This window comes from Knoellia pratensis (assembly GCF_042666395.1).
Lineage (GTDB): Bacteria > Actinomycetota > Actinomycetes > Actinomycetales > Dermatophilaceae > Knoellia > Knoellia pratensis.
Window position 1 is genome coordinate 56,164 of record NZ_JBHTDJ010000002.1, and the last position, 56,493, is coordinate 112,656.

The 56,493-nt window shown below is 69.1% G+C and carries 54 protein-coding genes (2 of these 54 cut by a window edge); 22 read left to right on the forward strand and 32 right to left on the reverse strand.

Annotation, left to right across the window (positions count from 1 at the left end; all coding sequences use genetic code 11):
• The 4 genes from ACFQRE_RS07385 to ACFQRE_RS07400 form a co-directional block, all read right to left on the reverse strand.
• Positions 1-149: the 5' end (the start) of a D-alanyl-D-alanine carboxypeptidase family protein gene (locus ACFQRE_RS07385; RefSeq protein WP_380120606.1), read on the reverse strand. Its footprint begins 1,117 nt before the window's first position; only the first 149 of its 1,266 coding nucleotides appear in the window; its start codon is at positions 147-149; the stop codon falls past the left edge of the window.
• 68 nt (positions 150-217) lie between these two features.
• On the reverse strand, positions 218-1,384 hold the full coding sequence (locus tag ACFQRE_RS07390; protein WP_380120608.1) for a glycosyltransferase family 4 protein: 1,167 nt from the start codon (positions 1,382-1,384) through the stop codon (positions 218-220).
• An 82-nt stretch (positions 1,385-1,466) separates the two neighbouring features.
• Positions 1,467-2,651, reverse strand: coding sequence for a mannose-6-phosphate isomerase, class I (gene manA / locus ACFQRE_RS07395; RefSeq protein WP_380120610.1), 1,185 nt, complete (start codon positions 2,649-2,651; stop codon positions 1,467-1,469).
• Positions 2,652-2,763: 112 nt separating this feature from the next.
• Positions 2,764-3,111 carry a hypothetical protein gene (locus ACFQRE_RS07400; protein WP_380120613.1) on the reverse strand — a complete coding sequence of 116 codons (348 nt, stop codon included), beginning with the start codon at positions 3,109-3,111 and terminating at the stop codon, positions 2,764-2,766.
• 240 nt (positions 3,112-3,351) lie between these two features.
• On the opposite strand from ACFQRE_RS07400, the gene ACFQRE_RS07405 reads away from it, so the two are divergent.
• A complete protein-coding gene (locus ACFQRE_RS07405) occupies positions 3,352-4,431 on the forward strand; it encodes a mannose-1-phosphate guanylyltransferase (RefSeq protein WP_380120615.1) in 1,080 nt (359 codons plus the stop codon).
• A gap of 76 nt (positions 4,432-4,507) precedes the next feature.
• On the opposite strand, the gene ACFQRE_RS07410 is transcribed toward ACFQRE_RS07405, so the two are convergent.
• Positions 4,508-6,100, reverse strand: coding sequence for an ABC transporter permease (locus ACFQRE_RS07410; RefSeq protein ID WP_380120617.1), 1,593 nt, complete (start codon positions 6,098-6,100; stop codon positions 4,508-4,510).
• Entirely contained in the window at positions 6,097-7,011 is a 915-nt protein-coding gene (locus ACFQRE_RS07415) for an ABC transporter ATP-binding protein (RefSeq protein WP_380120619.1), read from the reverse strand. Before ACFQRE_RS07415 ends, ACFQRE_RS07410 begins: the two co-directional genes overlap by 4 nt.
• Positions 7,012-7,064: 53 nt before the next feature.
• On the opposite strand from ACFQRE_RS07415, the gene ACFQRE_RS07420 reads away from it, so the two are divergent.
• The 6 genes from ACFQRE_RS07420 to ACFQRE_RS07445 all read left to right on the forward strand — a co-directional run bounded on the left by ACFQRE_RS07420 (position 7,065) and on the right by ACFQRE_RS07445 (position 12,933).
• On the forward strand, positions 7,065-7,622 hold the full coding sequence (locus ACFQRE_RS07420; protein WP_380120621.1) for a GbsR/MarR family transcriptional regulator: 558 nt from the start codon (positions 7,065-7,067) through the stop codon (positions 7,620-7,622).
• Between the two features lie 175 nt (positions 7,623-7,797).
• Positions 7,798-9,000, forward strand: coding sequence for an amidohydrolase (locus ACFQRE_RS07425; protein WP_380120623.1), 1,203 nt, complete (start codon positions 7,798-7,800; stop codon positions 8,998-9,000).
• Entirely contained in the window at positions 8,993-9,391 is a 399-nt protein-coding gene (locus tag ACFQRE_RS07430) for a cytidine deaminase (RefSeq protein ID WP_380120625.1), read from the forward strand. The genes ACFQRE_RS07425 and ACFQRE_RS07430 overlap by 8 nt, the downstream gene beginning before the upstream one ends.
• Positions 9,392-9,431: 40 nt before the next feature.
• Positions 9,432-10,721 (forward strand): thymidine phosphorylase, encoded by a 1,290-nt coding sequence (locus ACFQRE_RS07435; protein ID WP_380120627.1) that lies wholly within the window; start codon positions 9,432-9,434, stop codon positions 10,719-10,721.
• Entirely contained in the window at positions 10,721-11,821 is a 1,101-nt protein-coding gene (locus tag ACFQRE_RS07440) for an adenosine deaminase (RefSeq protein ID WP_380120629.1), read from the forward strand. The genes ACFQRE_RS07435 and ACFQRE_RS07440 overlap by 1 nt, the downstream gene beginning before the upstream one ends.
• Before the next feature lie 251 nt (positions 11,822-12,072).
• On the forward strand, positions 12,073-12,933 hold the full coding sequence (locus tag ACFQRE_RS07445) for a hypothetical protein (RefSeq protein ID WP_380120631.1): 861 nt from the start codon (positions 12,073-12,075) through the stop codon (positions 12,931-12,933).
• Positions 12,934-13,013: 80 nt separating this feature from the next.
• Here ACFQRE_RS07445 and ACFQRE_RS07450 read toward each other — a convergent pair whose 3' ends face one another.
• Positions 13,014-14,009: a stage II sporulation protein M gene (locus ACFQRE_RS07450; protein ID WP_380120634.1), complete on the reverse strand. Its 996-nt coding sequence runs from the start codon at positions 14,007-14,009 to the stop codon at positions 13,014-13,016.
• Between the two features lie 43 nt (positions 14,010-14,052).
• Here ACFQRE_RS07450 and ACFQRE_RS07455 point away from each other — a divergent pair, with 43 nt between their 5' ends.
• Positions 14,053-14,874, forward strand: coding sequence for an RDD family protein (locus tag ACFQRE_RS07455; RefSeq protein WP_380120636.1), 822 nt, complete (start codon positions 14,053-14,055; stop codon positions 14,872-14,874).
• A gap of 74 nt (positions 14,875-14,948) precedes the next feature.
• On the opposite strand, the gene ACFQRE_RS07460 is transcribed toward ACFQRE_RS07455, so the two are convergent.
• The 10 genes from ACFQRE_RS07460 to ACFQRE_RS07505 all read right to left on the reverse strand — a co-directional run bounded on the left by ACFQRE_RS07460 (position 14,949) and on the right by ACFQRE_RS07505 (position 26,344).
• Positions 14,949-16,241, reverse strand: a complete 1,293-nt coding sequence (locus tag ACFQRE_RS07460) for a DUF58 domain-containing protein (RefSeq protein ID WP_380120638.1) — start codon at positions 16,239-16,241, stop codon at positions 14,949-14,951.
• Between the two features lie 7 nt (positions 16,242-16,248).
• Positions 16,249-17,274 (reverse strand): AAA family ATPase, encoded by a 1,026-nt coding sequence (locus tag ACFQRE_RS07465; protein ID WP_380120640.1) that lies wholly within the window; start codon positions 17,272-17,274, stop codon positions 16,249-16,251.
• Positions 17,271-18,464 carry a DUF4350 domain-containing protein gene (locus ACFQRE_RS07470; RefSeq protein ID WP_380120642.1) on the reverse strand — a complete coding sequence of 398 codons (1,194 nt, stop codon included), beginning with the start codon at positions 18,462-18,464 and terminating at the stop codon, positions 17,271-17,273. Before ACFQRE_RS07470 ends, ACFQRE_RS07465 begins: the two co-directional genes overlap by 4 nt.
• Positions 18,461-19,111: a DUF4129 domain-containing protein gene (locus tag ACFQRE_RS07475; RefSeq protein ID WP_380120644.1), complete on the reverse strand. Its 651-nt coding sequence runs from the start codon at positions 19,109-19,111 to the stop codon at positions 18,461-18,463. The genes ACFQRE_RS07470 and ACFQRE_RS07475 overlap by 4 nt, the downstream gene beginning before the upstream one ends.
• Positions 19,090-20,304 carry a glycerophosphoryl diester phosphodiesterase membrane domain-containing protein gene (locus tag ACFQRE_RS07480; RefSeq protein ID WP_380120646.1) on the reverse strand — a complete coding sequence of 405 codons (1,215 nt, stop codon included), beginning with the start codon at positions 20,302-20,304 and terminating at the stop codon, positions 19,090-19,092. The genes ACFQRE_RS07475 and ACFQRE_RS07480 overlap by 22 nt, the downstream gene beginning before the upstream one ends.
• Positions 20,305-20,338: 34 nt before the next feature.
• Positions 20,339-20,962, reverse strand: a complete 624-nt coding sequence (locus ACFQRE_RS07485; protein WP_380120648.1) for a uridine kinase family protein — start codon at positions 20,960-20,962, stop codon at positions 20,339-20,341.
• Positions 20,959-21,873 carry an aldehyde dehydrogenase family protein gene (locus ACFQRE_RS07490; RefSeq protein WP_380120650.1) on the reverse strand — a complete coding sequence of 305 codons (915 nt, stop codon included), beginning with the start codon at positions 21,871-21,873 and terminating at the stop codon, positions 20,959-20,961. The genes ACFQRE_RS07485 and ACFQRE_RS07490 overlap by 4 nt, the downstream gene beginning before the upstream one ends.
• Entirely contained in the window at positions 21,870-23,318 is a 1,449-nt protein-coding gene (locus ACFQRE_RS07495) for an aldehyde dehydrogenase family protein (protein WP_380120652.1), read from the reverse strand. The genes ACFQRE_RS07490 and ACFQRE_RS07495 overlap by 4 nt, the downstream gene beginning before the upstream one ends.
• 10 nt (positions 23,319-23,328) lie before the next feature.
• Positions 23,329-24,351 (reverse strand): deoxyribose-phosphate aldolase, encoded by a 1,023-nt coding sequence (deoC, locus tag ACFQRE_RS07500; protein WP_380120654.1) that lies wholly within the window; start codon positions 24,349-24,351, stop codon positions 23,329-23,331.
• A 478-nt stretch (positions 24,352-24,829) separates the two neighbouring features.
• Positions 24,830-26,344: an HNH endonuclease signature motif containing protein gene (locus ACFQRE_RS07505; protein WP_380120657.1), complete on the reverse strand. Its 1,515-nt coding sequence runs from the start codon at positions 26,342-26,344 to the stop codon at positions 24,830-24,832.
• Positions 26,345-26,513: 169 nt separating this feature from the next.
• Here ACFQRE_RS07505 and ACFQRE_RS07510 point away from each other — a divergent pair, with 169 nt between their 5' ends.
• The gene (locus tag ACFQRE_RS07510; RefSeq protein ID WP_380120659.1) at positions 26,514-27,077 is read left to right on the forward strand and encodes a GNAT family N-acetyltransferase; all 564 of its coding nucleotides are present in this window, start codon (positions 26,514-26,516) and stop codon (positions 27,075-27,077) included.
• A 24-nt stretch (positions 27,078-27,101) separates the two neighbouring features.
• Entirely contained in the window at positions 27,102-27,722 is a 621-nt protein-coding gene (locus tag ACFQRE_RS07515; RefSeq protein ID WP_380120661.1) for a hypothetical protein, read from the forward strand.
• Here ACFQRE_RS07515 and ACFQRE_RS07520 read toward each other — a convergent pair.
• The 3 genes from ACFQRE_RS07520 to ACFQRE_RS07530 all read right to left on the reverse strand — a co-directional run bounded on the left by ACFQRE_RS07520 (position 27,670) and on the right by ACFQRE_RS07530 (position 30,891).
• Entirely contained in the window at positions 27,670-28,155 is a 486-nt protein-coding gene (locus ACFQRE_RS07520) for a DnaJ family domain-containing protein (RefSeq protein WP_380120663.1), read from the reverse strand. The two genes, ACFQRE_RS07515 and ACFQRE_RS07520, sit on opposite strands and share 53 nt — an antisense overlap.
• A gap of 220 nt (positions 28,156-28,375) precedes the next feature.
• On the reverse strand, positions 28,376-30,046 hold the full coding sequence (locus ACFQRE_RS07525) for a phospho-sugar mutase (protein WP_380120665.1): 1,671 nt from the start codon (positions 30,044-30,046) through the stop codon (positions 28,376-28,378).
• Positions 30,047-30,057: 11 nt separating this feature from the next.
• Complete coding sequence (locus ACFQRE_RS07530; RefSeq protein WP_380120667.1) at positions 30,058-30,891, reverse strand: purine-nucleoside phosphorylase; 834 nt, start codon at positions 30,889-30,891, stop codon at positions 30,058-30,060.
• Positions 30,892-31,153: 262 nt separating this feature from the next.
• Between ACFQRE_RS07530 and ACFQRE_RS07535 the strand changes: the two genes are divergently transcribed.
• From ACFQRE_RS07535 to ACFQRE_RS07545, 3 genes are all read left to right on the forward strand, one after another.
• A complete protein-coding gene (locus ACFQRE_RS07535) occupies positions 31,154-32,437 on the forward strand; it encodes a hypothetical protein (protein WP_380120669.1) in 1,284 nt (427 codons plus the stop codon).
• An 80-nt stretch (positions 32,438-32,517) separates the two neighbouring features.
• Positions 32,518-33,936, forward strand: coding sequence for an NAD(P)H-quinone dehydrogenase (locus ACFQRE_RS07540; protein WP_380120671.1), 1,419 nt, complete (start codon positions 32,518-32,520; stop codon positions 33,934-33,936).
• A 105-nt stretch (positions 33,937-34,041) separates the two neighbouring features.
• On the forward strand, positions 34,042-34,650 hold the full coding sequence (locus ACFQRE_RS07545; RefSeq protein WP_380120673.1) for an antitoxin: 609 nt from the start codon (positions 34,042-34,044) through the stop codon (positions 34,648-34,650).
• An 85-nt stretch (positions 34,651-34,735) separates the two neighbouring features.
• Here ACFQRE_RS07545 and ACFQRE_RS07550 read toward each other — a convergent pair whose 3' ends face one another.
• From ACFQRE_RS07550 to ACFQRE_RS07565, 4 genes are all read right to left on the reverse strand, one after another.
• The gene (locus ACFQRE_RS07550) at positions 34,736-35,428 is read right to left on the reverse strand and encodes a peptidylprolyl isomerase (RefSeq protein ID WP_380120675.1); all 693 of its coding nucleotides are present in this window, start codon (positions 35,426-35,428) and stop codon (positions 34,736-34,738) included.
• An 81-nt stretch (positions 35,429-35,509) separates the two neighbouring features.
• Positions 35,510-37,438, reverse strand: coding sequence for a glycoside hydrolase family 16 protein (locus tag ACFQRE_RS07555; protein WP_380120678.1), 1,929 nt, complete (start codon positions 37,436-37,438; stop codon positions 35,510-35,512).
• A 304-nt stretch (positions 37,439-37,742) separates the two neighbouring features.
• A complete protein-coding gene (locus ACFQRE_RS07560; RefSeq protein ID WP_380120680.1) occupies positions 37,743-39,521 on the reverse strand; it encodes an acetyl/propionyl/methylcrotonyl-CoA carboxylase subunit alpha in 1,779 nt (592 codons plus the stop codon).
• A 71-nt stretch (positions 39,522-39,592) separates the two neighbouring features.
• Entirely contained in the window at positions 39,593-40,072 is a 480-nt protein-coding gene (locus ACFQRE_RS07565) for a MarR family winged helix-turn-helix transcriptional regulator (RefSeq protein WP_380121634.1), read from the reverse strand.
• 85 nt (positions 40,073-40,157) lie between these two features.
• On the opposite strand from ACFQRE_RS07565, the gene ACFQRE_RS07570 reads away from it, so the two are divergent.
• A complete protein-coding gene (locus ACFQRE_RS07570) occupies positions 40,158-41,114 on the forward strand; it encodes a DMT family transporter (RefSeq protein WP_380120682.1) in 957 nt (318 codons plus the stop codon).
• Entirely contained in the window at positions 41,090-41,926 is an 837-nt protein-coding gene (locus tag ACFQRE_RS07575) for an aldo/keto reductase (protein WP_380120685.1), read from the forward strand. The genes ACFQRE_RS07570 and ACFQRE_RS07575 overlap by 25 nt, the downstream gene beginning before the upstream one ends.
• A 99-nt stretch (positions 41,927-42,025) precedes the next feature.
• On the opposite strand, the gene ACFQRE_RS07580 is transcribed toward ACFQRE_RS07575, so the two are convergent.
• On the reverse strand, positions 42,026-43,486 hold the full coding sequence (locus ACFQRE_RS07580) for a VWA domain-containing protein (RefSeq protein ID WP_380120687.1): 1,461 nt from the start codon (positions 43,484-43,486) through the stop codon (positions 42,026-42,028).
• Between the two features lie 13 nt (positions 43,487-43,499).
• On the reverse strand, positions 43,500-44,411 hold the full coding sequence (locus tag ACFQRE_RS07585) for an AAA family ATPase (RefSeq protein WP_380120689.1): 912 nt from the start codon (positions 44,409-44,411) through the stop codon (positions 43,500-43,502).
• A 45-nt stretch (positions 44,412-44,456) separates the two neighbouring features.
• Here ACFQRE_RS07585 and ACFQRE_RS07590 point away from each other — a divergent pair, with 45 nt between their 5' ends.
• The 4 genes from ACFQRE_RS07590 (at position 44,457) to ACFQRE_RS07605 (ending at position 47,570) form a co-directional block, all read left to right on the forward strand.
• Complete coding sequence (locus ACFQRE_RS07590; RefSeq protein ID WP_380120692.1) at positions 44,457-45,380, forward strand: PfkB family carbohydrate kinase; 924 nt, start codon at positions 44,457-44,459, stop codon at positions 45,378-45,380.
• A 34-nt stretch (positions 45,381-45,414) separates the two neighbouring features.
• Positions 45,415-46,032 (forward strand): TetR/AcrR family transcriptional regulator, encoded by a 618-nt coding sequence (locus tag ACFQRE_RS07595; protein ID WP_380120694.1) that lies wholly within the window; start codon positions 45,415-45,417, stop codon positions 46,030-46,032.
• A 266-nt stretch (positions 46,033-46,298) separates the two neighbouring features.
• The gene (locus tag ACFQRE_RS07600; protein ID WP_380120697.1) at positions 46,299-47,027 is read left to right on the forward strand and encodes an alpha/beta fold hydrolase; all 729 of its coding nucleotides are present in this window, start codon (positions 46,299-46,301) and stop codon (positions 47,025-47,027) included.
• 324 nt (positions 47,028-47,351) lie between these two features.
• Complete coding sequence (locus ACFQRE_RS07605) at positions 47,352-47,570, forward strand: hypothetical protein (RefSeq protein WP_380120699.1); 219 nt, start codon at positions 47,352-47,354, stop codon at positions 47,568-47,570.
• Positions 47,571-47,673: 103 nt separating this feature from the next.
• Here ACFQRE_RS07605 and ACFQRE_RS07610 read toward each other — a convergent pair whose 3' ends face one another.
• The gene (locus tag ACFQRE_RS07610; RefSeq protein ID WP_380120701.1) at positions 47,674-47,853 is read right to left on the reverse strand and encodes a hypothetical protein; all 180 of its coding nucleotides are present in this window, start codon (positions 47,851-47,853) and stop codon (positions 47,674-47,676) included.
• A 92-nt stretch (positions 47,854-47,945) separates the two neighbouring features.
• The gene (locus ACFQRE_RS07615; protein ID WP_380120703.1) at positions 47,946-48,341 is read right to left on the reverse strand and encodes a MerR family transcriptional regulator; all 396 of its coding nucleotides are present in this window, start codon (positions 48,339-48,341) and stop codon (positions 47,946-47,948) included.
• A 64-nt stretch (positions 48,342-48,405) separates the two neighbouring features.
• On the opposite strand from ACFQRE_RS07615, the gene ACFQRE_RS07620 reads away from it, so the two are divergent.
• Together ACFQRE_RS07620 and ACFQRE_RS07625 are read left to right on the forward strand one after the other, a co-directional pair.
• Complete coding sequence (locus ACFQRE_RS07620) at positions 48,406-49,593, forward strand: acyl-CoA dehydrogenase family protein (RefSeq protein ID WP_380120705.1); 1,188 nt, start codon at positions 48,406-48,408, stop codon at positions 49,591-49,593.
• A gap of 29 nt (positions 49,594-49,622) precedes the next feature.
• A complete protein-coding gene (locus ACFQRE_RS07625; protein WP_380120707.1) occupies positions 49,623-51,185 on the forward strand; it encodes an acyl-CoA carboxylase subunit beta in 1,563 nt (520 codons plus the stop codon).
• A 159-nt stretch (positions 51,186-51,344) separates the two neighbouring features.
• On the opposite strand, the gene ACFQRE_RS07630 is transcribed toward ACFQRE_RS07625, so the two are convergent.
• The 3 genes from ACFQRE_RS07630 to ACFQRE_RS07640 all read right to left on the reverse strand — a co-directional run bounded on the left by ACFQRE_RS07630 (position 51,345) and on the right by ACFQRE_RS07640 (position 54,372).
• Complete coding sequence (locus ACFQRE_RS07630; protein WP_380120709.1) at positions 51,345-51,704, reverse strand: hypothetical protein; 360 nt, start codon at positions 51,702-51,704, stop codon at positions 51,345-51,347.
• A 101-nt stretch (positions 51,705-51,805) separates the two neighbouring features.
• Positions 51,806-52,471: a Maf family protein gene (locus ACFQRE_RS07635; RefSeq protein WP_380120711.1), complete on the reverse strand. Its 666-nt coding sequence runs from the start codon at positions 52,469-52,471 to the stop codon at positions 51,806-51,808.
• Entirely contained in the window at positions 52,471-54,372 is a 1,902-nt protein-coding gene (locus ACFQRE_RS07640) for a Na+/H+ antiporter (protein WP_380120713.1), read from the reverse strand. Before ACFQRE_RS07640 ends, ACFQRE_RS07635 begins: the two co-directional genes overlap by 1 nt.
• Positions 54,373-54,500: 128 nt before the next feature.
• Here ACFQRE_RS07640 and ACFQRE_RS07645 point away from each other — a divergent pair, with 128 nt between their 5' ends.
• Complete coding sequence (locus ACFQRE_RS07645; protein WP_380120715.1) at positions 54,501-55,778, forward strand: lipase family protein; 1,278 nt, start codon at positions 54,501-54,503, stop codon at positions 55,776-55,778.
• Between the two features lie 75 nt (positions 55,779-55,853).
• Here the strand turns inward: ACFQRE_RS07645 and ACFQRE_RS07650 are convergent, their stop codons facing one another.
• Positions 55,854-56,493: the end of a DUF885 domain-containing protein gene (locus tag ACFQRE_RS07650; protein WP_380120717.1), read on the reverse strand. The gene runs 1,094 nt beyond the window's last position; only the last 640 of its 1,734 coding nucleotides appear in the window; its start codon lies beyond the right edge, outside the window; its stop codon occupies positions 55,854-55,856.

Genomic DNA, 56,493 nt, shown 5'->3' on the forward strand with positions numbered 1-56,493 from the left:
GCGCTCGCGGTGGGCGCGGTGGGCGCGGTGGGCGCGGGGGTCGGGCGGGCCGGGCTGGGGGTCGGAGTGGCCAGGGCAGGTGTCGCAGCCGCGGTCAGGGCAGCCGCGACGAGGGCCGTCGTGGTGACGGCGAGCGCAACGTTGCGCATCGACGCTCCTCTCGCATGGTCCGCCAGGGAAAACGGACCATCCGGACGACCCTACGACAAGAGTGGCGTCAGGCGGCGCGACGGGAGCGGGCGGTGCGCGCAGCCTCGTAGTGCCCCACGAGCTGTTCGGTGAGGCTGTCCCACGAGCGCCCGCGGACGGCTTCCTCGGCACTCGCGCCCAGGATCGAGCGCCATTCCGGGTCGCCGACCAGGGCATCGACGTGGTCGTGCAAGGAACCGGGAAGGTCGGGGTCGAAGAGCAGCCCGGTCTGGCCGTGGTCGACGAGGTCGAGGGGGCCGCCGCGCGCCGGCGCGACGACGGGAAGCCCGAAAGCGGCAGCCTCCTGGAGCGTCTGGCCGAAGGTCTCGCGGGTGCCGGTGTGCACGAAGACGTCGAACGCGGCATACGCGCGGGCAAGGTCGTCGCCGGACTGGCGACCGAGGAAGACCGGTGAGCGATTCGGGCGTCCCGGCATCGAGGCCACCGCCTCGGTGAGCTGGGCCCCGATCTGGGCGCGGTTCGGGCCATCACCGACGATGACGAGGCGTGTGCCGGGAATCTGCGCGACCTCGGTGAGGCGCCACAGTTCCTTCTCGGGGGCGAGCCGTCCGACGTAGCCGAGGAGCACCTCACCGCTGGGCGCCAGTGCCCGACGCAGCTCGAGCGTTCCGGGATCGGTGCGCCAGCGCGGGGAGAACAGGCTCGTGTCGACGCCGCGGGCCCAGAGGTCCGTGCGGGGAACCCCGTGCGAACGCAGTTCGGCGAGCGTGGGGCGCGACGGGGCCAGCGTGAGGTCGGCGTGCGCATGCATGCGCCGGATCCAGCGCCACGCAGCGTTCGCGGCGCCGGCACCGAGACGACCCGGGCCGTGCTGCGCGAGGTAGCTCGGCATGTCGGTCTGGTAGATCGCGACCGCCGCCGTGTTGGTGTGATCGGCAAGCTGGAGGGCGCGAGCGCCGAGCACGAACGGCGAGGCCGCATGGATGACATCGGGCTCGAACTCCTCGAGCGTCCGGCGCAGCGCAGGTGTCGGAACACCCGTCGGGAACTGGCGCACATTGATGGAGGGGAGCCCGTGAACCCTGAATCCCTCGAAGGTCGCCGGCGCCGGGCCCGGCGCGATGATGAGGGCCTCATGGCCGAGGGCACGCAGGGACTGGGCCACGCGGCACACGCTCGTGGTGACGCCGTTGAGCGTGGGGAGGAACGACTCCGTCACCATGGCAACTCGCATACCTCCACGGTCCCGAGGTCGTGTGGTGTCCCGGAAGCCTGTGGAGGTGTGTCAGGTGATCAGCGGATGAACGTCCGTCCGCTCAGACGCCCGGCAGCGTGACGAGGAAGACCTCGCCGCTGCCCGTGACGGTGACGTCGTGGTCCTGCGCTGACAGGTATGCCGCCCGCACCGGTCCCAGCGCGAGGGTCGCCTTCCGCGACGTGAGGGTGACGTCGCCGTGGAGACAGAACACGATGCGCGGGGTGCCGTTGCCCGGGATCGGGACTTCGTCGGGGGAGTGGAGTCGGCGCAGGGCGAAGCGGTCGGACTGGCTCGGGAAGCGCTCGGTGGCGGGGAGCACAGGGTCGGGCTCGGCGTGACCGACGCTCCCGTCGGCATCGGGGTCGACGATGCGCAGGAGCTCGGGGACGTTGAGCTCCTTGCCCGTGAGGCCGGCGCGAACGACGTTGTCGGAGTTGGCCAGCACCTCGACGCCCAGGCCGCTGACGTAGGAGTGGAGGACGCCTGCGGGCACGTCGATGTAGTCGCCGGGCTCGAGCACCCGGTGATACATGAGCAGGAGGACGGCCAGGCCGATGTCGTCGGGGTGGTCCTCGGCGACGTGGGCGATGGCGGCGCACTGGTGGCCCTCGTCGTCGGGGCTGGCCGAGACCCGCACGCAGGCGGCGACGAGTTCGCGGGCGAAGGCGGTGTGCTCGTTGGCCGGGGTCGCGAGGATCGCGTCGAGCAGGGCATGCGACGGGTTGGGCTGGTTCACGGCCGCCTCGACGAGGGCGGTGAGCCGGGGGAGGGCCAGCCGCTTGGCGAGTGACGCGACCTCCTCGGGTGTACGCATCCCCACGAAGACGGTGAAGGGCGCGATGGCAATGAGCATCTCGGGTTTGGCCCAGTCGTCGACGTAGGTCGCGTCGATGTGGCCTGTCTCGCGGTCGCGCTCGCGGACCTCACGAGCCTGCTCGGCGGTCGGGTGCGCCTGGATGGAGATCGCGCGGCCGGGGGCGAGGACCTTGAGGAGGAAGGGCAGCCGGTTCTCGAAGTCGGCCGCGCACTGCGCGCCCAGCTCACGGGCCGGGTCGGCGCGGATGACATCGGTCAAGGTGGTGGCGACACCGTCGCGGGTGATGCCGCAGGGGCCGCTCTCGTGGGCGCCCATCCAGAGCTCGGACTCCGGCTCGGCACTGGGGATGGCGCGCCCCTGAAGGCTCGCGATCGACACGTGGGACCCCCAGGCGTCGGTGAAGAGCACCGGCTCCAGCAGATCCATCGTCGAACCACGCTCCCCTTGTGTCGTCGTCTGCGCTCGCCACGGATCCTAGAGGGTGCGCTTGGCCGCCCTCACGGAACTGGCGAACAGCGGGGGGTGGAACGACTCACTTTCACGGGCGTCGTCGTGGATCATCGGCGAGCTTGAGGCGGATGGCTCTGACCAGGTCGATCTGGTCGGGTGTGCCTGCGCGGCCGTGTCCGGTCTGATAGACGCGGCAGGCCACAGCCGGGGCGGCTCCGGTCGCCGCGAGAGGATCCTGTCCGTCGAGCATGAACGCGGGAGAGCCGGTGAAATTTCGAGCCTGTGCCTGCTCCTGCGTGCTGACGATAGAGGTCTCGAAGGTGACGTCATCGAGGCCGGCCTCATCCAGGGCTCGGCGGAGCAGCTCGGCTGCCGCCTGCTCGTTCGCGCAGTCACGCACCACGAGTAGCTCGACTCTGATCCGGCTTCCGGTCACGGCAGAAACCTGTCGATCTGCCTCAGCCATCGCCCGACAACGTGATGGTCGTGCCAGCCGCGAGAGATGACCACAGCGCGGGCGGCGCGGAACGGTTGTCGAAGCCTGCGTGACACAGGCCGAACCTGCGGCACTGCTGCAGTCGTCATGAACCCATCATGCGCTCTCACCCTCGGCAGGGTCGTCAGTCGCGAGAGGCGCACGAGCATCCTCTGCCGTGGGGTGGTTAGCCTGACGGGCATGTCAGACATTGCGGGGTTCTGGGCCGTCATCCCTGCCGGCGGAGCCGGGACGCGGCTGTGGCCGCTCTCGCGGGCCAGCCACCCCAAGTTCCTGCACGACCTCACTGGCTCGGGCCGCAGCCTGCTCCAGGAGACCCTTGACCGGGTCACGCCCCTCGCTGGCGACCGGGTTGTCGTCGTCACGGGGGTGGCCCATGCCGTGGCGGTGCGCGAACAGTTGCCGTCACTCGGGGCCGAGCAGGTCCTCGCCGAGCCGGCCCCGCGCGACTCGATGGCGGCGATCGGGCTGGCGGCCGCAGTCGTGGAGGCCCAGGACCCCGAGGCGATCATCGGCTCGTTCGCCGCCGACCATGTCATCCCCGACGCTGCGGCCTTCCAGGCGTGCGTCGCCGAGGCGGTCGAGGTCGCACGCGAGGGACTCGTCGTGACGATCGGCATCGAACCGACCCACCCGTCGACGGGCTTCGGCTATATCCAGATGGGGACCCGGATCGCTGGCGCTGCGACGGCCCGGCGAGTGCGCCAGTTCGTCGAGAAGCCCGATGCCCGCCGGGCAGCCGCCTATCTGTCGACGGGGGAATTCCGTTGGAACGCAGGGATGTTCGTCGTCCGCGCCGCGACACTGCTCGACCTCCTCCACCGCTGGCACCCTGAGCTCGCCGACGCTGTGCGTGCGATCGCGGCGGCTCCTGAGCGCCTCGACGAGATCTGGCCGACGCTCGAGAAGATCGCCATCGACCACGCTGTCGCCGAACCCGCCTCGGACATCGGTGTGGTGGCCGTGGTGCCGGGGGACTTCGCCTGGGACGACATCGGTGACTTCTCGAGTCTGGCGTCGTTGTTGCCCGAGCCGGCGCAAGGCCCGCGGATCCTCGGTGACGCAGCGCTCGTGCACTCGGTGGACTCGACCGGGCTCGTCTCGCCGCGCGGTGGGCGCCCGATTGCTGTCGTCGGGCTCGAGGACGTCGTGGTCATCGACTCGGGCGACGCGGTGCTCGTGACGACGCGCGAGCGGGCCCAGGACGTCAAGAAGGTCGTCGAACAGCTCAAGGAGCTGGGTCGAACCGACCTCACGTGAGAGCGGGACCTACCGCACCGTAAGTGGGGTGATCACCCCCGCCTACGGTGCGGTAGGCCGCGTTGAAGGTGGTGGGTCAGGCGGCGTCGCGCATCCGGTATGCCGTGAAGGCGAGTCCCGTGAGCACCGCAGCGATCGCACACAGCACGATCGTCGGCGTCGCCGAGAAGTCGCCTCCCGGCAGTTGAGGCACGTGGGCGAACGGTGACACCTTGACCAGCCAGTCGGGCAGACCGATCGTGGCGCCGAGCTCACCGAGGCCGAAGGCCACCGCGAGCCCACCCCAGGCGATGGCCGAGGCCCAGTTCGGGACGGCAGCCGCGGCGAGGAGCGCGACAGCCACCATGACGGAGATGGCGGGGAGGCGGGCGGCGGCGGCGCCGAGCAGCCCACCCACCCCTGGCACGTCACCCTGTCCCCCCGAGACGAGCGCCACGACGAGGCCGAGCGCCAGCAGCAGGGCGGTCGGAAGGGCGAACGCGTGGAGAGCGTGAGCGCCGAGCCACGAGGTGCGTGGTGTCGCGGTCGCGAGGACGGGTTCAGCTCGGCCCGATCGCTCCTCCGAGGCGAGGCGCAACGCCAGCGAGATGCCAGCCGCCGCCGCGGCGACCCCGACGAAGGCGAACTCGGTCGCGAGGAAGATGTCGGTGATCGTGCCGGCGCTGCCGCCGAGCTTTGTGAGCATGTCGACGACGGACTGGTCCGAGGCCATGTCAGCGACCGAGGAGACCAGGCCACCGAGGACCCCGCCGAGGATGACGAAGGCGGCCAGCCAACCGATTGCCGACGGGCGATCGAGGCGCCACACGAGCCCCATGGGGGTGCCGAGGTTGTCCTTGGCACGAGCCGGGCCCGGGCGCGACGGGAAGAGGCCCGATCCGACGTCCCGACGATCGAGCAGCGAGAACGCCAGGCCCACGAGCGCCGCGGCCAGGAGCACCGCGAGACCGAGGATCCAGAACCGGTTGGCTCCATAGGCGCCAACCTTGGAGGCCCACCCGAGCGGACTGGCCCACGAGATCACCTCGGCGGAGCCACCGGCGGTGTCGCCGATGGCGCGGAGGACGAACATCGCCGCCAGGGCACTGAGCGCGATGCCGGCACAGGCCCGCGCACTCGTCGTCAGCTGGGCGGCAACGGCCGTCACGCCGACCATCGCGAGTCCGGAGATGGCCCAGGCGACTCCCATGGCGACCGACCCGGTCGCATCGAGACCCACGGCGATGAGCCCGACCGTGGTGAGCAGGGCCGCGCCGACGACGGCAAGCGAGGCCAGGGTCATGGCCGCCGTCAGTGGCGCACGGCGTCCGACGACACCCGCGCCCACCAGCTCGAGGCGACCCACTTCCTCCTCGACGCGCGTGTGTCGGCGCACCACGGCATACGCCAACAGCCCTACGAAAACCGCACCCATGAGCAGCGTCTTGAACACGGACAACGCGTCGCGATTTTCTGCGGCGACCGGGCCGTACATCGCGATGATCGACGGGTTGGCGAGGACCGCTCCGAGCCCGGCGCGGGCGTCCTCGTCGGTGGGATAGAGGTCGATGGTGGCCTGCGCCGACCCGACCGACAGCGCCGTGAGGGCGAGCAGGCACACGGGGATGAGGATCCGGTCGCGCCGCCAGGCGAGGCGGAGGAGCGTGCTGGTGCCGGTCAGGGTGCTCATGCCACGGTCACGTCCTCGGGCGCCGAGCTGTAGTGAGCGAGGAAGAGGTCCTCGAGGCTTGCCGGCTCGCAGGTGAGTGTGGTGAGCCCCAGCCGGTCGAGGCGACTCACGGCATCGCCGACGTGGGACGCGTCGACGGAGAAGCGGACGTCGGTTCCGAGCTTGTCAACGAGCACGTCCACGACACCCGGCCACTCCAAAATCGCCTGTCCCACAGGGGTTCTCACGATCGCGTGGACCGTCGAGCGTGAGAGGTGACGGAGATCAGCCAGGGTTCCCGACTCGACGATGCGGCCGGCGCGCACGATGCTCACGCGCTCGCAGGCGTGCTCGACCTCGCTGAGGATGTGGCTCGACAGGAGCACAGAGTGTCCGCGGGCACGGGCGGCCCGCAGCTCGTCCTGGAAGACGCGCTCCATGAGCGGGTCCAGGCCCGACGTCGGCTCGTCGAGAATGAGCAGCGGGGCATCAGAGGCGAGGGCGGCGATGAGCGCGACCTTCTGGCGGTTGCCCTTGGAATAGGAGCGCGCCTTCTTGGTCGGGTCGAGTTCGAACCGCTCGATGAGGCCGGCGCGACGGCGCTCGTCGATGCCGCCACGGAGCTTGGCAAGGACGTCGATGGTCTCGCCGCCGGTGAGGTTGGGCCACAGCGCCACGTCGCCGGGGACGTAGGCAACCCGGCGGTGCAGCTCGGTCGCGTCGGCCCACGGGTCGCCGCCGAAGAGGGTCATGTGCCCGGAGTCGGCCTTCGTGAGGCCGAGCAGGATGCGGATGGTGGTCGACTTGCCGGCGCCGTTGGGGCCGAGGAAGCCATGGACCTCACCCTCGGGAACGGTGAGGTCGAGACCGTCGAGCGCCACGGTGGCGCCGAAGGTCTTGCGGAGGTCGCGAGTCTCGATGACGGTGTTCACGACTTCGAACCTACACCGTTTTCACAAATACGTGAATGCTCTAAACTTCCGGTATGCCGTCTCGCTCGTCGTCCGTGTCCGCCTCCCGTGACGCAGTCCGCGCCTCCGCCCGCACCGCCGCCAGCAGGGCTGGCGACGGACCGGCTGTGGTCAGTCACGAGGAGTCGCACGCGGTCGTCGAGCGACTCGGTGCGGCACTCTCCGCTGCCGGGTTCCCGCCGATGCCGTCACGGGTCTTCGCCGCGCTCCTCGTCGACGACGACGGCCGGATGACCGCGGCCGAACTCAGCAAGGAACTGTCCGTCAGCGCGGCCGCCGTATCTGGGGCGGTGCGCTACCTGGGCCACATCGGACTGCTGCGTCGTGAACGCGAACGGGGCGGACGCAAGGACGTCTTCGTCGTTCTCGAGGACGCGTGGCACGGCGCGCTCATGAACACCGACCAGGTCTATGCCCCGATCATCGCGGCGCTCTCCGACGGTGTCGACCATCTGGGGGCGGGGACGGCCGCGCGCGCCCGCCTGCAGCTGTCGCAGGAGTTCCTTGAGTTCGTCTCTGTGGAGATGGGCGGGATCGTCGACCGCTGGGAGGCCTACAAGCGGGCCCGGTGAGCGCCCCGGCATACCCTTGCGTCTGCGCTTGTGGTGGTTCTAGCGACCGAATCCGCAGACGTTGCGTATGCCGTCCGCTCACCTTCCCCGTTGCGTCTGCGCTTGTGGTGGTTCTAGCGACCGAATCCGCAGACGCAAGGGGAGCGGGGCCTGGCGCCAGTACGATGGCGGTCCCATGACTGACACCCTCACTGCCCTCGGCGCCAGCGTCGTGTCGGCGCTTCCTGAACTCATCGCGATCCGCCGCGACCTGCACGCCCACCCCGAGCTGTCGCGACTCGAGACCCGCACGACCGAGATCATCGCCAGCCGCCTCGAGAAGGCGGGTGTGCGGGTGCGTCGGTTCCCCGGCACCGGACTGGTCGCCGACCTCGGAGCCGAGCAGGCGGCATACCGGGTCGCTCTCCGTGCGGACATGGACGCGCTCCCCGTGCAGGAGCAGACCGATCTCGCGTTCGCATCGACGAATGACGGTGTCGCACACGCGTGCGGCCACGACGTCCACGTCGCGGCGCTTCTCGGAGCGATGCTCGCCCTCCAGGAGCACGAGCAGGTGCTGCTCGAGCGCGGCACCGGTGTGCGGGCGATCTTCCAGGCGGCCGAGGAGGTCATCCCCGGCGGTGCCCACGAGGCGATCGCGGAGGGTGCCATGGAGGGAGTCGACGCGATCTTCGCCGTCCACTGCGACCCGTCGCTGGACGTCGGTCAGGTCGGCCTGCGCGAGGGCCCGATCACGGCTGCCTGTGACCACATTCGCGTCCACCTCACCGGGCGCGGTGGGCACACCTCCCGTCCGCAGCTCACCGAGGACCTCACCTATGCGCTGGCCAAGGTCGTCACCGAAGTCCCGGCCGCGCTGTCCCGCCGCCTCGACCCCCGCGCCGGTGCCGCCCTCGTGTGGGGTGTCGTGCGATCCGGCACGGCGAGCAACGTCATCCCGAGCACGGGGGAGTGCAGTGGCACCCTGCGCATGCTCGACGCCAACGCCTGGCTCACCGTCGGACCGCTGCTCGACGAGATCGTCCATGGCGTCGTCGCTCCCTACGGCGTGACGGCCCGGCTCGAGAGGATCAAGGGCGTGCCACCGGTCGTCAACCAGGCGGACGCCATCGACGCCCTGCGGTTCGCGTGCCTCGGCTCGGGCCTGCAGGTGGCGCCGACCGTCCAGTCGCTCGGCGGCGAGGACTACAGCTGGTACCTCTCCCACGCACCCGGCGCGATGGCCCGCCTCGGCACCCGCACGCCCGGCGGGCGCACCTATGACCTGCACCAGGGGGACGTTGTCATCGACGAGGACGCCATCAGCTGCGGAGCGCGGTTGCTCGCGTCCGTCGTCGTGGCCCACACCGTCAAGAACGAGGGAGGTGCCCATGGGTGACATCGACTGGAATGCGTTGCGAGACAGGGCAATCGAGATGACCACGCATTCCTATGCGCCCTATTCGGACTATCGGGTCGGAGTGGCCGGCCTCACCGATGACGGTCGCATCGTCGCCGGGTGCAACGTCGAGAACGCGGCCTATGGAGTGACCCTGTGCGCCGAGTGCGGCATGGTCTCCGAGTTGCACGCCACCGGTGGCGGACTGCTCGTCGCGGTCTTCTGCGTCGACGGCCGTGGCGAGGCCCTCATGCCCTGCGGTCGCTGTCGTCAGCTGCTGTGGGAGAACGGTGGCGCGGCCTGCCAGATCATGACGCCCGAAGGTGTCCAGACGATGGCTCAGGTGCTGCCCCAGGCCTTCGGTCCGGACAACCTCGCGCAGCGTCCCTGAGCCAACCTCGCCTGGTCTCGCCGGGTGACATGATGACGCCATGAGCGAGAGTTTCGACGCGGTCGACGTCATCACCACCAAGCGGGACAGGCACGAACTGAGCGACGACCAGATCCGCTGGGTCATCGATGCCTACACCCGCGGAGCCGTGGCCGACGAGCAGATGAGCTCGCTCGCGATGGCGGTCCTCCTCAATGGGATGAACCGCCGCGAGATTGCGACGTGGACCGCCGCGATGATCGCGAGCGGTGAGCGCATGGACTTCTCGTCCCTGTCGCGCCCCACCGCCGACAAGCACTCGACCGGTGGTGTGGGCGACAAGATCACCCTGCCCCTGGCCCCCCTGGTCGCGGTCTTCGACGTCGCCGTGCCGCAGCTGTCCGGCCGCGGCCTCGGACACACCGGTGGCACCCTCGACAAGCTCGAGTCGATCCCCGGGTGGAGGGCCGACCTCAGCAACGAGGCGATGATGCGCCAGCTCGACGAGGTCGGCGCGGTCATCTGCGCCGCCGGCACCGGCCTCGCGCCCGCCGACAAGAAGCTCTACGCCCTGCGCGACGTCACCGGCACCGTCGAGGCCATCCCACTCATCGCCAGCTCGATCATGAGCAAGAAGATCGCCGAGGGCACCGGTGCGCTCGTCCTCGACGTCAAGGTCGGCTCGGGCGCGTTCATGAAGAACCGTGAGGACGCCACCGAGCTCGCCCGCACGATGGTCGAGCTCGGCACCGACGCCGGAGTGAAGACGGTCGCGCTCCTCACCAACATGCAGGTGCCACTGGGGCTCACGGCGGGCAACGCGCTCGAGGTCCGTGAGTCGGTTGAGGTGCTCGCCGGTGGCGGACCCGAGGATGTCGTGGAGCTGACCGTCCGGTTGGCGCAGGAGATGCTCCAGGCCGCCGGTCGTGACGGTGACGACGTTGCCGCCGCGCTCGACGACGGTCGCGCCATGGATGCCTGGCGCCGGATGATCGCCGCCCAGGGTGGGGACCCCGACGCCGAACTCCCCGTCGCCAAGCACACCGAAGAGATCCTTGCTCCGGCCGACGGAGTGCTCACCCAGCTCGATGCATACGCCGTGGGAGTCGCCGCGTGGCGCCTCGGCGCCGGTCGCGCGCGCAAGGAGGACCCGGTGCAGGCCGGTGCCGGCATCGAGCTGCACTTCAAGCCGGGCGCCACGGTGCGCGGTGGCGAGAAGCTCATGACCCTCCACACCGACACCCCCGAGAAGTTCGAACGGGCCAAGGAAGCGCTCGAGGGTGGCTTCACCATCGCGCCAGACGGCTCGCGCCCCGACCTGCTTCCCCTCGTCATCGACAGGATCTCCTGATGAGCGATGCCCTGACCGCAGTGTCTGCCGACATCGTCAAGCGTGCCCCCAAGGCCCTGCTGCACGACCACCTCGACGGCGGACTGCGCCCGCAGACGATCATCGAGCTGGCGGCCGAGTCGGGCTACGACGCTTTGCCCGCCACCGAGGCCGACGAGCTCGGGCGCTGGTTCCGGGACAGCGCGGACTCGGGTTCGCTGGTGCGCTACCTCGAGACGTTCAGCCACACCGTCGCCGTGATGCAGACGCCCGACGAGCTGCGCCGGGTGGCGCGAGAGTGCGCCGTCGACCTCGCCGCCGACGGCGTCGTCTATGCCGAGTCGCGGTTTGCACCCGAGCTCCACGTCGAGAAGGGGATGGCGCTCACCGAGGTCGTCGAGGCCGTCCTGCAAGGTTTGCGCGAGGGTGAGGCCGAGGCTGCGGCCGCCGGCACCCCCATCCGCATGGTGTCCCTCCTCACCGCGATGCGGCACGCCGCGAAGAGCGACGAGATCGCCGAGCTCGCCGTGCGCTACCGCGACCAGGGCGTCGGGGGGTTCGACATCGCGGGAGCCGAGGCCGGCTTCCCGCCGAGCCGTCACCTGTCGGCCTTCGAGTACCTCCGCCGGGAGAACGCCCACTTCACCATCCACGCCGGAGAGGCGTTCGGCCTGCCGAGCATCTGGGAGGCGATCCAGTGGTGCGGCGCCGACCGCCTCGGACACGGGGTCCGCATCGTCGACGACATCACGAGCGAAGGCGACACGCACACGCTCGGTCTCCTCGCGGCATACGTGCGTGATCGTCGCATCCCGCTCGAGATGGCGCCAACGTCCAACCTGCAGACCGGCGCGGCCGAATCCATTGCGGCACACCCGATCACGCTCCTCAAGCAGCTGCGCTTCCGGGTCACGGTCAACACCGACAACCGACTCATGTCGGGCACGTCGATGACCCGCGAGATGCAGCTGCTCGTCGACGAGGCCGGCTGGACGCTCGACGACCTGCGCTGGGCCACGATCAACGCGATGAAGTCGGCGTTCATCCCGTTCGACGAGCGGCTCGCGATCATCGAGCGTGTCGTCAAGCCGGGGTATGCCGCGTTGTCCGCCGCGACCTGAGCTCCCGCTTCCCGGCTCCCTTCCTCCCCTTGCGTCTGCGACTGCGGTCGTTCTAGGGACCGTTTCCGCAGACGCAAGCGTGATGAGTGGGTATGCCGTCCGCTCATCCACAGGGCGTCGCCGAACCTTGCGTTGTCCACAGTTCGACAGACTGAGTCTTCCGTCGATGGTCCCGGACACGGACCTTGGTGGCCATGCCTATCCAACGACCACACCCTGACCTCAGCGCACTCATTGATGATCGGTGTGGGGTGGTTCCCCTGTCCGTGCTGCGCGACGCCGGAGTGAGCCGCGGACGCCGACGGGCCATGGTCGCCGCTGAGCGCTGGCGCACACTTCCTGGCAAGGGTGTCGTCACGAGCCCGGTCGCGACGAGCGGCGAGGCGAAGTGGCGTGAGGCGCTGCTTGCCGTTGGACCCGGTGCTCGACTGGGTGGCATGACCGCGCTGGAGTCAGACGGACTGAAGGGCTACGTCGAGCCCGGGATCCACATCTGGGTGCCCAAGGGATGTGAGAAGCAGTCCCTTCCGGGAGTGCGTCTTCACGAGACCCGGCGCTGGACTGCGAAGGATGCGACATCGCTCGGACTTCCGCGCTCCTATCCGGCTGTCGCAACCGTCCAAGGTGCGTTGTGGGCGGTCTCGCTTCGCCAGGCCATGCTGTGCATGGTGATGCCGATCCAACAAAAGCTCGTACGGGCGGACGAGGTCGCCGTCGCCTTCGACCCGATCAAGAGGCATCGATTCCGCAAACCGCTGTTGGCCGGGCTGCGCGACATTTCTCTGGGTGCCGAGTCGCTGAACGAACTCGACTTTGCCGTCGAGTGCCGACGCCGCAGCCTTCCCGAACCCGACAGGCAGGTCGTTCGTCGGTTGTCTCAGGGCAGAAGTGTTCTCGATGTCTTCTGGAAGCGATACCGCGTCGTCGTGGAGGTCAACGGGGCAGGCCACGACGCACTCGAAGTCGCCATGCGCGACGAAGTGCGAATCACGGATCTCCAAGCACAAGGCAATGCCGTGATCCCACTGTCCGTGCTGACGCTGAGATGCGACCCGGACCCGCTCTTCGACGCGCTTGCGGAGCTCCTACGCGCCAGAGGCTGGCAGGGCTGACTGCGCTCGCGCCCCAAGGTCTGCGGATGCGGTGGTTCCAGCAACCACTTCCGCAGACGTTGTGGGAACGAGCCCGCCTCTCAGGCGGCGACGGGGGCCGTGGCCGGCTGGTCGCTCTCGGCGACGTCTCCGGTGACTCCGGCGCGGGCAGCGCGACCACCGACGACGAAGACATAGGCGAAGAACAGGGCCTCGGCGACCACCCCGATGAGGATGCGCGCCCACGTCGGCAGGCCCGACGGGGTCACGAATCCCTCGATCCCGCCGCTCACGAAGAGCACGACCACGAGCCCGACGGCGATCGCCATGGCGGTGCGCCCCTCGGCCGCGAGCGCGTCCAGGCGGCTGCGTGCGCCGGGTTCGACCCATGACCAGAAGAGCCTCAACCCGACCGCCGCGGCCACGAAGATCGCGGTGAGCTCGAGCAACCCGTGCGGAAGGATCAGCCCGAAGAACAGGGACCCACGATCGTGGCTCACCATGAGGGCGCCGGCGATCCCGACGCCGATGACGTTCTGCGCGAGGATGAAGAGCACCGGCAGACCCAGCACCCCGAGGGCGATGCACTGGGCCGCCACCCAGGCGTTGTTGGTCCACACGAGGGTGGAGAACTCATGGTGCGGGTACTCCGAGTAGTAGTTTTCGAAGTCCGTCCCCACATAGGCCTCGATCTCGGCCGAAGTCATCTGCTGCGTGAAGACCTCCGGGTGCCGCACCGCCCAGGCCCCGACGACGAGCGCCAGCACGACGCTGCCGACCATCGTGGCGAGCCACCAGTGGCGGGTGCGATAGAGGGCAGCGGGGAAGGTCTGGGTGAAGAACCGTGCCGCGTCACCCCACGACGTGGTCCGGGACCCCGTGGCCGTGTGCCGTGCCCGAGCGAGCAGCGCTGACAGGTAGCTCACGAGCGACGGGTCCGGGCTGGCCGAACGCACGACCGAGAGGTGCGTCGATACCCGTTGATAGAGATCGAGCAACTCGTCCGACTCGCTGCCGGAGAGACGGCGACGACCCACGAGCTCCTCGAGTCGACGCCATTGACCCAGATGGGTGGCGATGAAGGCGTCGAGATCCACGTCGCCACTCTATGCGGGACGGCGGCGGGATAGCCTCGACTTCATGAGCGTGGACGGGGGCTATCGCACCTACGCCGGTGAGGACCTGGTCACTGGCGAGGGTGTCTCCGTCGAGGTCCCGGTCGCGAGTGTCCCCAGCCGCATGGCCGCGCGCGCCATTGACCTGCTGATCACAGCCATCCTCGCGATCCTCTCCTTCGTGGTGTTCGGTGTCCTCACAGCCGGGACCTCCGAGGCCGTCGCGACCGCGGTGAGCATCGTTCTCACCGTCGGGCTCACGGTGATGCTTCCGGTGATCTTCGAGACCCTGACCCGCGGTCGCAGTCCGGGCAAGTACGCGCTGGGGCTGGTCACGGTGCGCGACGATGGCGGCCCGATCACTGTGCGGCACAGCGCCATCCGGCACCTGGTCGGTTTTGTCGAGTTCTACATGTTGCTCGGTTCACCCGCCCTTGTCGCCGCCATGATCCATCCGCGTGCCAAGCGTCTCGGCGACATGGCCGCCGGAACCTACGCCATGTCGTTGCGCCACAAGCTCCAGGTGACGGCCCCGCCCGAAGCGCCGCCAGCGCTGGAGCACTGGGTGCGAGGCACCGACATCGGCGCGATGCCGGCCTCACTCACGATCGGCGTGCGCCAGTTCCTCACGCGCACTGGCGCCCTCACCGCTGCGTCGCGTCAGCATCTCGGCCATGACCTCTGCGCGCAGGTTCTGACACACGTGTCGCCTCCGCCGCCACCGGGTGTCCACCCGGAGTGGATCCTGCGGGCGGTCCTGGCCGAGCGCCGCCGGCGCGACCTCGACCGGATGCAGGCCGATGCCGTGCGCACTCAACGCCTGCTCCCGCCCGACCCGCTGGGCTGACGCAGAAGTCCTCGCAACGTCTGCGGATGTGGTGGCTAGAACAGCCATCGGCGCAGACGCAAGGGAGAAGGGGGTCAAAGGAGGCCCTGGCGCTTGAGCGAGAGGTAGTGGTCGACCAGCGCGAGGGGCAGGCGGTCGGGCGTCTCGTCGAGCACCTCGACCCCGAGTGTCCGGAACGCTCCAGCCGTCCGGGCACGCAGGCCCACGGTCCGCTCGGCCGCCGCCGCGGCATACACGTCTGTTGCGGTGCCTCGCCCACGGCGCAACGCTTCGACGGCAGGGTCGGCGACCGAGGCGATGACGACGCGGTGACGGGAGGCCAGGGCTGGCAGGACGGGGAGGAGACCTTCCTCGAGAGCAGACGACTCGAGCGGCGTGATGAGCACGACGAGCGCGCGCTGAGCGCCAACCTTTGTCACCTCTGCCGCGAGCAGCCGCCAGTCCGCCTCGATGAGCTGGGCATCGACGGGCGCGAGCTCCGAGATGGCGTCGTGCAACAGCGCCGCGCGGTCGTGACCGGAGACGTGCGCGCGCACCGTCCTGTCGCCCGCGATGACGTGCACCCGGTCGCGGGCGTGCCCCGCAATGGCCGTGAGGAAGAGGGCCGCATCCATTCCCGAGTCGAGCCGCGGGGCGTCACCGATGCGGCCAGCGCTCGTGCGGGACGTGTCGAGAACGATGATGATGCGGCGATGCTGCTCGGGCTGCCACGTCCGCACGACGAGGGCCTGACGGCGTGCGGTCGCCCGCCAGTCGATGGAGCGGACGTCATCGCCCTCGACGTAGTCGCGCAGCGAGTCGAACTCCGTCCCCTGTCCGCGGGTGCGCATCGCCGCGCGGCCGTCGAGCTGCCGCAGGACGGCCAGCCGGCTGGGGATGTGCTTGCGCGAGGGGAAGGGGTGGAGCACCCGCAGCCGGCCCGGGACCTCCATCGAGGCCTGGCGCGCGCCGAGCCCCAGGGGCCCACGCAGACGCACGGTGACGCGGTCGGCAATCCGGTCGCCGCGTCGCGTCGGCGTGAGGGTGGTGGTGAGGCGGGTGCGTTCGCCGCCGGGCAGACGGAGCGTATGCCGTGTCAGCTCGGCTCCCGTGGACGGCGGCCAGGCGTCACGCAGGAGCCCGCGGGCGGTGCGGGTTCCGGGGTTGGTGACGAGGAGTGAGGTGCTCACCGACTCGCCGAGCCGCACGGAAGGCGGCAGTGCTCGCTCGAACCGCAGGGTCCGTGGCTTGGGTGCGAGCAGGACGTCCACCGCCACGACCACCGCGCAGAGCAGCAGCCACAGCCACACCGTTGACGCGGCGGGCCGAAGCACCACCGGCACGATGCCGAGGAGGACGAGCCAAAGTGCTCGCGCGGTCAGTGCCATGAACGTCTCAGCGGGGGACGGGGACGGAGCCCAGGGCGCTGTCGAGGACCGCGGCGACGTCGACACCCTCGAGTTCGGCCTCGGGACGCAGGGACAGCCGGTGGGCGAGGGTTGCGTGGGCCAACGCCTTGACGTCGTCGGGCGTGACATAGCCACGACCGTTGAGCCAGGCCCACGCTCGCGCCGTCGACATGAGCGCGGTCGCGCCGCGAGGGCTCACGCCGAGGGACAGCGACGGAGAGGTGCGGGTCGCGCGGGCGATGTCGACGACGTAGGCCGCGATGTCGTCGCTGACCTCGACCTTGCGGACCGCGTCGGCCCCGGCCTCGAGATCGGCGGCCGACGCCACGGGTCGAAGACCGGCGGCGGTGAGGTCGCGCGGGTCGAATCCGTCGGCGTGACGCCGCAGCACCGCGACCTCGTCGGAGCGGGGTGGCAGCGGCAGGGTGACCTTGAGGAGGAAGCGGTCGAGCTGCGCCTCGGGGAGGGGGTAGGTGCCTTCGTACTCGACCGGGTTCTGGGTCGCGGCCACCATGAACGGCGGTGCGAGTGGGTGCGGCTGACCGTCGACGCTGACCTGGCGCTCCTCCATGGCCTCGAGGAGTGCGGACTGGGTCTTCGGGGGCGTCCGGTTGATCTCGTCCGCGAGCAGGATGTTGGTGAACACCGGCCCCTGGCGGAAGGTGAAGTCACTGGTGCGCGCGTCGAACACGAGCGAGCCCGTGAGGTCACCGGGCATGAGGTCGGGGGTGAACTGCACCCGCTTGGTCTGCACGTCGAGCGCCTGTGACAGGGAGCGGACGAGCAAGGTCTTGGCGACGCCCGGCACTCCTTCGAGCAGGATGTGGCCGCGGCAGAGCAGGGCGACGAGGAGGCCGGTGACTGCAGCGTCCTGACCGACGACCGCCTTGGCGACCTCGGCGCGCACCCGCAGCAGCGCCTCTCGGGCCTCCGGAGCGGTGGCCTGGGTGGTCGCGGCCTGCGGAGCCGCAGGCTGGGGAGGGGTGTTCTCGGGCGTGAGGTTGTCGGTCATGGGCGGTGTGCCTTCTCCTCGAGGTCGGACAGGTCCTGGGCGAGCCGCACGAGGGCGGCGTCATCGGTGGGTGGGGGGCCGGCGACGAGATCGAGCACCTCGCGCACGGGGCGTCCGGTGGCGGCCGAGATGGCTCGGGCCACCGTGTCGACAGGGTCTCCACGACGCAGGCCCAGGCGTGACCGAAGCCGGTCGAGGGTCGCGAGCCGGAGCACCGTGGCGGCGCGTGGCCGATCCTGCGCTCGTCGATAGAGCCGGCCCCGGCTCTCGGTCGTCTCGACGGCACGCACCACGACCGGCAGCGGCTCGCGCACGAGCCGCCCGAGTCGGCGACCCCGGACGAGGGCAAGCATCACGAGGCCTGCCGCGCCGATCGCGAGGGTGGGCGGGATCCAGGGAGGCAGGAGCGAGCCGTCGTCGGCGCCGGTGCTGTCGGAGTCGGCGAGGTCGGCGATGTCGGGTTGGTACCAGATGAGCCGGGACGAACCACCCAGCAGTCGCAGGGCGATGGCGGCGTTGTCCTCCTGGGTGATCACCCCGTTGGCGAAGCCGGTCGTGCTCCCGACGATCGTCATCTGCGGGTGCCCCGAGGTTGAGGGGAGTTCGAGGAGCCCGGCGCCGTGCTGGCCCTCGCCCTCTTCACTCCCGTCGTCGGCCTGGAGGGTGAGAGGGAAGCACGCCTTGGCTTCGGTCGAGCCGCTGCCAGCCTCATAGCGCGTGTCGATGCCGATCAGCGAGTCGCCCTCGTCGATGGTGCCGATGTCGCAGCGGCTCTCGACCTGGACGGCGGCGCCGACGGCCAGGGCCGTGGCGTCGGCTCGCAGGGCCCGCAGCTGCTCGGTTGAGGGGGACAGCACGACGATGCGGTCGACGCCGAGGGACTCCTGCTGCAGCGTCGTGGCCGCGCCCGTGCCGAAGTTGCTCGTGTTGGCGACCACGACCGTCGTGTCGTCATCGCTGCGCCTGAGTGCGGCCACGGTGTCGTCGATGGACGAGCTGGACTCGACGTCGACGCCGTTCTGCTCGAGCACGGCGACCAGGGCCGCCCCACCGGCTGGACCGACACCCTCGGGGTCCATCGGGTCGCCGGGCGGTGTCGTCGCGATGGCGATGGCGGCGAGGGCACCCACACCCAGCGCGACCACGAGGGCCCACATCCCCGGTCGGCGCCAGCGCGCCAGGCTCGTCATGACGTCGCTCCGGTGGGCGTCAGAGCGGGACGACTCCGGGTGAGCCGCTCGTCGAGGGCGAGGACCCTTCGGGCTTCGTCCTCCGCGGCGCGCTCGTGCCCGTAGCGGACCGCGTCGAACCGGTCGGCGCTCGCCCGCAGGGCATTGCCCTCGGTGGGGAAGGCTCGCGACAGTTCGAGTGACGCCTCGTGGGCCGTGCGCCCGGGCAACGCGTCGAGCACGGTCCGCTCCACGCCGGACGCGACGATGGCACGGTAGGCGTCGAGGACGACGGTGTCCCAATCACGTTCTCGCACAGCAGCTTGCGCACGACTTCGGTATGCCGCCGCGTCGACTCCGCGTTCATCAAGGACTCCGCGGTCGTCACCTGAACGGCGGGACCGGGCCTCGGGGCGGAGCAGCAGCACGACGATCAGCGCGACGACGGCGAGGCCAACGAGGAGGACGAACGCGAACACCCAACCCGGCAGCCCGGGCCCTCCGGCGCCGTCGAAGAGCCCGAACAACCACTCACGGAAGCGGTCCCACAGACTGGGCTCCACGGCATACCGAGGCTTGGCGAGTTCGTCCTCCAGAAGGCGACGGCCCTCGCTCCGGGAGGGGTCCAGGGGTGGCGCGTCGAAGATCATGCCGAGGCGCGTGGCCACGGAGCGCCGGCCGTCCCCTGCACGGTCTGGATGAGCTGGACGTCGAGGCCCTCTCGCCGGATGCGGTGGTCGACGTAGAGGACAGCGTCGAGACCCGCCGTGATCGGGGTCGTGATGGCGCCGGCGATGACTCCGGTGACGCCGCTGAGCACGGCCTGCCAGACATACATCTGGTCGAGCGGGATGCCCGTGAACGCGAGTCCCCCAGCGAGGAGGGCGAGGGGGAGAGTGATGATCGATCCGGCGATGCCGATGACGATCGCGGCGAGCAGCCGGATGCCGAGAAGCCTCCAGAACAGGTTCCCGCCCGTGAGCCGCCAGGAGCGAGCGAACGCCTTGCCCACACTGAGGTTCTCGAGGATCACCGACGGGGTGACGAACGCGAGGCGGGTCCAGAGGAAGAGCATGGCGAGTGCTGCGAGGAACGCTGCGAAGAGGAGGAGGGCGACTCCAGCGGCGACCGTTCCGTCGCTGCCCGACGTGCCACCGGCGACGAGGAGAGCGATGGGCACGGCGACGAGCGCGCCGATGGTGACGACGTAGATGAGAACGGTCACCAGCGTGGCGCCGATGAGGGGCCAGATGCGGCGGATCGTTCCGCGCCACGTCTCCCCGGCGCTGACCTTGCGACCGAGGGCGGCCTGACCGATGACGTAGGCGAGGAATCCGGTGAGCAGGATCGTCGACAACCACGACCCGACCGACGGGATGAACGAGCCGAGCGATCCCAGGAGTCCGGCCGTGTCATTGGTGACCGACTCCTCGAGCGAGATCGACTCCTCCTGGCTCGACACCCAGGCCCCCAGCGCGGTGAACGGCACGAGGAAGATGAGCGAGGTCACCGCGGCGAGCCCGACGGTGGCGCCGACGTTGCCTCGGACCGCGCGGAACACCGCACCGAAGACGTCGTTCATCGTCAGGGGCCGCAGCGGGATGATCCCCGGTCGCAGGTCGAGTTGCCCCGGCGACACATAGGGCGGTCGCTGCGGGGCTTGCTGGAACTGCGGCTGCGCCGGGTATGCCGGCTGCGCACCTGCCGCTCCCGGCTGTCCCCATCCGGGGTGGCCCGGTTGGCTGAACCCGGACTGCCCCGGCGCGGGCTCTTGGGGCGGCGCTGGGAAAGGCTGCTGCGGTGGCTGCGGCTCCGGACGTCCGGAACCCCCTCCAGGTGCGGTCCAACCCTCGTCGCTCATCTGTTTCTCCCCGTGGCAGTGACTGCCTCGAACCCTAACCGAGCGAGTGCGCTGGGCGGAGCCGTGCCTCAACATCGGTGGCGCGTGCTGCTTCGGCGCCGAGCGCAACCTGGCGACGGACGACCTCGGGCTCGGCGCGCATCAGGGCAAGGCCACGTCGCACAAGGACCATCGGCGGCTTGCGTCGCTCCTTGAGGTCACGGGCCAACCGCCGCACGAAGGTCACGAACGGTCGGTGGTGGATGCACCACGCGCTGTGCAGGATGCCGGCGTCGCGCAAGGACGCGACGATCTCGGCGGCGAAGATCCCCTCAGCGAGGATGAGTTCGTCCGGGCCGGCCGTCACGGTCGTCGTGGAGACCGCGCGACTCTGGGAGAGGTCATAGACCGGCGTCGCGGCGGACCCGGTGTCGACGAGTTCGACGAGGGCGTCGACTGCCTCGGACGCGTTCCACGAGTCCGGGTGGTCCCAGTCGATGATCCCGAGCTCGTCGCTCCGGGGCATCGACGGATCCTCCTCGTCGCGATAGAAGTCGTCGAGGCGAACGATCGGCCACCCGTGGGAGGCGTGGAGTCGCTCGGCCAGCCGCGACTTGCCGGCACCACTCGGTCCGGCGAGGACGACGATGCGCGCCCGACCGGTCTGCGCCGGAGTCAACGGCCCTTGGGGTGCCAGACCGTCTTGGTCTCGAGGAAGGCGGTGAGTCGGGACAGGTCAGGGGTGGCGGTCCAGTCGGGCTCGACCGCAGTCGCGCCCGTGCCCGCGGGGCGCAGGACGCGCTTGAGGTTCTCGGCGCTGGCTTCCTCGAGGGCGCCCCAGTCGACGCCTTCGGCATCAGCGGCACCGGCGAGGTCGATGGCGTTGACGTCGCGGTGACTCGCGAGCCACGGCGCGATCTCGGACGCCTTGCCCGTGATGATGTTGACGACGCCACCGGGCACGTCGGAGGTGGCAAGGCATTCGGCGAGCGTGACGGCGGGCAGCGGGCGGTCGGCGCTCGTCACGACGACGACGGCGTTGCCGGACACGATGACCGGTGCGATGACCGACACGAGACCCAGCAGGCTCGACTCCTGGGGTGCGAGGACGGCGACGACGCCGGTCGGCTCGGAGCCGGAGATGTTGAAGAACGGCCCCGCCACGGGGTTGAGCCCACCGAGGATCTGGACGTACTTGTCGGACCACCCGGCATACCAGACCCAGCGGTCGATCGCCTGTGACACAACGGCTTCCGCCGCTCCGGGGGAGAGGCCTTCGGCATCGCGCACCTCCTGGACGAGCTGCGGGCGACGCGCCTCCATGACCTCGGCGACGCGATAGAGAACCTGACCGCGGTTGTATGCCGTGGCACCGGCCCAGCCGGGCTGCGCGGCTCGCGCTGCGGTGACTGCGTCGCGGGCGTCCTTGCGCGAACCCTGCGCCGCGTTGGCCAGGAATCTTGAAGGCTCAGTGCTTCTGCGTCCGGTTTTGGGCGCGGCATACACCTCGTAGGAACGACCACTCTCGCTGCGCGGGAACTTGCCGCCGATGTAGAGCTTGTAGGTCTTCTTCACATCAACACGACTCATGACAGCGTTCCCTTCACGTAGGGCTCGAGTCCGTGGCGGCCGCCCTCGCGGCCGTAGCCGGACTCCTTGTAGCCGCCGAAGGGGCTCGTCGGGTCGAACTGGTTGAACGTGTTGGCCCAGACGACTCCGGCCTTGAGCTGGTCGGCCATCCAGAGGATGCGCGAACCCTTCTCGGTCCAGATCCCCGCGGACAGGCCGTAGGGCGTGTTGTTGGCCTTGGCGACCGCTTCCTGCGGGGTGCGGAAGGTCAGCACGGACAGGACGGGTCCGAAGACCTCTTCCTGCGCGATGCGGTGGGTCTGGGTGACCCCGGTGAAAACCGTTGGCCTGAACCAGAATCCCTTGCTCGGGAGCTCGCAGCCGTTGTCCCAGCGCACGGCACCTTCGGCCTCGCCGACGTCGGTGAGCGCGATGATCCGGTCGAGCTGGGCGCGGCTGTTGATGGCGCCGACGTCGGTGTTCTTGTCGAGCGGGTCACCGACGCGCAGGGTCTCGAGGCGACGCTTGAGGCGGCTCTCGACCTCGTCGGCGATGGTCTCCTGCACGAGGAGGCGCGAACCGGCGCAGCAGACGTGGCCCTGGTTGAAGAAGATGCCCCTGACGATTCCTTCGACGGCCTGGTCGATCGGCGCGTCGTCGAAGACGATGTTGGCGGCCTTGCCACCGAGCTCGAGCGTGGCCTTCTTGCGGGTGCCCGAGATGGCGCGGGCGATCATCTTGCCGACGCCGGTCGAGCCGGTGAACGCGAGCTTGTCGATGCCGGGGTGGTCCACGATCGCCTGACCGGTGGGGCCTGCGCCGGTGACGATGTTGACGACACCCGGGGGCAGGTCGGCCTGCTGGCACACCTCGGCGAAGAGCAGCGCCGTCAGCGGCGTCGTCTCGGCGGGCTTGAGGACGACGGTGTTGCCGGTCGCCAGGGCCGGGGCGATCTTCCACGCCAGCATGAGCATGGGGAAGTTCCACGGGATGATCTGCCCGACCACACCGTGAGGCTGCGGATTCGCACCACCGGGCAACGCGGCATACCCGAGCTTGTCGGCCCAGCCAGCGTTGTAGAAGAAGTGCGCCGCCGCGAGCGGGATGTCGACGTCGCGGCTCTCCTTGATCGGCTTGCCGTTGTCGAGGGTCTCGAGGACTGCGAACTCGCGTGCGCGCTCCTGGAGGATGCGGGCGATGCGGTAGAGGTACTTGCCGCGATCGGCGCCGGACATCTTGGACCAGACGCGCGTGTATGCCTTGCGGGCGGCCGCGACTGCGTTGTCAATGTCCGCTTCGCTCGCCGCGGAGACCTCGGCGAGGACCTCTTCGGTGGCGGGGCTGATCGACTTGAAGCTGGTTCCGGAGCCATCGGTGAACTCGCCGTTGATGAAGAGTCCGTAGGAGCTCTGGAGGTCGACGACGGCCCGTGACTCGGGAGCTGGTGCGTATTCGAACTTGGGCATCGGGGAATCCTCAGTAGGCCGTGGAAGGGGAGTCGTCGGCGATGTAGTTGGCGCCCGAGTAGGCACCGGTCGTCATCCGCTGGCGCTGGAGGAGGAGGTCGTTGAGCAGGCTGCTCGCACCGAAGCGGAACCAGTGGTTGTCGAGCCAGTCGTCGCCGGCGATCTCACTCACGGTGACGAGGAACTTGATCGCGTCCTTGCTCGTCTTGATGCCGCCGGCGGGCTTGACACCCACCTGGGTGCCGGTGAGGTCGCGCCAGTCGCGGACGGCCTCAAGCATGGTCAGGGTGACGGGAAGCGTTGCGGCGGGCTGGATCTTGCCGGTGCTCGTCTTGATGAAGTCGCCACCGGCGAGCATCGAGAGCCAGCTGGCGCGGCGGACGTTGTCGTAGGTGTTGAGCTCGCCCGTCTCCATGATGACCTTGAGCCGCGCACGCGTTCCGTCGCCGCGTTCGCAGACCTTTGTGACCTCGACGATCTGGTTGAAGACCGTGAGGTAGTCGCCCGACAGGAACGCGCCCCGGTCGATGACCATGTCGATCTCGTCGGCGCCGGCCCTGACCGCGTCCTTGGTGTCGGCGAGCTTGACGGGCAGGCTCGCGCGGCCGCTGGGGAAGGCGGTGGCGACGGCTGCAACCTTGACGCCGCTGTTGCCCAGGACTTCCTTGGCGGTCTCGACCATGTCGCCGTAGACACAGACCGCGGCGGGGCGCGGTGTGCTGAGGTCGCTCGGGTCGGGGACGAGGGCCTTGGCGGCGAGGCCGCGCACGCGTCCCCTGGTGTCGGCACCTTCGAGGGTCGTGAGGTCGATCATTGAGATGGCGAGGTCGATGGCCCACGCCTTGCTCGTCGTCTTGATGGATCGGGTGCCGAGGTCAGCGGCTCGGGCTTCGCAGCCGACCTGGTCGACGCCCGGCAGCCCGTGGAGCCAGCGGGTGAGGGACTGATTGGTCAACCGGGAGACTCCGAGGAGTTCTCTGGCGCGGGCCGCTGCGTCGAGCTCAGCGTCGACGGCCGTCTTTGTGGTGCTCACCCCCGGAGTGTATCCGCGCAGGAAGACCCGCTGCCTCCTTCGACAGACGACTGCGGCTACGTCGGAGCGCATGGCGAATTCTGCGCGTGGGGCCCAGATCCAGTTGTTCTTGCTGCAGCGCGCAGGCCTGCGCGGTACCAGTGGTGCATATCGACCCGTGGTCCGACTCGTGGGCAGCCCGTCCCTGCGCCATGGGTGTGGGGCACCAACTCCATCGACACCACTGCGGGTCGCCACGTGCTCGATGTCGGGGTCCGCTACGTGTCCACCTTCGGTCGCGCGTCGCTCGCGGTCGATGTGCCTGCGGGCGAAATGGTGCCGGTCTGCTACGCCAAGCCGCAGTGGAGCTTCCTGCCCGGTGCGATCGGCCTCACCCGCAGCAGGCGCCCACAGCCACGTGGTTGTGGGTCGTCCTTGCGCTCTGTGCCGGCGTTCGCCATTGGCTTTCCATTCCTTCTGGCTGTGTTCGGCTGAGCGTTCAGGCCACCTGCAGTTCGGTGTCCTGAGGGAACCAGTCCTCGGGTGGGTCGGGGATCCATCCGCCCCAGGGGTCTTCGGGCAGGGGCAGGTCCTGGAGGTGGACGTCATTCGTCCAGTCGTCAGGAACGGTTTCGGGCGCGATCCAGCCTTGGCCGAGGATCGGTGGCGCGGTCGAGTCGTGGACCCTGCCTGTGGGGGTCTGGATGCGTATGCCGTGTGGTCTGGTTCCGTCGAGCCCGGTCGAGCGCACGGTGAAGTACCAGCCCACTTCTTCTTTGACGAGGTTGTGGCGTTTGCACAAGCCGCCGGCGTTGGCTCCGGTCGTGTCGCCGCCGTCGTGGACGGCGTGGACGTGGTCGGTTTCGATCGCGGGGGCGTCGCACCAGGGGACGCGGCACGTGGGGTCGCGCAGTTCGACGAACTTCCGCAAGCCGCCTTGGAAGCGGCGACGCGAGGAGTCCAGGGCGACGAGGTCGCGACCCGTGGGGTCGGTGAACAGTCGCCGCAGCCACACGAACGCGCCGGTGTCGCCAGTGGTCCCGGCGCCGCTCGTCGGATCGATGTCGGAGCGGTCGAGGAGGGCGGCGATGTGGGCGCGAGCTTCGGCGCCGGGCATGACACCCCAGCCCGGGATGACGGCGACGTCATCGGCGGGGGCCTGCCCACCGAACGCTGCCGGGAGCAGGACTGTGTCGGTCATGACGAGGTTGACCTCGACCGGTTGCGGCTGCCCCTTGGCACGACCGGAGAGGAGTTCCAGGGCGCGGTCGGCCAACCAGGCACCCTTGCCGCGGGTGTCGGCCTTCGCGGCGGCGACGGCGGCGTCCCACTGGTCGGCGGGCAGGTCGGGGTCGATGACGTGACGTCGTCCTTCCTCGGCCAGCAGGGCGACGTGGGCTCCGATGATGTCCTTCATCGGTCCCAGGATCGACAACCAGGCCATGCCATCCGGTGCCGGGCGCACACTCATGCGACGAGACGCGACTGCCCGCCGGTTCCGCTCGGCGAGGCTCTCGGCATCCAGCTCGGCACCCACCCGACGGGCCGCACCAGCCAACGCCTTGTCACCCAGCGACGTCATCGTCGCGGCCAAGCGACGATCGACTTCCGCGCGGTGCTCGCGCGACAGGCAGGCGGTCTCCCGGACGAGGATCCCCGCCCGCTTCTCACTGAGCTCACCGCGGGTCAACGCAGCCATCGTTTCGGGCATCTCGCCCACGAGCGCTTTCGCGACACCCACGTGTTGATCCGCCAAGGTCGGAGAGCACCGACGTGCCAACGCCAGGTCAGCGCGCACACTGCGCGAGTCCTCACCCAACGCCTCTCGGTCCACCACTGCAGCCGCCGTCACCCGAGCCTGCGCCGCAGCCGCGCCACCCTTCAACGCCTCGAGCGCAGCAACCACCTCGGCCCGCTCCGCCTCGGTCAAACCCGCGGGATCGACAGTGGCCAAAGAGGACAGGAAGGAGCGGACCTGAACCTCAGGCCCTGCGCTGAATGGTGTCCCCTCCATACCTCTCATCGTACACCTGTTCGCCGACACTCAAGCGGTTGTCCACACGCGAATTCGGTTGTAGCACAGGGCATTTGCTTCGGAATACGATGCAACGTGACGCGTGTGCCTGATGGGACGAGCGCGAAATCCAGTCGCGCACAACCCGCATCGGCGGGCACATCAAGCTGTGCCCCAGATTCCCCTGCACACCGCGCGGCTCGACCTCGTTCCACTCAGCGACGAACACCTCGCCGACGAGATCGATCTCGACGCCGACCCCGAGGTGACCCACTACATCTGGGGCCGCGCGCGTACCCGTGCGGAGGTGCTTGCCTCTCACGCCCAACGCATGGAGCGGGGACGCCAGGTCGACGGCCTCGGCTTCTGGGCCGGCTTCGCCAGGGACGAACCAGGTCGACACTTCGTCGGCTGGTGGATCCTCGGGCCCCTGCACGGACCGGATCAGGGCGACTGGCGGACGACACCCGGCGTCGCCGAGCTGGGCTATCGACTTCACCGCCGCTTCTGGCGACAGGGTCTCGCGAGCGAGGGTTCGCGCGAGCTGCTCCGCCACGGCTTCGAGGACCTCGGGCTGCAACGTGTCATCGCGCAGGCGGTGACGGACAACGTGGGCTCGCGAGCGGTGATGGAGTCCGTCGGCATGAGGTTCGTCCGTTCGTGGGACGAGCCTGACGGTGAGGTCGAATACGCGCTGACCCGCCACTCCTGGTTCTCCCGCCACCTCGAGTGAGATATCACGAATAGGGTTGGCCGGGTGATGGGGGAGCAGGCGCGACGCGCGTCATGGGTGGGGTTGGCCGTGGCGCTTCTGGGGGTCGCGTCCCTCGTCGTCAACATCACGACCATCGAGCAGCTGTCGGGAGAGCAGGAGCAGTTCTTCGCGGTTCGGCGAACCTTCAGCCTGCTGCTCAATTCCGGTACGGCCTGGGCCGGCGTCTCGGTTCTCGCAGGCGCCGTGATGCGCCGCCCCGGCCCGGCAGCCATCACGGGGATGCTGGCGGGTACGGGAGCGCTCGTCGTGCACTACGGCCTGGGCGAGCTGACGGGCCTCATGCCGGCCGGTTCGTTCAGCTCGAATCTCTTCTGGTTCGTCGCGGCGATCCTGACCGGTGCACCGCTGGGGCTCGTCGGCGCGCTGGGTCGATCGCGGACACGGTGGGGCGTCGCGGCCCGGCTGGTCGTGCCCCTCGGGGCAGTCGTCGAACCCTGGTCTGCGGGGTGGTGGCAGTCATCCGCTCTGGACTCCTGGCCCGTGAAGATGTCCAACCCTGCGGCCGCGGTCATCCTGACGCTCCTCGGCCTGGTCGGATTGACGTATGCCGTCAGGTCCCGTGCCGCTGCCACCACCGCTTCCGAGGTGGCGCCGGTTCGCTGACGGCCGCCGCCGCAACGGCTGCCCTTGCAGCTGCAGCAGCCCGCTCGGCCCTCAGCTCCCGCCATCGCTCGACCATCGGCTCGATCTCCACGGTCGGTGCCCACACCGGTGACTCCTTGCCGAAGGCTGGTCGGCGGCGATCATCGACCACCCGCAGGTTGTAGTCACGCAGCACCTCACGCACTCCGTCCTCGGTCCGGACGTCCAGCAACGACTCGGGGAAGCTCGCGTGCTCGCGCCGCAGAATCATCACGGGAGGCAGCGCGTCAGAAGCGTCAAGGCCTTCGCGCGCCATCATCTTCTTGACCCACCAGTCAGGATCGGGGTCGTCGAGCCCCTCCAGGGGCTTGCCGGCACCGGGCAGGTTGTCGAACTCGCCGCGCTCCTGCGCCTCACGGATCTGTTTGTCGACCCACGACTCGTGAAAAGCCATGACCCCAGTGTGAACCGAACCGCCTGGGTCAGGCGTTCGGGTTCGGGTCCTTGTCGTCCGAGTTGCCCAGGAAGCCCCTGCCGAACGCCCACCAGAATCCCACCAGCACTCGTGTTCTCCTTCGGTGAGCGGGATGTGTTCCCCCTGCATTGCCTCCAGCCCGCCCATCCTCGACGGGATGCGCCTCCACCTCTCGGTGGACCCTGCTGGCGCCAATGAGTCAGAGAGCGGTAGCGGCCTCGAAGTCGGACTTCATGCCGGCCAGTCGCTGGGCGGCACGCGACCGCGCGCCGGCCAGGTCGTCGTCACTGACAGCCTCGATGACCTCGAGGTAGACCTTGAGCTTCGGCTCTGTCCCCGAGGGGCGCACGATGACCCGAGAATCGTCGGCCAAGAAGTAGCGCAGGCCCTCGGTCGGGGGAAGCCCACCGTCGCCGGCAGCTAGGTCGTCGACGCGCGAAACCTCCACTCCTGCAACGGTGCTCAGCGGCTGAGCGCGCAGGCGGGCCATGATCTGGCCGATGAGGGTGAGGTCCTCGACGCGCACCGAGAACCCATCGGTCGCGTGCACCCCGTGCTTCACGGCGAGTTCGTCGAGCCGCTCGGTGATGGACCCTCCGGAGGCCTTGAGCGACGCTGCGATCTCGGCCACGACAAGCGCAGCAGAGACGCCGTCCTTGTCGCGCACCTGTTCCGGGTCGACGCAATAGCCCAGCGCCTCCTCATAGCCATAACGCAGCCCCGGCACACGCGAGATCCACTTGAACCCCGTCAGAGTCTCCTCGTGAGCGATGCCGAGCGAACGGCATACGGTCGCGAGCATCCGGGACGACACGATCGAGTTCGCGAACACGGCATCCGAGGGCACGCCAGCGTCGAGGAGGTGCGCCCCCAGCAGCACTCCGACCTCGTCGCCGCGCAGCATCCGCCAGCCACCCGGACCCGGCACGGCGACAGCGCATCGGTCGGCGTCGGGGTCGTTGGCGATGACGACGTCGGGCCCCGTCTGCTCGGCGAGCTCGAGCGCGGCATCCATGGCGCCCGGCTCCTCGGGGTTCGGGAACGGCACTGTCGGGAACAGCGGATCTGGCTCCGCCTGACTCGGGACCTGGAGCGGAGCGGCATACCCGGCTGCGACGAAGGCACGTGCGACGGTCTCGGAACCCACGCCGTGCAACGCGGTGTGCACGACGACCAGATCGCGCGGAGACTCGGGCGACACGACGTCGATGACGTGCGTCAGGTAGCTCTCGAGCACGTCGTCGTCGAGCGTCTCCCAGCCGTCGTCCGCAAGGGGAACGTCAAGAGTCCGCTCGATGCGCGAGATCTCGGCAGCGATGTCGACATCGGACGGGGACACGATCTGCGAGCCGTCACCGAGATAGACCTTGTAGCCGTTGTCCTGCGGCGGGTTGTGGCTCGCGGTGACCATGATGCCCGCGTCCGCACCGAGGTGCCGAATCGCATACGCGAGAACGGGTGTCGGCAGCGGCCGTGGCAGCACGGAGGCGCGCCCACCGGCACCGAGGACGACCGCCGCAGTGTCACGAGCGAAGACGTCGGAGTTGAACCGCGCATCGAAACCGATGACCACAAACGGTTCTGGCACAGTCTTCTTCAGGTATGCCGTGATGCCGGCTGCCGCTCGAATGACGACCGAGCGGTTCATCCGGTTCGGTCCACCGCCGAGGGCGCCGCGAAGGCCGGCGGTGCCGAACTGGAGCAGCCCCGACATGCGGTCGAGGAGGTCGTCGGTCGCGGTTGAGTCACCAGCACCGACCGCCTCGATGACGGCTTCGAGCTCGGCCATGGTCTGGGTGTCCGGGTCGTCAGCGGCCCACGCGCGAGCCGCCTCGATGGCCGCAGCCACCTGGGTGTCGGTAGCCGTCATGTCGAGGCCTCTCAGATCTTCGCGACGACAGCTGCGAGGAGCTGGCCGCAGCGTTCGGCCGCAGCCTTGCCGGCCTCGAGGACCTCTTCGTGGTTGAGCGGGGTCTTGGAGATGCCGGCTGCCGGGTTGGTCACGAGCGAGATGCCGAGGACGTCCATGCCGCTCTGGCGGGCGGCGATGGCCTCGAGCGAGGTGGACATGCCGACGAGGTCGCCGCCGATGATCCGAGCCATCTGCACCTCGGCCGGGGTCTCGTAGTGCGGTCCACGGAACTGGACATAGACGCCCTCGTCGAGGCCGCCGTCGACCTCGCGGGCCAGGTCGCGCAGCCGCGGGGTGTAGACGTCGGTGAGGTCGACGAAGTTCGCGCCCTCGATGGGGGAGTGCGCGGTGAGGTTGATGTGGTCGCGGATGAGGACGGGCGTCCCGGGAGGCCACTCCTCGCGCAGGCCACCGCAGCCGTTGGTGAGGACGATGGTGCGACAACCCAGGGCCGCTGCGGTCCGGACGTTGTGGACGACCGCACGCACGCCGTGGCCCTCGTAGAAGTGGGTGCGGGTGCCGAAGACCAGTGCGCGACGACCGGTGTCACCAATGGCGACCGAGCGCATCGTCCCCGAGTGGCCAGCGACGGCAGCCTTGCCGAAGCCGGGCACATCGGTGTTCTCGATCTCGGTCAGCGTCTCGCCGATGAGGTCACCGGTCTGGCCCCAGCCGGAGCCGAGGACGAGGGCCACGTGATGGCTCTCCACGCCGGTGCGCTCGCGGATGACCGCAGCCGCCGCACCGGCCACTGCGAAGGGGTCGGAGGAGGGGTCGAAGAGGGGGTTTGTCGCGTCAGTCACCGGGTCAGGCTACCCAGTGATCGCGGGTCGACGGGCCGCCCGGCAGGTGACCATGCCTGACTGGTCCGATCGGGCGCCGCGTGCCATCTCATCGGATGGTCTCTCCACGAAGCAGTTGAACTTTCATGCGTTGGGCGAGGTGCGTCCATAGGTTCTCCCCCGGGGCTCATGTCGCCATCGCGCGGGGTAGTTGGACCTGGCTTTCGCCTGCCTCCCCATCCATCGTTACCGAACGCAAGGGTAGGACAGAGTGAAGAAGTTGATGAGAGCCGCCGTGGCATGTGCCGTGGCCGGAACCATGGGTGTGGTCGGCGCGACAAGCGCCTCCGCACACGCGACCGCAGTGAGCGGTGTCGCGCAGTGTGCCGTCGACGGGACGATCACCGTCTCGTGGAAGATCCAGAACGACTACGCGGTCGCAGTTGACGTGACCGGTCAGGCGACCGGCGGAGGCAGTCTGGCTGGCCTGCCGGCCCAGATTGCCTCCACGTCCGGGAAGGGAAACACCTCCATCACCGCGACCCAGAGCGGCATTCCCGTCGGCGGCTCCGTTGCGTCGCTCAACGTGAACGGCACCTGGGCCGATGGCTTCAAGGCGTCGGCCTCGGGTCGCGTGTCCCTCCCGGGTGAGTGCACTCCGCCGGAGAAGGCGACGACTCCGGTCGCTCCCCGGATTGCCCAGGCGGACGAGTGCGATGTCGAGGGCACGGTGACTGTCCCCAGCACCGAGGGCGTTCGCTACCTCTGGAACGGCAAGGACGTCTCGGGAGAGACCCTCACCGGTCCGCTCGATGGTGTGGTCAGGGTTGAGGTCAAGGACGGATTCGTCCTGTCCGAGGGCGCGAAGTCCGAGTTCCCGGTCAAGGTCGCGCCCGCAGCGGTCTGTGACACCGTGGTGACCCCGGTTGTCCCCCAGATCACCCAGTCCGACAAGTGCGATGTCGAGGGCGCGGTGACCGTCCCCACCACCGAGGGCGTGCACTACCTGTGGGACGGCAAGGATGTCTCGGGTCAGACCCTCACCGGTCCACTCAAGGGCGTCATCAAGGTTGAGGTCCAGGACGGATTTGAGCTGGTGGAGGGCGCGAAGACCGAGTTCCCGATCGACGTCGCTCCCGCCGAGGTCTGCGACACCCTGGTCACCCCGGTTGCTCCCGAAATCAGCCAGTCCGACGAGTGCGAGGTCAACGGCACCGTGACGATCCCCGAGATCGAGGGCGTGTCCTACTTCGTCGAGGACGAGGAGCTTGAGCCGGGCACCTACGAGGGACCGGCCGACGTCACGATCACGGCCGCCGCGTCGGAGGGCTACACGCTCACCGGGACGTCCTCGTGGGACGTCGTGCTGACCGAGGCGCAGGAGTGCGAAGAGGGTTCGACCCCCGCTCCGACGCCCACCGGAACGCCGACCCCGCGTCCGTCCTACCCGCCGCTCGCCTACACCGGTGCGGGAGACACTCTTCCCCTGAGCCTGTTGGCCATGGGACTGCTCGCCCTCGGTGGCGGTGTCGTGATGGTCGCGCGTCGCAGGGGCTCGCGAGCCTGATGAGCTGAGTGAGGCGCCGTACTCCCCTCCCGGGTGCGGCGCCTCTCTCGTGTCCTCGGGGCTGCTCGAGGAATGGTTGGATGGTTGTCGTGAATGCGCGAAGCAGTCGAGTGGTCATCGTGGGTGGGGGGCCGGGCGGGTATGAGGCGGCCCTCGTGGCAGCTCAGCTCGGGGGTGAGGTCACGATCGTCGACCGCGACGGGCTGGGCGGCGCGGCGGTGCTGACCGACTGCGTCCCGTCGAAGACGCTCATCTCGACGGCCGACTACATGTCGGAGTTCGAGACCGCGGCCCACCTCGGGGTTCACCTCGAGGACGGCGAGGGCGACGCGGTCAGCGACGCCAAGGCCGAACTGGCAGAGGTCAACTCGCGCGTCAAGGACTTGGCTGCGGCCCAGAGCCGCGACATCGGCGAACGCGTGGCCGAGGTCGGTGTGCGCGTCCTGCCCGGCACCGGTCGCCTCCTGTCCGCGACGCGCGTCGAGGCGACGCTCGCGGACGGTACGACCGAGCTCGTCGACGCCGATGTCGTCCTCATCGCCACCGGCGCCACCCCCCGCACCATGGGAACCGCGGAGCCGGACGGCGAACGCATCCTCACCTGGCAGCAGATCTATGAGCTCGACGCCCTTCCCGAGCGACTGATCGTCGTTGGTTCCGGTGTCACCGGTGCCGAACTGGCCCAGGCCTACCTCGGGCTCGGCTCGGACGTGGTCCTCGTGTCCTCGCGCGATCGCGTTCTCCCGGGCGAGGACCCGGACGCCGCCACGGTCATCGAGGACGTCTTCAAGCGTCGTGGCATGGAGGTCCTCGGACAGTCACGCATGGCGGCAGTCGAACGCCGTGGTGACGGTGTCGTCGTCAAGCTCGTGGACGGTCGTGAGGTCGAGGGATCGCACGCCCTGCTTGCCGTCGGCTCCATCCCGCAGACCTCGGGCATGGGACTCGAGGACGTGGGCGTCGAGCTCACGGAGTCCGGCCACATCGCGGTGGACCGTGTCTCCCGCACCTCCATCAGGGGCGTGTATGCCGCCGGCGACTGCACCGGGGTCCTTCCCCTTGCGTCCGTGGCAGCAATGCAGGGTCGTATCGCGATGTCGCACGCCCTCGGTGACGCCGTGGCCCCTCTCAACCTCGGAGTCGTCTCGGCCAACATCTTCACCGACCCCGAGATCGCGACCGTCGGCATCTCCCAGAAGGCCATCGACGACGGCACCGCCGACGCCGACGTCGTCATGCTCCCGCTGTCACGCAACCCCCGCGCCAAGATGTCGGGCATCACTGATGGCTTCGTGAAACTGTTCGCGCAGAAGGGTTCTGGCGCGGTCATCGGTGGAGTCGTCGTGGCGCCGCGCGCATCCGAGCTGATCTTCCCGGTGACCCTGGCCGTGCACCACCGGCTCAACGTCGACCAGCTCGCGAGCACCTTCACGGTCTATCCGTCACTCTCCGGCTCGATCGCCGAGGCGGCCAGACGGCTCCACACGACCGGCATCTGACTGCCGTGTCGAGGTGAGGACAGGGCGGTTGCCAAGCCCCACTTCGGTGCCACGCGTGGCTAGTTTGGGATCATCCGAACCCCGACACCGTGGGAGAGATTCACGATGAGTGACCAGAAGCAGCCGATCAGCGGCGACGAGGCCTTCACCAAGGCCAAGGACTACGCCCAGGACAATCCCGACACCGCGCGCAGCGCCATCGACAAGGTCGAGGACCTGCTCGACCAGAGGACGGGAGGCACGGCCGAGCCCACCGCACCAACTCCCTCCGAACCCACCACACCGAGCACCCCCACGCCGGGCGATCCCGGCACGCCGCCCGCCGACCCGGGAGCCATCCCCACCACGCCGGCCGAGCCGGGTGCCCCCGAGCAGCCGTCCGAGGTCCCCGTGCCGAACCCGAGCCCCGGCACCGGCGACCCGCAGCCGCAGGAGGACCCGACCGCTCCCCTGGACCCCGGCAGCGTGCCGGACACCACCGCCCCGTCCACCATCCCGGGCGAGGGGGCCGACGCGCCGAGTGACCCGTCCTTCCCCCCGCCGAACGCCGAGCCGCAGGGCCAGGGCTCCCCGAGCGAGGGTGAGTCCGGTGGGCTTCCCCAGGGTGGGTCGACGCAGCAGGGTGACCCGGGTTCGGCGACGACGCCCGGTGGCTCCCAGCCCGCCGACGGTGGCGAGACCCTGGACCTCGGTCAGGACGACACCCCCCGCTGACGCAACCACAGCGCAACGCACGCACGCCCCGTAAGCCAGCTGACCGGCATACGGGGCGCGCGTCTGTGTTGTGCGACAGGCGAGCTCAGCCGCGCTGGCCGACCACGCTCACGTCCGTGATCCACACGGGCCGGGCGGGCGGCCCATCAAGGTCGGTGTCTGCGATGCCGGCTGCGACGATGGCATCGAGCGCCTCGAACCCACTGAGCAGGTGGCCCATCACCGTGTAGTTCGGCGAGATGTTGGCGAAGCTGTGGACCACGAAGAACTCACTGCCGTTGGTCCCCGGCCCCTGGTTGCCCATGGCGATCGTGCCACGCGGATAGGTGAGTGACGAAGTGACCTCGTCGTCGAACTCGTAGCCCGGGCCACCCTCCTCCTGCCGGTAGATGTCCCCGCACTGCAGGACGCCGAGGCGAGCCGAGTTCGTCAGGCGGAAGCACTGGCTCGCGTCGTAGAAGTCGGCCTTGGCGAGGTGGGCGAGGCTTCCCACGGCGCAGGGCGCGAGCTCGCGATCGAGGCGGAAGACCATGGGTCCGTAGTTCGTCGCGATCTCGACGTCGACCGTGCCGTGGGACTTCTGCTTGGCCTTCGGTAGGTCGACGGGGCGCGCCGCGGGACGATCCGGTGTGGGCCGGAACTCGCAGATCGCCGGTGGCTTTGCCTGCTCAGAAGCCGCGTATGCCGTGCCGCCGGGAATCGCTGCGGCCGCCGCGAGGGTGCCGACCACGCACGTCGTGGAGAGGGTGCGTCGAACGGTGCTGGAGAGAAGTCTCATCCCACGAACGTAGCGACGCGGCGCCGATCCCGCTCGGTGGACAGGTCGGCGCCGCGTCGATGAGGCCATCCGTCGATCAGGTCAGCGCCAGACGCGGACCCAGTCGACCTCGGTGGTGAAGTCGCCGTACGAGCCACCGCTTCCCAAGTGAGCCATCAGGTTGTCGCGCTCGGTGCCGTTGTTGACCAGGTTGGACAGGATCACCTGACCGGGCTGGTTGGCGGTGGCGAGCACGTCGTTCGGCACCAGGGTGGTGTTCGTGCCGAACTTGCTGTGCATGGGGTTGGTCGACTCATAGTCACGCTTGAGCACGTTGACCAGCACCCCGTCGATGTAGAACCGGTACTCCGACTGCGTCCACGACGCCTCGTAGGTGTGCCAGCTGGACCACCAGGTGTTGGCCTCGCCGAAGCTCACCGGGTTGGCGCCGAAGGACCCGTCGCCCTGGTTCTCGGTGAACTCGGGGAACTGCTCGGTGTCCGTTCCCTTGAAGGTGTCGCCTGAGCAGGCCTCGACGGGCGTCATCGTGTAGGTCGTGCAGCCGTCTTCGTTCGTGTCGACCTTGGAGCCGACATGGACAGTGTGCTGCACCCGCTGGGTGGTGCCCTCCCGCTCCCCGAACCACTCGACGACGTCGAGCTCCGCCTGGCCGTCCCCGTAGCCGCTGGTCTGCCAGAGCGACGCGTGCGCGCCCTTCGGCTTGTGGAACTTGATCTTGGCCTCGAGATGGCCGTACGCCGGCATCGCGTTGGCGCTGCCGATGTGGCCGACCAGGTGACGGCGGAGCCCGGTGCCCGGCTCCGCGTCGTTGGCGTCGACGACCTTGAGGCGCAGGCTCTTGTTGGTGGTCGACCCGTCGACGAGACCGATGCCCAAGCCGCGCGTGTCGGACTTCTGGAGGCTGCGGTTGCCCGGCAGGAAGTCAGGCTGGCGGAGCACCCACTTGGCACCCGGGCCGGCCGTGTTCTGCACGAGATCCTGAGGATTGGTGGAGTCGGCATACCCGTTGAAGTCGTCCCAGAGCCGCAGGGACTTCACGGTGAACTCCGCCGACTTCGCGCTCTTGTAGGTGACACCGGGGCGGTCCTCGGCGGACGAGTAGAACCAGTACGTCGTGACCACCGGCACCTGGATCCTGAACGTGAATCCCCGGTTGCCGTCGATCGTGGTGCCGGCAACCTGCTTGGGGACGCCGTTCTCCATCGTGTAGAGCGAGACCGTGCGGCCCGGGCTGCCGATCGACAGCGTGCCACCCAGGTTGACCCACTGCTCACCGGACTCCGTGTACTCCGGGGTCGACGTCGAAGTGAAGGTGGTGGGATATTCCCCCGCCACGACCCGGAAGCTGGGCGAGGTCCAGTGCTCGTGCCGGTCGGTGACGCCGCAGTCGAAGCCAGCCGAGAAGACGTGCCACTCAGAACCGCTCGGGTTGGGCACGTTCACGAACGAGAAGTAGCCGTTCGGGCCGGTGTTGGTGCCGGTGATCCAGGTGTTGCCGGCGGTGGTGTGCTGGTACAGCGACACCGGGCGACCGGAGCAACCCGGGTTCAGGTTGCCGCTGACCGTGAAGCTGCCGTCGACGTTGTTCATGGCCGGCGCGTTGATCGTGCCGTTGGTGGTGATCGAGGTGCGCTGGAACTGGCCCACCGTGAACGCCCCGGAGTCCCACTGCGTGTGCCGGTCGCGACCACAGTCGAACCCGGCCGAGCGGATGTTGTAGGTCCGGGTGCTCGGGTTCGGGTAGTTCACGAACGAGAAGTAGCCGGCACTGCCGGTCGTGGTGCTGGCGAGTACCGCGTTCGTGGCGTTGTCACGCAGGACGACCGGGCGCCCGGCGCAGCCGGGGTTCAGGTTGCCGCTCACGGAGAAGTTGTTGTCCCACGTCGCCACGGTGGGCGCGTTGATGGAACCGGTGGTGGTCTTGGTGACGGCCTGAGCCGGCGACGGCAGCCCGATGAGGCTGGCCAGTGCGACGGTGGCCGCGAGCATGAGTGATCTACGTCTGGACAACGCGATCCTGCTTTCCGAGAGAGGTTCCGGGGTCACCGGTGCCTGGTGGTCGAGTCGATGTCAGCGCCTGGTCGGGAACCTCACGTGGTCGAGGTGGGAGCGGGCGTGGGCGCGCACGAGCACAACACGACGAGCGACACGATGAACCCTCCCGAGACAAGCACGCAGGCTCCCTCCAGAACCCGCACACCCGCATCATCATTGACCGCGACCCCCGCGGCAACCGCTAGAGCTGCGGCGCCGATCCCGCTCGGTGAGCAGGGTCGGCGCCGCGTCGATGACTGGCTGGGCGCGTGGGGTGTGGTCAGGCGTCCTTGATCTCGCAGAGGACGGCACCGTTGGTCACCGTGGCGCCAACCTCGGCGGTGAGGCCGCTGATGGTCCCGGCCTTGTGGGCCGTGATCGGCTGCTCCATCTTCATGGCCTCGAGCACGACGACGAGGTCACCGGCTTCGACGGTGGCGCCTTCCTCGACGCCGACCTTGACGATGGTGCCCTGCATCGGTGCGGTGAGCGAGTCGCCCGACGCCGCAGCACCGGCCTTGCTGCCGCCGGAGCGCTTGGGCGCCTTCTTCTTGGCGGCGCCACCACCGCCACCGCCGAGCGAGAGCCCTGCGGGGAGGACGACCTCGAGGCGACGGCCGCCGACCTCGACGGTGACGCGCTGACGCTCGCCGTGCTCCTCGGCGCCGTCAGCCGTGGCTGCGTCGCCGGAGTAGGCCGGGATCTGGTTGTCGAACTCGGTCTCGATCCAGCGCGTGTGGATCGTGAAGGCGGCGTCACCCTTGGGCGCGAACGCGGGGTCGGAGACGATGGCGCGGTGGAACGGCAGGACCGTCGGCATGCCGTCGACCTCGAGCTCGGCGAGCGCGCGGCGGGAGCGGGCGAGGGCCTCGTGACGGGTGCGGCCGGTGACGATGAGCTTGGCGATCATCGAGTCGAACGCCCCGGCGACGGTGTCGCCCTCGACGATGCCGGCGTCCCAGCGCACGCCCGGGCCCTGGGGGACGACCATGCGGGACACGGTGCCGGGGGCGGGCATGAAGTTGCGGCCTGCGTCCTCGCCGTTGATGCGGAACTCGAAGGAGTGCGCGATGGGCGCGGGGTCGTCGTAGCCGAGCTCTTCGCCGTCGGCGATGCGGAACTGCTCGCGCACGAGGTCGATGCCGGTGACCTCCTCGGTCACGGGGTGCTCGACCTGGAGGCGCGTGTTGACCTCGAGGAAACTGATCGTGCCGTCGTGGGCGACGAGGTACTCGCAGGTCCCGGCGCCGACATAGCCGGCCTCGCGCAGGATGGCCTTGGAGGCGCGGACGAGCTCGGCGTTCTGCTCGTCGGTGAGGAAGGGCGCGGGGGCCTCTTCGACGAGCTTCTGGTTGCGCCGCTGGAGGGAGCAGTCGCGGGTCGAGACGACGACGACGTTGCCGTGCTGGTCGGCGAGGCACTGGGTCTCGACGTGGCGCGGCTTGTCGAGGAACTTCTCGACGAGGCACTCGCCACGGCCGAAGGCGGTGACGGCCTCGCGGACAGCGGAGTCGTACAGCTCGGGGATCTCCTCGAGAGTGTGGGCGACCTTGAGGCCGCGACCGCCGCCGCCGTAGACCGCCTTGATCGCGATGGGGAGCCCGAACTCCTTCGCCAGGGCGACGACCTCGTCAGCGTCCTTGACCGGGTCCTTGGTGCCGGGGGCCAGGGGCGCGTTCGCCTTGACGGCGATGTGCTTGGCCTTGGCCTTGTCGCCGAGGGAGTCGATCGCGGCGGGACCGGGACCGATCCAGACGAGGTCGGAGTCGATGACCTTCTGCGCGAACTCGGCGTTCTCGGCGAGGAAGCCGTAGCCGGGGTGCACCGCGTCGGCGCCGGCCTCCTTGGCGACCTCGATCAGCTTGTCCTGCAGGAGGTAGGAGTCCGCGGGGGTCGTGCCGCCGAGCGCGAAGGCCTCGTCGGCGACCTTGACGTGCAGGGAGTCACGGTCGGGCTCGGCGTAGACCGCGACGGAGCCGATGCCGGCGTCCTTGCAGGCGCGAGCGATGCGGACGGCGATCTCGCCACGGTTGGCGATGAGGACTTTGCTGATGGCCATGACCCGGACTGTAGTAGGTCGCCGGAGCGCGCGCGGGCCGTGGTGGCGCGGGGTGCGTCACACCTGCGGGTTCAGACTCCGAGGGACTGGGCGAGGACGCGCAGGCCGCGCTCGAGGCCGGCGCGTTCGGCGGGGGAGAGGGCCTCGATGAGCCGGGCTTCGTTGGCCATGTGGGCCGCGAACGCCTTGTCGATGAGCTTCTTGCCTGCAGGGGTGAGGGCCACGAGCCGCGAACGGCCGTCGGTTCCGCTGGGCTGGCGCTCGACGAGTCCGAGCGTGACGAGGCGATCGACGCGCTTGGTCACGGCGCCAGATGTCACGACGGTGAAGTCGGAGAGGTCGGAGGGAGTGAGGGCGAACTCGCCGCCCTGCCGCCGCAGTGTCGCGAGGACGTCGAACTCGCCCTCGCCCAGCCCGAACTCGTTGTAGACGCGCACCAGCTCGGTGGTCAGGGCGTTGGCGACGCGGTGCATCCGCCCAATGACGAGGAACGGGGTCGGGTCGAGGTCGGGGCGTTCGGCACGCCATTGGGCGACCACCTGGTCTGCCATGTCGGGCAGGTTCTCGCGCTGGTTCTCGCGCTGGTTCTCGGGCACGGACTGGAATATACCTTCCCCGGAAGGTATTATCTCTTCCGTGGAAACTATTTCCGGGAAGAAGCTGGGTGGACTGGCTCTCGTCGCCGTCACCGCGATCGCTCCGATCGTCTGGGGATCCACGTATGCCGTGACGCACCTCTATCTCCCGGCTGACCGTCCGCTGTTCGCTGGGGTGATGCGCGTCCTCCCGGTCGGGCTCCTCATGCTGGCGTGGCATCGACGGCTCCCGCGGGGCTCGTGGTGGTGGCGCTCCTTCGTCCTGGGATCGCTGACGATGGGCCTCTTCTTCGGCCTGCTCTACGTCGCGGCAGTCCGTCTGCCCAGCGGGCTCGGCGCGACCCTCACCGCGATCAGCCCGATGGTGACGATGGTGCTCGCGTGGCTCTTCCTGCGTGAACGCGCCGCGAGGGCAACGCTGCTCGCTTCTGTCGTGGGTGCCATCGGTGTCCTGCTCCTCGTCCTCCAGAACAACCGCGATGGTGGCGTCGACCTCATCGGAGTCCTCGCCGCCCTGGGAGCGGTGACCTCGGCCAGTGCCGGCTTCGTCCTCACCAAGCGATGGAGCGCGCAGGAGAACGTCATCGTCGTCACCTCCTGGCAGCTTGTGGCGGGAGGGCTCCTCCTCGCCCCGGTCGCCTTCCTCGTCGAGGGCGCGCCACCGCAGCTGCCGGCGTCGGGTTGGCTCGCCCTGGCCTACCTCGGCCTCTTCGGTTCCGGTGTCGCCTACGTCGCCTGGTTCCGCGGGCTGGCGTCGATGAGCGCTGGCGCGGTCGCCGTCATCGGCTTGCTCAACCCCGTCGCAGGCACCCTCCTCGGCGTCGTCCTCCTGGGTGAGCCATTCGGACGCGTGCACCTGCTCGGGATGGCGCTCGTCCTCGGCAGCGTCCTCCTCGCTCAGCCACAGCTGCGGTCAGCCCTGCACGGGGTCACCCGTCAACGCAAGGTGCACACCCGGCATACGGTGGATGTATGCCCATCAACGACATCGTCCTGAAGTCCGGATCGACGCAGGTCAACATCCCCCAGCTCGGCTTCGGTGTGTGGCAGGTCCCCGACGCCGAGGTCGACGCCGCAGTCCTCGCCGCACTCGAGACCGGCTACCGCCACATCGACACCGCCAAGCTCTACGACAACGAGTCCGGTGTCGGGCGCGCACTTGCAGCCACCGACGTCCCGCGCGACGACATCTTCGTGACGACCAAGGTGTGGCCGACCGAGTTCGGCGCGCAGGAGACGGTTGACTCGTTCAACGGCTCCATGGAACGGCTCGGCCTCGAGACCCTCGACCTGCTCCTCCTGCACTGGCCCTTCCCGGAGCAGGACAACTACGTCGACGCGTGGAAGGCCCTTCAGGCCCTGCGCGACGCCGGACGGGTGCGTGCCATCGGGGTCTGCAACTTCCAGGTCGACCACCTTCAGCGCCTCTTCGACGAGACCGGCGAATGGCCTGCGATCAACCAGATCGAGCTCCACCCCTATCTCCAGCAGCGCGAGGTCGCCGAGTTCAACGCCGAGCACGGCATCGTGACCGAGGCCTGGAGCCCGCTCGCGTCCGGCAAGGAGGTCCTTGACGACGCGGTGATCGGTGCCATTGCCGCCCGACTCGAGGCCACCCCGGCCCAGGTGATCATCGCGTGGCACCTCGCCCGCGGCTTCGTCGTTCTCCCCAAGTCGGTCACGCCGAGCCGCATCGCCGAGAACTTCCAGGCTCCTGCGCTGACGCTGACCGAGGCGGACATGGCGCAGATCGCGGCCCTGGACCGAGGCTTCCGCACGGGCCCCGACCCGGATGAGTTCAACGGCTGACCACCCCTTTTCCGGGGGCGGCGGGAAAGAGGTCCGGAGCAAGGGAACTGTTCCCTTGCTCCGGACCCGTTTTCCGGGGGCGGCGGGAAACGGGTCGGCCTACACGGGCAGGAGGCGGCTGACGAACTCTCTGAGCTGGGCGACGTTGCGGCACTCGTGCATGTCGACGATCTCGGAGTAGCGCAGGGCGACCGAGTCGCCGCTGGACCACATGCGGGCGGGTTCGGGGTTGAGCCAGGAGACGTGGCGGGCGTGGCCGACGATCTCGCGGAGCATGTCGAACTGGGGATCGGTGTGGTTGGAGCGGGCGTCGCCGAGGATGAGGACGGCGGTGCGGTGGCCGATGGCATCGAGGTGGTTCTCGACAACGTCGGCAAAGACCGCGCCGTAGTCGCTGTTGCGGTGCCAGCGGGTCATCCGGGAGAGGTCGTCGAAGGCGCTGCTGAGGTCGCTGCCCGGTGCGGCACCGATGATCTCGTCGGTGAGGTCGTCGACCCGGTTGACGAAGCCGAGAATGCGCACCCTGCGGAACTGGGTCGCGAGGGCTTGGACGAGAAGGATCGTGAAGCGCGAGAAGCCCGCGACGGACGAGGACAGGTCGCAGAGGACGACGAGGTCGGGGCGGTGGGGGCTGTCGTGTTCGAGGGCGGGGCGGATGGGTATGCCGCCCGTGGACAGTGAGCGACGCAGCGTGCGTCGCACGTCGATGCGGCCACGCGACGCTCGCCGTCGGCGGGCGGCGAGCCGCGTCGCGAGTTTGCGGGACAGCGGCTGGATCGCCCCGCGGAGTTCGTCGAGCTCGGCCGGCCCCGCGAGGAGGAAGGGCGTTTGCTCGGCAGGTGGGCGGACGGCATACCGGCTGATCCGTTCAGCGCCACGGGCCTCGGCGTTGCGGCGGCGGGTCTCGGCCTCGACGCGGCGACGGAAGGCGGCGACGCCAGTGCGGATCTCGTCGCGGGTGAAGCGCGAGGCGAAGTTGTTGCCGGACGCGGGGCCACTCACTCCGGAGCCCGAGCCACCCGATCCGCCGCTGCCGTCGCCGGATCCCCCTGGCGCGTTCTCGGCGGCGTCCTGCAGGCGGGCGAGAGCCGCAGCGATGGCAGTCTGGGGGGCGAGGGTGTCGAGCGCCTGCTGCGCCGAGAAGGAGCCGGTGGTGGCGGCGTTGGTGAGGGCTCCGAGTTCGGCGACGACACGGGCTGCGAGCTCGTCGAGGGCGCGTTCGTCGCCTGCCGCCAGGGCTCGGGCGAGGTCGTCGCGCAGCTCGGCGGCACGGGAGCGACGGTCCTCGAGAGTGGCGGGCGGGGCATCGGCGTCGACACCGGATCGTTCGCCGAGTGCGGCCGGGAACCACACGTCGTAGAGGTCGTCGAAGACCTGTCGTTGGCCGGCGCGGCGCAGGAGGGCAGCGGCTAGGCCCTCGCGCAGTCGCCCGCGGTCGTCCAGCCCGAGGACGTGGGCGGCGGCACCCGCATCGACGATCTCGCTCGTGCCGACGATGACGCCGTGACCGCGCAGGGCGCGGGCGAAGCCGACGAGCCGGGAGTCGAGTGCGGTGGACATGGTGGCGATCCGGTCAGGCGGGGGCGGGCAGGTCGAGGGCGATGGCCGCGCGCTCGATGTCGTCCTGGTGCTTGAGCAGGACGCCGAGGTTGTCGCGGACGAGTTCGGCGCTGAGGTCGCTGTCCTGGGTGGCGCCGAGGGCGATGAGGGTGCGCGCCCAGTCGACGGTCTCGGAGACGGAGGGTGCCTTGCGCAGGCGGAGTTCGCGCAACCGCTGGACGAGACGGACGACGGAGGCGACGAGGGCCTCGTCGAGGCCGGGGGCGCGGAGCGTGACGATGCGCTGCTCGAGCTCGGCGTTCGGATAGTCGATGTGGAGGAAGAGACAGCGTCGGCGCAGGGCCTCGGAGAGTTCGCGGGTTGCGTTGGACGTGAGGACCACGAAGGGCTTGTGGGTTGCCGTGATGGTGCCGAGCTCGGGGACGGTCACCTGGAAGTCGCCGAGGATCTCAAGGAGCAGGCCCTCGATCTCCACGTCGGCCTTGTCGAGCTCGTCGATGAGGAGGACGACCGGTTCGTCGCTGCGGATGGCCGCGAGCAGGGGGCGGGGGAGCAGGAACTCGTCGCTGAAGATGGTGTCCCGCAACGCATCCCAGCCGTCAGCGGAGTCACGCTCGGCGGTGATGCGGAGGAGCTGTTTGGCGTGGTTCCACTCATAGAGGGCACGCGACTCGTCCACGCCCTCGTAGCACTGGAGCCGGATGAGCTTCGCACCCGTCGCCTCGGCCACTGCCTTGGCGAGCTCGGTCTTGCCGACCCCGGCTGGGCCCTCGACGAGCAGTGGCTTGCCGAGCTGGTCGGCGAGGAACGCCGTTGTGGCGATCGCGTCGGAGGCGAGGTAGCCGGTCTGGGACAGGCGCTCGCGCACCTCGTCGATCGAGCTGAAGCGAGGGGTGGGTGGCGCAGTCGGTGCGGAAGTGCTCACCGCGACATCCTCGCAGTCCTGAACGCTCGGCATACGCTGCGGTCCATGGCTCCTCGGGTGATCCACACCGCACAGGCCCTCGTTGACGTCGTGGTCGAGGTTCCGTCATTGCCGCGCCGCGGCGGCAACGTCATGGCACCGCCGCCGCAGGAGTACGCCGGGGGAGCGGTCAACATCCTGCTCGCTGCGGCGCGTCAGGGCGCCGAATGCGTGCACGCGGGTGCCACCGGAACAGGGCCGCACGGCGACCTCATCCGTGCCGCGCTCGGTGCCGAGGGAGTGGTTGTCTCGAGTCCGATCGTCCCCGATCTCGACACCGGGATCTGTGTCGTCATGCTCGAACCCACGGCAGAGCGCACGTTCGTCACGACCCAGGCCGCAGAGCGGGTGATCAGCGTGGAGTCACTGCAGACCTGTGCGCCAGCGGCGGGCGATCTGGTGTGTGTCAGTGGCTACAGCCTGACCGGCACGACGCGAGATCCCTTGTTGCAGTGGCTCGCTGGTCTCCCGAACGGGGTTGAGGTCGTGCTCGACCCGGGCGCGATCTTTGCCGAGCTCGAGGATGACGTCTGCGAGAGGATGCTCGCGATGACGACCGTCTGGACCGGCAACGCCGAGGAGAGCGAGGCGCTCACCGGCGAGGCGGACATCGTCGTGGCAGCCGGCAAGTGCATCGACCACCTGCCCGAGGGGGCCGTGGCCATCGTGCGCGACGGACCCGAAGGGTGCGCAGTCCACGCCGTCGGGGCGACGACCGACCTCGACGGCTATCCGCAGAAGCCGGTCGACACCAACGGTGCCGGCGACACCCACACGGGTGTCCTCGTGGCCTGCCGGGCAGCTGGAGCGACGTGGGTTGACGCGGCCCGGCGGGCCAACGCGGGTGGTGCGATCAAGGTGACCCGGCGAGGTCCGGCCACGGCACCGACCGCAGCCGAGATCGACGCGTTCCTCGCCGAGTACGCCTGAATCGCGGCGGACTCTTGCGGCAACGCGAACGTTCGTGCTTTTATGGACCATGACCAAGGGCCTCGAGACGCGTGACGCCGTCCTGCGTGAAGCGCTGGTCCAGTCCAGCCGCGTTGGGCTGCGCGGGATCACGATCGGCTCCCTCTCTGACTCCATGGGGATGTCCAAGAGCGGGCTCTTTGCCCACTTCAGGTCCAAGGAGCAGCTCCAGCTCGACACGCTCGGCTACGCGACCGACTCGTTCGCCCTCAACGTCGTGCAGGTGGCGCTCAAGGCGCCCCGGGGTGAACCTCGTGTCCAGGTGCTGTTCGAGCGTTGGCTCGGGTGGGCCGGCTACGCGGACTACGCGATGCCCGGTGGTTGCATCTTCGCCACGGCCGCTCGTGAGTTCGACGACGAACCCGATGGTCCCGTGCGGGACGCCCTCGTCCAGGGTCAGCTCGACTGGCGCGACTCCGTCGAGACCATCTTCCGGTCCGGGATCGCCGAGGGGCACTTCCGCGACGACGCCAACCCTCGGGAGTTCGCTGCTGACCTGCTCGGCATCCTGTTGAGCTACCAGTTCTCGGCTCGCCTGCTGGGTGAGCGCGATGCCGCCAGCGAGAGGGCTGGCCGGGCGTTCGAGCGGTTGCTCGACAGCGTCCGCACCTGACGCCCACCCCCACCTCCCACTCCACCTGTCTTTCGAGAAAGGCACCTCACATGTCTTCAGAAAAAAGCACGACCGTGCGTTTACGGGAACGCACCCAACGCGCGTTGGGAGCCCTTGAGCGGCTCTCTCCCGCCCTGGCCTCGAGGGTCGCCGAGCACCTGTGGTTCCGGTTGCCCCGACCTCCTGCGGAAGCGGACCGCCACCGGAGGGCGCCGGTTGGAGGACAGCCGTTGGTCATCCGGCGCGACGGCATCACCGTCAAAGGAATGGCCTACGGTCCGGACGACGCTCCCGTGGCCGTCCTCGTCCACGGCTGGGGTGGCTGGTGGCAACAGCTGGCGGCACACGTCCAGCCGTTGCTCGCGCAGGGCTACCGGGTGGTGGCCTACGACGCACCCAGCCATGGCGGCTCGCCCCATGGTCGACACGGCCGCACGACCACGGCACTCGAAATGGCCGATGCCCTCGACGCCGTGGTGCGAGACGTCGGTGGAGTCGACCTGGTCGTGGCCCACTCGCTCGGAGCCATGGCCACGATGTGGGCCCGCGAGGTCCACGGTCTGAACGCTGGCGCCTATGTGTTCATCGCGCCGGGCACGTCCGTGCCGCCGATGATCGACGTCTTCCAAGGCGCCGTCGGAATGGGACCTCGCACGCGAAAAAGGCTTGAGCGCAAGCTGATTCGCCGATTCGAAAATCCCTTCGAAGCCTTCGAGGCCACGCGTCTGACGCGCAATGCCATTGCCGCCGGTGCGCACTCGCCCTTGCTGGTGGTCCACGATGCGCACGACCCCGAGGTGCCCTCAGCCGGATCGCGAGCCCTCGCGAAGGTGTGGCCCGAGAGTGAGCTGGTGCTCACCGAAGGACTCGGTCACCGGCGCGTGATCTGGGACCCGGAGGTCGTCGAGCGCGTGGCCGAGTTCACGGCCTCGGTGTCGAACTTCGTGACCGTTGTCCGCTCTCCGCCAAATGTGAGCTCGCCTGCGGGCAGGTGAACTCAGGTCCATGGTGGGGTTCGTGGCTGAGCCACCCCTGGCGCTGAGCCGGCACCTCGAGGGCGATGACACTGTGCGTCCTCGAGGTCGCGCGTAGCCGGCACCTGGCCTCCTCATTAGTGCATCACTGACGCCCCCTGAAGGCGGAATGAGGAACTCATTCGCGAGGCCTGCAAGGACAACACCTACAACAGCCCGGCGCCCCAGTTCGCCCCCACGGCAGCCGGCAACTATCACTGGGCGGCCCAGTACAGCGGGAACCTGCCCAACACCAACGGGCTGTCCCACAACGCGCTGTGCACGGACACCAACGAGGACGTCACCGTGTCCAGCGTCGCCTCGTCGATGAGCATGGGCCAGGCCTGGGTGCCGAACGACTCCGCGACGATCAGCGCGCCCGCAGGTGGCGCCCGGGCCGGCAACGTGACGTTCCAGCTCTACGGCACCAACCCTGCACAGCCTGACATTCCGGCCAGCTGCCATGAGACCTCGGCACTGACCGTCACCAACGGCGGCACCATCAGCAGCCCCGCCCTTCCGTAGGGCTGCAACTGATTCTCGTCGCCGTCAGCACCCCTTCCGAGTGGCGACGAGACGAAGGCGGGGCCGACGACACCCAGACGTGGTGTGCCGGCCCCGTCGCTCGTCAGCTCGGGTGACCCTCGGCCTGGGCCTGCTCGTCGGAGTCGGTGTGGGACTCCACGTCAGCCGCGATCCGCGCGCGGCGTCGGTCCATCAGGACCTTGCCCAGTCCCGCGGCCACGACAGCGCCGACCGTGCCCGACATGATCCAGGCGAGGGCGGATCGTTCGTCCGAGCTGTCCATGGCAGGGCTCCTTGCATGATGTCTGGGGTGCTCACACCCACGCTAGGCGACGCGGTCGCCTCGGGGGATGGGCCGGCATACGCCGTGTGTGTTCACTGCAGGCGGCCGAGGTCGTCGCGACAGGACTCCTCGAATCGCCCCAGCTCGTCGATGGCGTCGTCCAGGTCGCGACGCCGCTGCTCGAGGTCCGTGCGGCGCTCGTCAATCTGGCCGAGGACGTATTCGAGCTGGCTGCGGCGACCGCGGGGAGCGTCGTAGAGGTCGATGATCGTGCGGATCTCCTCGAGCGGGAAGCCGAGGCGCTTGCCGCGCAGGATGAGGCCCAGGCGGGTCTTGTCGCGACGGTGATAGATCCGGGTCGTGCCGACCCGCTCCGGGGTGATGAGGCCGAGTTCCTCGTAGTGGCGCACCGTGCGATGGGTGACGTCGAACTCCGCGGCGATCTGGCGGATCGTCCAGGTCACGGGGTCTGAGGGAAGGGTTGCCATGTGCGGCAGTATTGCTTTACGTTTACGTCAACGTCAAGACCCGATCGCCAGACGAAGGACACCGATGTTCGAGCTCAGCCAGGACCACGAGGACTTCCGCAAGGTGGTCCGCGACTTCGCCGAGCGCGAGGTCGCACCGCACGTCGCGCAGTGGGACAAGGACCACCACTTCCCGGCAGACCTCGTCCCCAAGATGGGCGACCTCGGGCTCTTCGGCCTCGTCGTGCCCGAGGAGTTCGGCGGCAGCCTCGACCCCGAAGAGGGCGGGGCGTTCACGAGCCTCTGCGTCGCCATCGAGGAGCTCGGTCGCGTCGACCAGTCCATCGGCATCACCCTGTCGGCGGGCGTCGGCCTCGGCATCAACCCGATCCTCACCTATGGCACCGAGGAGCAGAAGCAGCGCTGGCTGCCCGACCTCGTCGCTGGTCGCGCGCTTGCCGGCTTCGGTCTCACGGAGCCTGACGCAGGCTCCGACGCCGGCGCCACCCGCACCAGGGCCGTCCGCGACGGCGACGAGTGGGTCGTCGACGGGGCCAAGGCGTTCATCACGAACTCCGGCACGGACATCACGTCGCTCGTCACCGTCACCGCCCGCACCGGCACGGACGACAAGGGCAACGCCCAGATCAGCGCGATCATGATCCCCTCTGGCACACCGGGATTCACCGTGGAGCCGGCCTACGACAAGCTCGGCTGGCACATCTCGGACACCCACGGACTGACCTTCCAGGGGTGCCGTGTCCCCGAGGCCAACCTCCTCGGCGAAGAGGGGCAGGGCTTCAAGCAGTTCCTCAAGACGCTTGACGACGGGCGCATCGCGATCTCGGCCCTGGCCGTCGGCATGGCTCAGGCGATGCTCGACCTCTCCACCGACTACGCGAAGACCCGCACGGCCTTCGGTCGCCCCATCGGCGCCAACCAGGGTGTCTCGTTCCAGATCGCCGACCTCGCCGTCTCGGTCGAGGCCGCCCGCCTCCTGACCTACAAGGCCGCGTGGCTCAAGGACGAGCTGGAGGCCGGTCGGCGCTCCGTCAAGGAGGTCAAGCAGGCCGCCTCGATCGCCAAGCTCTATTCGAGCGAGGCCGCCGTGACCGCGACCCGCATCGCCGTGCAGATCTTCGGCGGCAACGGCTTCATGGAGGAGTACCCCGTGGCCCGCTTCTATCGTGACGGCAAGATCCTCGAGATCGGCGAGGGCACGAGCGAGGTCCAGCGCATGCTCATCGCGCGCCACTTCGGCCTTCCGTCCTGATCCCGCACGCGCCTGACAGAGTGAGGAGTATGCCGGTGAGTGAGTCCGATCCCAAGGTTGCCGACGTTCGTCGTCGCCTGGAACTCGCGCACGCCGCCTCGGCGACCGCGCCCGAGAAGGCGGCCGCCAAGCTCGCCTCCCAGGGCAAGCTCTATGTCCGCGACCGCATCGCCCTGCTCATCGACGAGGGCAGCTTCATCGAGGACGGCCGCTACGCCAACGCCCTCTCCAAGGGGTTGCCCGCTGACGGCGTCGTCACCGGCCGCGGCACGGTCGATGACCGGCCCGTCATCGTCATTGCCAACGACCCGACGGTGAAGGCCGGGTCCTGGGGGGCGCTCACCGTCGAGAAGATCGTGCGCGCCACCGAAATGGCACTGCGCGAGGAACTGCCCATCTTCTGGTTCATCGACTCCGCCGGTGCCCGCATCACCGACCAGGTCGACATGTTCCCCGGTCGCCGCGGCGCGGGGCGCATCTTCCACAACCAGGTGGCACTCTCGGGCAAGGTCCCGCAGATCTGCTGCCTCTTCGGCCCGTCGGCTGCGGGCGGCGCCTACATCCCGAGCTTCACCGACCTGCTCATCATGGTCGAGGGCAACGCGTCCATGTATCTCGGCAGCCCTCGCATGGCCGAAATGGTTGTGGGAGAGAAGGTTTCGCTTGAGGACATGGGCGGGGCGCGGATGCACTGCACCGTCTCCGGTGTGGGCGACATCCTCGTCCAGAACGATGCCGAGGCCATCGAGATGGCCAAGCTCTACTTCTCCTACGTGCCGCAGAACTGGCAGTCGCCGACTCCGTCCTACGAGGCCGAGGCGCCGCTGGCACCGCTCACCCGTGTCTCCGTGCCCGAGCGCGAGAGCCAGCCGTTCGACGTCCATGACGTCATCGACGGACTGGTCGACGACGACAGCTTCTTCGAGATCAAGGCGCTGTTCGCGCCCGAGCTGGTCATCGGTCTGGGCCGCATGGACGGCGAGACCATCGGCATCGTCGCCAACAACTCGATGGTCAAGGGTGGCGTGCTCTTCACCGACAGCGCCGACAAGGCTGCTCGCTTCATCTGGCTGTGCGATGCCTACTCGATCCCGCTCATCTATCTCGCGGACGTGCCCGGCTTCATGATCGGCTCCGAGGTCGAGCGCGGCGGCATCATCCGCCACGGCGCCAAGATGGTGTCGGCAGTCTCCAGCGCCACGGTTCCGCAGTTCTGCGTCATCGTGCGCAAGGCCTACGGCGCCGGGCTCTATGCCATGGGCGGACCGGGGTTTGGTCCCGACGCGACGATCGCCCTGCCCACGGCACGCATCGCCGTCATGGGACCCGAGGCCGCCGTCAACGCCGTCTACGCCAACAAGATCGCCGAGGTCGAGGCCGCTGAGGGAGTGGAGGCTCGTGATGCCTTCGTCGCCGAGAAGCGGCGCGAGTACGAAGAGGACGTCGATCTCGAACGCCTCGCGTCAGACCTCGTCATCGACCAGATCACCGAGCCCGAGCACCTGCGCGACGAGCTGCTTCGGCGCCTGCGCTATGCCGCGCACCGGGACCGCTCCTTCGCGACCAAGCGACGCGGCATACCCCCCGTCTGAGTTCAGCCGCCGGCGATCGCGCGCAGCGCGGCCAAGTGCTTTGCGTATGCCGTCCGCCCGCGGCTCGTGAGCGACAGCCACGTTCGTGGCGAAGTCGTTCTCGTCGACCGTCGCGAGGGCCGCCACGATGCTGAACCGGGGCGTGACCCGTTGCAGGGCTCATCGCAGGGATCGCGGGCGTCGGCCGTAGAAGATCACGTGTCCGGCGGCCAGGGACGGCAGGGAGGTGACAGCGCCGACGATCGCGTGGACCCACCAGTGGTCGGGCTGGTCGCCGATACCGGCGATGCGGTTGTCGCCCTGGCGGACGTTCATCCAGATGATCGACGCGATCACGAGGAGCGCTGAGCCGACGACCCCCAGGTAGCCGATCTGGCGCGCCTTGCGCGGGAGCGTGTTGGCCGAGCGCCGTTGCCACGCAGCCAGGCTGAACAGTGTGACGACGTAGAGCGTGAGAAGTATCCCTTCACCCCAACCGCTCCCGTCGACGAGCCGGTAGGCCGCAACGTAGACGCCCACCAGGAGTCCGAAACCGGCGGTGGCGAGGCCGTGGATGCGGCGGTCGCGGTCCCCCCTGTCGTTGTCGATGGGGCAGCCCTAGGAAAGTACTTTCCAATCCGTCAAACAGGTTCTTTGGGAGTGCGGAGGGTGTGCCAAGGGACGCCGAGCTCGGCGAGCAGGTCGCGCAGCAGTGGCAGGGACACGCCGACGACGTTGGAGGGGTCGCCCTCGATCGCCCGGACGTAGGGCGCGCCGAGTCCGTCGAGGGTGAAGGCTCCGGCAACGTGCAGCGGCTCGCCGGTCGCGACGTAGGCCGCGATCTCGTCGTCGTCGATGTTCGCGAAGTGCACGGTCGTCGAGGCGGTGGCGCCGACGACACCACTCGTCCCGCCGTCGTCCGGGTCACGGTCATCGACCAGCCAATGGCCCGTGTGGAGCACTCCCGAACGGCCCCGCATGCGTTGCCACCTAGCGGTGGCCTCGGCCGCGTCGGCGGGCTTGCCGTGGATCTCCCCATCGAGTTCGAGCACCGAATCACAGCCCAGGACAAGGCATTCGGGCTCGTCGCCATCGGTTCGGGCGCGCACGACGTCCTCGGCCTTCGCCCGGGCGAGGAGGAGGGCGACGTCGGCGGGGGAGAGGGGTCCGTGGATCGCCTCGGCAGCCGCGAGGGCCGCGTTCTCGTCGACACTGCTCACCTGGACGGTGGGCTCGACCCCCGCCGAGCGCAGGGTCGCGAGTCGGGCGGGGGAGGCCGAGGCGAGGACGAGGGACGCGGGGCCCATCACCCCAACACCTCGTCCACGAAGCACCAGCGCCACGCCTCGCCCGGCTCGAGTGAACGCATCACAGGGTGCTGGCTCGCCGTGAAGTGCTTCGCGGCGTGCTGCCCCGGGGACGAGTCACAGCAGCCGACGTTGCCGCATGACACGCAGACCCGCAGGTGGACCCAGGTCATGCCTTCTCGCAGACAGTCCACGCAGCCCTCGGGGCTGGTGGGAACGGCGCAGTCGGGCAGGGAGGTGAGGTGGTCGCAACCCGGCGAAACCTGGTCCGGCGTGAGGAGTGGCGAGTCACGCAACCGGGCGGCTCGGTTCATGCTCCAGGTCAGGGCAGCCTCCTCCGCGTCGAGCTGGTTCATGACGCTGGACAGGATCTCGTGGTCGACATCGTCCTCGTCACGGATGCGGACCAGCTCGCGGCGCTCGGCGTCGAGCATGACCATGCGCAATCGCCGCCGAGTCTCCGTGGGCGGCTCCGACTCGCTCGGACCCAAGGTGCCAAGGCGCTCCCAGATGCGGTTGACTCGCAGCTCCGCGTTGTTGCGAAGTTCATGTGCCACAGCGGGATCGAGGTTTGGCTCATCATCGAGCGAGCGCAGACCGGCGCCCGTCGCGGCCTGCACGACGGTGGCTTCCTGAAGTGCGTCCTCACGCGGGTCCGGTCCTCGCACACCCAGGGCGCGGGCCAGCGCCGGAAGCGTCGAGGACTGCAGGCCCAAGGTTCCGACGGTGACGATGAGGGCGATGAGGATGAGCGTGGGGCGCTCCGGAGTATCCGGCGGGAGGGTGAGGGCGGCAGCCAGGGTGACCACGCCGCGCATGCCGGCCCAGGACGTGACGGCGATGCTGGCCGCCTTGCCCGGCACACGTTCTGCGCCCCCGAGTCGCGCGGAGATCCAGCTGAACGGGAACATCCACACCGGTCGCAGGACGAGCACGGCCACGAGCACGACGAGTCCGACGACGACGGCACGACCCAGCCTGATCTCGCTCGCCTGAACGTCGGCGACGGTGCTCGACAGTTGCAGCCCGATGAGGAGGAAGACGGTGTTCTCGAGGAGGAAGGTGATGCTGGCCCAGTTGACGCGTTCGCTGAGCCGCGAGGCAGCGGACTGCAGGACCAAGGACTTGTGCGCGAGCAGGAGTCCGGTGGTCACGACCGCGAGTACGCCGCTGGCGCCGAGCTGTTCGGCCGGCAGGTAGGACAGGAACGGCGCCGCGAACGACAGGGCCGTGTCGGACGTCGCTTCGTTGAGGTTCTTGCGAATGAGGCCGATGAGCATGAAGACGACCCAGCCAACGCCCACGCCGCCAACGACAGCGAGGCCAAAGTCGCGGGCCACGGAACCTATGGATACCGGCCCGTCAGAGGCGAATCCGTGATGCGACGTCGCGAGGCCGGCAGCGGCGATCGCGGTCCTCAGGGTCACGAGAGCGGTCGCGTCGTTGAGCAGCGACTCGCCCTCGAGAATTGTCGTGATCCGCCGGGGCAGTCCGATTCCGCGCGCCACAGCTGTGGCCGCCACGGCGTCCGGCGGGGCCACGATCGCGCCCAGTGCCACCGCCACGGTGAACGGCACTGCCGGAAGCAACCACCACGCGAGCAGCGCGACGCCGAACGTCGTGAAGAGCACGAGGCCGACCGACAAGCCAAGAATCGGCAGGCGATTGGCGCGGATGTCGACGAGGGAGGTGTTGAGCGCGGCGGCATACAACAGCGGTGGAAGCAGGCCGAGGAGAACGACGTCAGGGTCCAGCGAGACCTCCGGGATGAACGGCAGGACCGACGCGATGAGCCCGACAACCAGCAGGGCGATCGGAGCCGGCAGCCCGAACGGCGCGCTGAGGCGCGCCACGAGGATGACGGTCACGGCGATGGCGGCGAGCGTGAGGGCGAGGTTCACGCGCTCATTGTCGTGGATGGCTGATTGTGTGACGCAACCTACGTGACCGTAAGTCTTGCGACGTCGGTTACCCGCCGGTAGGTTCGGGCCACCGCGAAGTCTTCGTCCACTCGAACCAAAGGCTGACAATGACGTCACGCATGTTCCGTCGGGCCCTCGTCCCGCTCGCTGCCCTGGGCCTCGTGGCCGCGGTCGCCGCGCCCGCATCGGCTGGTCCCGACTCCGTCCCCGGCACTGCCGGCGCGACCACCGTCACCAACACCCCCGAGCCTCCGCGGCCGGCCTTCTACGAGCCGCCGACCTCGATCCCCGCCACGTCGGGGACGATCATCCGTACCGAGCCGGCCACCCTCTTCATCGACCCGTTGGGCCTGTCGAACTACAGCCTCACCGCCACCCGCCTCATGTACGCCTCGAAGGACCGGTTGGCTCGCCCGATCGCCGTCACCGGCACGATCTTCGAGCCGAAGGCGCCCTACCTCGGCGTCGGGTCACGCCCGCTCATCAGCTACGCGGTCGGCACCCAGGGTGTGGGCGACCGTTGCGCCCCGTCACGTCAGATGGCCGAGACGTTCACCGAGTACGAGCACTACCTGCTCCAGGGCTTCATCGCCCGCGGCTACGCGGTTGCCATCACCGACTACCAGGGCCTCGGCACCCCGGGCACGCACACCTACATGAACCGCGCGGTGCAGGGCCAGGCCGTTCTCGACATCGCCCGCGCAGCCCTCAATCGCCCGGGCACCACCCTCACGAGCACGACTCCGATTGGTCTGCACGGCTACTCACAGGGTGGCGGTGGCGCCGCATCCGCGGCCGAGCTCGCCAGCACCTACGCCCCAGAGCTCAGGATCAAGGGTGCTGTCACCGGAGCGGTCCCGGCAGACCTGACGAAGGTCGCTGCCAACCTCGAGAAGAGCCTCTACGCGGAGTTCCTCAACTACGCCCTCCTCGGGCTGTCCGCAGGCCACGGCGTCGACATCAACGCCTATCTCAACGACGCCGGCAGGGCCGTGACCAAGCGCACCGAGAACAGCTGCGTCTTCGACCTCGCAAACTCCGCCTTCCAGAACTCGGCCACCTTGACCAAGGACGGGCGACCCCTCACCGCCTACCTCGCCGAGGAGCCGTTCAAGGGGATCATGGCCGAGAACCGGATCGGCAACCGCAAGCCGGCCATGCCGGTGCTCGTCTCGCACTCGGTCCTCGATGACGTCATCCCCTACGCGGTCGGAAAGCAGCTCGCCAGGGACTGGTGTGGCCGCGGGGCCAACATCCGCTTTTCCACCAACGCCGTGCCGTTGCACGTCGGCGGCGCCGCGCCCTCGCTCGCCGAGAGCTTCGAGTTCTTCGAGGCGCGCTTCGCCGGGCTCCCGCAGCTCAACGGCTGCTGGGCGATCTGGTGACCCTTCGGGTCTGAACCACACGCAAGGTATGCCGGTCGCCCCAACCTCGGGCGACCGGCATACCTTGTGGTCTTGTCAGGCGCGCATGGCCTCCACCAACACATCGAGACCGACAGAGCCGACGTCGAGAGCGCGGCGGTGGAAGGCCTTGGGGTCGAACGAATCGCCCTCTCTTGCAGCGGTTTCGTCGCGCAGCTGCATCCAGATGCGCTCGCCGATCTTGTAGCTCGGAGCCTGGCCCGGCCAGCCGAGGTAGCGGTCGAGCTCGAAGCGCAGCGACGCCTCGGCATCGTTGTTGTGCGCGTTGAGGTAGGTCCACGCCTTGTCATAGGTCCACTCGCCACCCCCGACCTCGGCCGGAGCTTCGAAGCCGCAGTGGATGCCGATGTCGAGGACGACGCGGGCGGCGCGCAGCGACTGTGCATTGAGGAAGCCGAGGTAGTTGCCCGGGTCGTCCATGAAGCCGAGCTCGGTCATGAGCCGCTCCGCGTAGAGCGCCCACCCCTCGCCGTGCCCGCTGACCCAGCAGAGCATCCGGCGCCAGCGGTTGAGCAGCTCGGCGCGGTAGGTCGTCTGCGCCACCTGGAGGTGGTGGCCCGGGACGCCCTCGTGATAGACCGTGCTCAGCTCGGCCCAGGTCCCGAACGTCTCGACACCCTTGGGCACCGACCACCACATGCGGCCGGGGCGGGTGAAGTCCTCGCTCGGTCCGGTG

Bases quoted from the DNA above. Each gene is read 5' to 3' on its own strand.
- ACFQRE_RS07390 (WP_380120608.1), bottom strand. From the start codon at position 1,384: ATGCGAGTTGCCATGGTGACGGAGTCGTTCCTCCCCACGCTCAACGGC.
- manA (WP_380120610.1), bottom strand. From the start codon at position 2,651: ATGGATCTGCTGGAGCCGGTGCTCTTCACCGACGCCTGGGGGTCCCAC.
- ACFQRE_RS07405 (WP_380120615.1), top strand. From the start codon at position 3,352: ATGTCAGACATTGCGGGGTTCTGGGCCGTCATCCCTGCCGGCGGAGCC.
- ACFQRE_RS07410 (WP_380120617.1), bottom strand. From the start codon at position 6,100: ATGAGCACCCTGACCGGCACCAGCACGCTCCTCCGCCTCGCCTGGCGG.
- ACFQRE_RS07420 (WP_380120621.1), top strand. From the start codon at position 7,065: ATGCCGTCTCGCTCGTCGTCCGTGTCCGCCTCCCGTGACGCAGTCCGC.
- ACFQRE_RS07425 (WP_380120623.1), top strand. From the start codon at position 7,798: ATGACTGACACCCTCACTGCCCTCGGCGCCAGCGTCGTGTCGGCGCTT.
- ACFQRE_RS07430 (WP_380120625.1), top strand. From the start codon at position 8,993: ATGGGTGACATCGACTGGAATGCGTTGCGAGACAGGGCAATCGAGATG.
- ACFQRE_RS07435 (WP_380120627.1), top strand. From the start codon at position 9,432: ATGAGCGAGAGTTTCGACGCGGTCGACGTCATCACCACCAAGCGGGAC.
- ACFQRE_RS07440 (WP_380120629.1), top strand. From the start codon at position 10,721: ATGAGCGATGCCCTGACCGCAGTGTCTGCCGACATCGTCAAGCGTGCC.
- ACFQRE_RS07455 (WP_380120636.1), top strand. From the start codon at position 14,053: ATGAGCGTGGACGGGGGCTATCGCACCTACGCCGGTGAGGACCTGGTC.
- ACFQRE_RS07460 (WP_380120638.1), bottom strand. From the start codon at position 16,241: ATGGCACTGACCGCGCGAGCACTTTGGCTCGTCCTCCTCGGCATCGTG.
- ACFQRE_RS07465 (WP_380120640.1), bottom strand. From the start codon at position 17,274: ATGACCGACAACCTCACGCCCGAGAACACCCCTCCCCAGCCTGCGGCT.
- ACFQRE_RS07470 (WP_380120642.1), bottom strand. From the start codon at position 18,464: ATGACGAGCCTGGCGCGCTGGCGCCGACCGGGGATGTGGGCCCTCGTG.
- ACFQRE_RS07480 (WP_380120646.1), bottom strand. From the start codon at position 20,304: ATGAGCGACGAGGGTTGGACCGCACCTGGAGGGGGTTCCGGACGTCCG.
- ACFQRE_RS07490 (WP_380120650.1), bottom strand. From the start codon at position 21,873: ATGAGTCGTGTTGATGTGAAGAAGACCTACAAGCTCTACATCGGCGGC.
- ACFQRE_RS07495 (WP_380120652.1), bottom strand. From the start codon at position 23,318: ATGCCCAAGTTCGAATACGCACCAGCTCCCGAGTCACGGGCCGTCGTC.
- ACFQRE_RS07505 (WP_380120657.1), bottom strand. From the start codon at position 26,344: ATGGAGGGGACACCATTCAGCGCAGGGCCTGAGGTTCAGGTCCGCTCC.
- ACFQRE_RS07520 (WP_380120663.1), bottom strand. From the start codon at position 28,155: ATGGCTTTTCACGAGTCGTGGGTCGACAAACAGATCCGTGAGGCGCAG.
- ACFQRE_RS07525 (WP_380120665.1), bottom strand. From the start codon at position 30,046: ATGACGGCTACCGACACCCAGGTGGCTGCGGCCATCGAGGCGGCTCGC.
- ACFQRE_RS07535 (WP_380120669.1), top strand. From the start codon at position 31,154: ATGAGAGCCGCCGTGGCATGTGCCGTGGCCGGAACCATGGGTGTGGTC.
- ACFQRE_RS07540 (WP_380120671.1), top strand. From the start codon at position 32,518: ATGGTTGTCGTGAATGCGCGAAGCAGTCGAGTGGTCATCGTGGGTGGG.
- ACFQRE_RS07545 (WP_380120673.1), top strand. From the start codon at position 34,042: ATGAGTGACCAGAAGCAGCCGATCAGCGGCGACGAGGCCTTCACCAAG.
- ACFQRE_RS07550 (WP_380120675.1), bottom strand. From the start codon at position 35,428: ATGAGACTTCTCTCCAGCACCGTTCGACGCACCCTCTCCACGACGTGC.
- ACFQRE_RS07560 (WP_380120680.1), bottom strand. From the start codon at position 39,521: ATGGCCATCAGCAAAGTCCTCATCGCCAACCGTGGCGAGATCGCCGTC.
- ACFQRE_RS07565 (WP_380121634.1), bottom strand. From the start codon at position 40,072: ATGGCAGACCAGGTGGTCGCCCAATGGCGTGCCGAACGCCCCGACCTC.
- ACFQRE_RS07575 (WP_380120685.1), top strand. From the start codon at position 41,090: ATGCCCATCAACGACATCGTCCTGAAGTCCGGATCGACGCAGGTCAAC.
- ACFQRE_RS07580 (WP_380120687.1), bottom strand. From the start codon at position 43,486: ATGTCCACCGCACTCGACTCCCGGCTCGTCGGCTTCGCCCGCGCCCTG.
- ACFQRE_RS07590 (WP_380120692.1), top strand. From the start codon at position 44,457: ATGGCTCCTCGGGTGATCCACACCGCACAGGCCCTCGTTGACGTCGTG.
- ACFQRE_RS07600 (WP_380120697.1), top strand. From the start codon at position 46,299: ATGGCCTACGGTCCGGACGACGCTCCCGTGGCCGTCCTCGTCCACGGC.
- ACFQRE_RS07610 (WP_380120701.1), bottom strand. From the start codon at position 47,853: ATGGACAGCTCGGACGAACGATCCGCCCTCGCCTGGATCATGTCGGGC.
- ACFQRE_RS07615 (WP_380120703.1), bottom strand. From the start codon at position 48,341: ATGGCAACCCTTCCCTCAGACCCCGTGACCTGGACGATCCGCCAGATC.
- ACFQRE_RS07620 (WP_380120705.1), top strand. From the start codon at position 48,406: ATGTTCGAGCTCAGCCAGGACCACGAGGACTTCCGCAAGGTGGTCCGC.
- ACFQRE_RS07625 (WP_380120707.1), top strand. From the start codon at position 49,623: ATGCCGGTGAGTGAGTCCGATCCCAAGGTTGCCGACGTTCGTCGTCGC.
- ACFQRE_RS07635 (WP_380120711.1), bottom strand. From the start codon at position 52,471: ATGGGCCCCGCGTCCCTCGTCCTCGCCTCGGCCTCCCCCGCCCGACTC.
- ACFQRE_RS07645 (WP_380120715.1), top strand. From the start codon at position 54,501: ATGACGTCACGCATGTTCCGTCGGGCCCTCGTCCCGCTCGCTGCCCTG.